This window comes from Enterococcus sp. AZ084, assembly GCF_051714905.1.
GTDB lineage: Bacteria > Bacillota > Bacilli > Lactobacillales > Enterococcaceae > Enterococcus_B > Enterococcus_B pernyi.
This window is the reverse complement of record NZ_JBIOSS010000002.1, coordinates 1-57671: the sequence shown is the minus strand read 5'-3', so window position 1 is coordinate 57671 and position 57671 is coordinate 1. Positions and strand designations below refer to the sequence as shown.

55 protein-coding genes and 5 pseudogenes (1 of these 60 running past the window's edge) are annotated in these 57671 nt (G+C 35.2%); 6 read left to right on the top strand and 54 right to left on the bottom strand.

The window, feature by feature from the left end:
- From IGI79_RS14200 to IGI79_RS14060, 29 genes and pseudogenes are all read right to left on the bottom strand, one after another.
- A protein-coding gene (locus IGI79_RS14200) for a WxL domain-containing protein (RefSeq protein WP_438840885.1) crosses the window boundary here: on the bottom strand, positions 1 to 1197 show its 5' end (the start). It extends 1416 nt beyond the left edge of the window; 1197 of the gene's 2613 nt are visible here — the first part of the coding sequence; its start codon is at positions 1195 to 1197; its stop codon lies beyond the left edge, outside the window.
- The gene (locus tag IGI79_RS14195) at positions 1190 to 2269 is read right to left on the bottom strand and encodes a DUF916 and DUF3324 domain-containing protein (RefSeq protein WP_438749114.1); all 1080 of its coding nucleotides are present in this window, start codon (positions 2267 to 2269) and stop codon (positions 1190 to 1192) included. The genes IGI79_RS14200 and IGI79_RS14195 overlap by 8 nt, the downstream gene beginning before the upstream one ends.
- Positions 2270 to 2362: 93 nt before the next feature.
- On the bottom strand, positions 2363 to 3205 hold the full coding sequence (locus IGI79_RS14190) for a WxL domain-containing protein (RefSeq protein ID WP_438749051.1): 843 nt from the start codon (positions 3203 to 3205) through the stop codon (positions 2363 to 2365).
- 11 nt (positions 3206 to 3216) lie between these two features.
- Positions 3217 to 3579, bottom strand: coding sequence for an LPXTG cell wall anchor domain-containing protein (locus IGI79_RS14185; protein WP_438749053.1), 363 nt, complete (start codon positions 3577 to 3579; stop codon positions 3217 to 3219).
- A 563-nt stretch (positions 3580 to 4142) separates the two neighbouring features.
- Positions 4143 to 5462, bottom strand: coding sequence for an IS4 family transposase (locus tag IGI79_RS14180; RefSeq protein WP_347082699.1), 1320 nt, complete (start codon positions 5460 to 5462; stop codon positions 4143 to 4145).
- Between the two features lie 294 nt (positions 5463 to 5756).
- On the bottom strand, positions 5757 to 6032 hold the full coding sequence (locus tag IGI79_RS14175) for a type II toxin-antitoxin system RelE/ParE family toxin (protein WP_347082646.1): 276 nt from the start codon (positions 6030 to 6032) through the stop codon (positions 5757 to 5759).
- Positions 6022 to 6276 carry a type II toxin-antitoxin system RelB/DinJ family antitoxin gene (locus IGI79_RS14170; protein ID WP_271525121.1) on the bottom strand — a complete coding sequence of 85 codons (255 nt, stop codon included), beginning with the start codon at positions 6274 to 6276 and terminating at the stop codon, positions 6022 to 6024. The genes IGI79_RS14175 and IGI79_RS14170 overlap by 11 nt, the downstream gene beginning before the upstream one ends.
- 372 nt (positions 6277 to 6648) lie before the next feature.
- A complete protein-coding gene (locus IGI79_RS14165) occupies positions 6649 to 6945 on the bottom strand; it encodes a hypothetical protein (RefSeq protein ID WP_438749057.1) in 297 nt (98 codons plus the stop codon).
- Between the two features lie 139 nt (positions 6946 to 7084).
- Positions 7085 to 7438, bottom strand: coding sequence for a hypothetical protein (locus IGI79_RS14160; RefSeq protein WP_438749059.1), 354 nt, complete (start codon positions 7436 to 7438; stop codon positions 7085 to 7087).
- A gap of 95 nt (positions 7439 to 7533) precedes the next feature.
- Positions 7534 to 7791 (bottom strand): hypothetical protein, encoded by a 258-nt coding sequence (locus tag IGI79_RS14155; RefSeq protein WP_347082650.1) that lies wholly within the window; start codon positions 7789 to 7791, stop codon positions 7534 to 7536.
- Positions 7784 to 7948, bottom strand: a complete 165-nt coding sequence (locus IGI79_RS14150) for a hypothetical protein (protein ID WP_271525124.1) — start codon at positions 7946 to 7948, stop codon at positions 7784 to 7786. The genes IGI79_RS14155 and IGI79_RS14150 overlap by 8 nt, the downstream gene beginning before the upstream one ends.
- Positions 7949 to 8115: 167 nt before the next feature.
- A complete protein-coding gene (locus IGI79_RS14145; protein ID WP_347082652.1) occupies positions 8116 to 9444 on the bottom strand; it encodes a PcfJ domain-containing protein in 1329 nt (442 codons plus the stop codon).
- The gene (locus IGI79_RS14140; RefSeq protein WP_347082654.1) at positions 9441 to 9854 is read right to left on the bottom strand and encodes a Cas9 inhibitor AcrIIA9 family protein; all 414 of its coding nucleotides are present in this window, start codon (positions 9852 to 9854) and stop codon (positions 9441 to 9443) included. The genes IGI79_RS14145 and IGI79_RS14140 overlap by 4 nt, the downstream gene beginning before the upstream one ends.
- 39 nt (positions 9855 to 9893) lie before the next feature.
- On the bottom strand, positions 9894 to 10343 hold the full coding sequence (locus tag IGI79_RS14135; protein WP_010736452.1) for a JAB domain-containing protein: 450 nt from the start codon (positions 10341 to 10343) through the stop codon (positions 9894 to 9896).
- 428 nt (positions 10344 to 10771) lie between these two features.
- Positions 10772 to 11083, bottom strand: a pseudogene (locus IGI79_RS14130) (DNA/RNA non-specific endonuclease); the annotation flags it as partial.
- 82 nt (positions 11084 to 11165) lie between these two features.
- Positions 11166 to 12938 carry a group II intron reverse transcriptase/maturase gene (gene ltrA, locus IGI79_RS14125; RefSeq protein WP_438753811.1) on the bottom strand — a complete coding sequence of 591 codons (1773 nt, stop codon included), beginning with the start codon at positions 12936 to 12938 and terminating at the stop codon, positions 11166 to 11168.
- Between the two features lie 703 nt (positions 12939 to 13641).
- Positions 13642 to 14091 carry a hypothetical protein gene (locus IGI79_RS14120; protein WP_438749080.1) on the bottom strand — a complete coding sequence of 150 codons (450 nt, stop codon included), beginning with the start codon at positions 14089 to 14091 and terminating at the stop codon, positions 13642 to 13644.
- A 100-nt stretch (positions 14092 to 14191) separates the two neighbouring features.
- A complete protein-coding gene (locus IGI79_RS14115) occupies positions 14192 to 14974 on the bottom strand; it encodes a Fic family protein (RefSeq protein ID WP_347082425.1) in 783 nt (260 codons plus the stop codon).
- A gap of 19 nt (positions 14975 to 14993) precedes the next feature.
- The gene (locus tag IGI79_RS14110) at positions 14994 to 15380 is read right to left on the bottom strand and encodes a type II toxin-antitoxin system HicB family antitoxin (RefSeq protein WP_034690421.1); all 387 of its coding nucleotides are present in this window, start codon (positions 15378 to 15380) and stop codon (positions 14994 to 14996) included.
- Positions 15381 to 15414: 34 nt separating this feature from the next.
- The gene (locus IGI79_RS14105) at positions 15415 to 15603 is read right to left on the bottom strand and encodes a type II toxin-antitoxin system HicA family toxin (protein ID WP_023520664.1); all 189 of its coding nucleotides are present in this window, start codon (positions 15601 to 15603) and stop codon (positions 15415 to 15417) included.
- A 65-nt stretch (positions 15604 to 15668) separates the two neighbouring features.
- The gene (locus tag IGI79_RS14100) at positions 15669 to 17171 is read right to left on the bottom strand and encodes a relaxase/mobilization nuclease domain-containing protein (protein ID WP_347082423.1); all 1503 of its coding nucleotides are present in this window, start codon (positions 17169 to 17171) and stop codon (positions 15669 to 15671) included.
- A 1-nt stretch (position 17172) separates the two neighbouring features.
- A complete protein-coding gene (locus tag IGI79_RS14095; protein WP_077152001.1) occupies positions 17173 to 17559 on the bottom strand; it encodes a plasmid mobilization protein in 387 nt (128 codons plus the stop codon).
- Between the two features lie 237 nt (positions 17560 to 17796).
- On the bottom strand, positions 17797 to 18078 hold the full coding sequence (locus tag IGI79_RS14090) for a hypothetical protein (RefSeq protein WP_438753809.1): 282 nt from the start codon (positions 18076 to 18078) through the stop codon (positions 17797 to 17799).
- Positions 18062 to 18898 carry a hypothetical protein gene (locus tag IGI79_RS14085; protein ID WP_347082419.1) on the bottom strand — a complete coding sequence of 279 codons (837 nt, stop codon included), beginning with the start codon at positions 18896 to 18898 and terminating at the stop codon, positions 18062 to 18064. Before IGI79_RS14085 ends, IGI79_RS14090 begins: the two co-directional genes overlap by 17 nt.
- A gap of 478 nt (positions 18899 to 19376) precedes the next feature.
- Complete coding sequence (locus IGI79_RS14080) at positions 19377 to 19895, bottom strand: hypothetical protein (protein ID WP_137073120.1); 519 nt, start codon at positions 19893 to 19895, stop codon at positions 19377 to 19379.
- A 400-nt stretch (positions 19896 to 20295) separates the two neighbouring features.
- A pseudogene (locus IGI79_RS14075) lies at positions 20296 to 21211 on the bottom strand (replication initiator protein A).
- A gap of 146 nt (positions 21212 to 21357) precedes the next feature.
- Positions 21358 to 21645, bottom strand: a complete 288-nt coding sequence (locus IGI79_RS14070; RefSeq protein WP_074801917.1) for a type III secretion system protein PrgN — start codon at positions 21643 to 21645, stop codon at positions 21358 to 21360.
- Between the two features lie 156 nt (positions 21646 to 21801).
- Complete coding sequence (locus IGI79_RS14065) at positions 21802 to 23295, bottom strand: primase C-terminal domain-containing protein (RefSeq protein WP_224434968.1); 1494 nt, start codon at positions 23293 to 23295, stop codon at positions 21802 to 21804.
- Between the two features lie 537 nt (positions 23296 to 23832).
- A complete protein-coding gene (locus tag IGI79_RS14060) occupies positions 23833 to 24159 on the bottom strand; it encodes a helix-turn-helix transcriptional regulator (protein ID WP_071867349.1) in 327 nt (108 codons plus the stop codon).
- 393 nt (positions 24160 to 24552) lie between these two features.
- Between IGI79_RS14060 and IGI79_RS14055 the strand changes: the two genes are divergently transcribed.
- The 3 genes from IGI79_RS14055 to IGI79_RS14045 all read left to right on the top strand — a co-directional run bounded on the left by IGI79_RS14055 (position 24553) and on the right by IGI79_RS14045 (position 26860).
- A complete protein-coding gene (locus tag IGI79_RS14055; RefSeq protein WP_074801911.1) occupies positions 24553 to 25518 on the top strand; it encodes a ParA family protein in 966 nt (321 codons plus the stop codon).
- Positions 25518 to 26024 carry a hypothetical protein gene (locus tag IGI79_RS14050; protein ID WP_074801908.1) on the top strand — a complete coding sequence of 169 codons (507 nt, stop codon included), beginning with the start codon at positions 25518 to 25520 and terminating at the stop codon, positions 26022 to 26024. The genes IGI79_RS14055 and IGI79_RS14050 overlap by 1 nt, the downstream gene beginning before the upstream one ends.
- A gap of 293 nt (positions 26025 to 26317) precedes the next feature.
- Complete coding sequence (locus IGI79_RS14045) at positions 26318 to 26860, top strand: SOS response-associated peptidase (RefSeq protein ID WP_371740712.1); 543 nt, start codon at positions 26318 to 26320, stop codon at positions 26858 to 26860.
- A 442-nt stretch (positions 26861 to 27302) separates the two neighbouring features.
- Here the strand turns inward: IGI79_RS14045 and xerS are convergent, their stop codons facing one another.
- The gene (xerS, locus tag IGI79_RS14040) at positions 27303 to 28388 is read right to left on the bottom strand and encodes a tyrosine recombinase XerS (RefSeq protein ID WP_074801905.1); all 1086 of its coding nucleotides are present in this window, start codon (positions 28386 to 28388) and stop codon (positions 27303 to 27305) included.
- A 230-nt stretch (positions 28389 to 28618) separates the two neighbouring features.
- Here xerS and IGI79_RS14035 point away from each other — a divergent pair, with 230 nt between their 5' ends.
- Together IGI79_RS14035 and IGI79_RS14030 are read left to right on the top strand one after the other, a co-directional pair.
- The gene (locus tag IGI79_RS14035) at positions 28619 to 28852 is read left to right on the top strand and encodes an addiction module antitoxin (RefSeq protein ID WP_074801902.1); all 234 of its coding nucleotides are present in this window, start codon (positions 28619 to 28621) and stop codon (positions 28850 to 28852) included.
- Positions 28849 to 29256, top strand: coding sequence for a type II toxin-antitoxin system death-on-curing family toxin (locus IGI79_RS14030; RefSeq protein WP_081355956.1), 408 nt, complete (start codon positions 28849 to 28851; stop codon positions 29254 to 29256). Before IGI79_RS14035 ends, IGI79_RS14030 begins: the two co-directional genes overlap by 4 nt.
- A 545-nt stretch (positions 29257 to 29801) precedes the next feature.
- Here IGI79_RS14030 and IGI79_RS14025 read toward each other — a convergent pair.
- The 16 genes from IGI79_RS14025 to mazE form a co-directional block, all read right to left on the bottom strand.
- Positions 29802 to 34817, bottom strand: coding sequence for a WxL domain-containing protein (locus IGI79_RS14025; protein ID WP_224434988.1), 5016 nt, complete (start codon positions 34815 to 34817; stop codon positions 29802 to 29804).
- A gap of 13 nt (positions 34818 to 34830) precedes the next feature.
- Positions 34831 to 35868: a DUF916 and DUF3324 domain-containing protein gene (locus IGI79_RS14020; protein WP_137073118.1), complete on the bottom strand. Its 1038-nt coding sequence runs from the start codon at positions 35866 to 35868 to the stop codon at positions 34831 to 34833.
- A 69-nt stretch (positions 35869 to 35937) separates the two neighbouring features.
- On the bottom strand, positions 35938 to 36765 hold the full coding sequence (locus tag IGI79_RS14015; RefSeq protein ID WP_137073117.1) for a WxL domain-containing protein: 828 nt from the start codon (positions 36763 to 36765) through the stop codon (positions 35938 to 35940).
- Positions 36762 to 37085 carry an LPXTG cell wall anchor domain-containing protein gene (locus IGI79_RS14010; RefSeq protein WP_137073116.1) on the bottom strand — a complete coding sequence of 108 codons (324 nt, stop codon included), beginning with the start codon at positions 37083 to 37085 and terminating at the stop codon, positions 36762 to 36764. Before IGI79_RS14010 ends, IGI79_RS14015 begins: the two co-directional genes overlap by 4 nt.
- A 371-nt stretch (positions 37086 to 37456) precedes the next feature.
- Positions 37457 to 37606: a hypothetical protein gene (locus IGI79_RS14005; RefSeq protein ID WP_175401372.1), complete on the bottom strand. Its 150-nt coding sequence runs from the start codon at positions 37604 to 37606 to the stop codon at positions 37457 to 37459.
- Positions 37607 to 37692: 86 nt separating this feature from the next.
- Complete coding sequence (locus IGI79_RS14000) at positions 37693 to 39159, bottom strand: helix-turn-helix domain-containing protein (RefSeq protein ID WP_074802072.1); 1467 nt, start codon at positions 39157 to 39159, stop codon at positions 37693 to 37695.
- A 62-nt stretch (positions 39160 to 39221) separates the two neighbouring features.
- Positions 39222 to 40442, bottom strand: a complete 1221-nt coding sequence (locus IGI79_RS13995; protein WP_137073115.1) for a helix-turn-helix domain containing protein — start codon at positions 40440 to 40442, stop codon at positions 39222 to 39224.
- A gap of 2586 nt (positions 40443 to 43028) precedes the next feature.
- Positions 43029 to 44381: a HAMP domain-containing sensor histidine kinase gene (locus IGI79_RS13990; RefSeq protein ID WP_137073114.1), complete on the bottom strand. Its 1353-nt coding sequence runs from the start codon at positions 44379 to 44381 to the stop codon at positions 43029 to 43031.
- Positions 44378 to 45034: a response regulator transcription factor gene (locus tag IGI79_RS13985; RefSeq protein WP_137072018.1), complete on the bottom strand. Its 657-nt coding sequence runs from the start codon at positions 45032 to 45034 to the stop codon at positions 44378 to 44380. The genes IGI79_RS13990 and IGI79_RS13985 overlap by 4 nt, the downstream gene beginning before the upstream one ends.
- 12 nt (positions 45035 to 45046) lie before the next feature.
- Positions 45047 to 46279 carry an ABC transporter permease gene (locus IGI79_RS13980; protein ID WP_137072016.1) on the bottom strand — a complete coding sequence of 411 codons (1233 nt, stop codon included), beginning with the start codon at positions 46277 to 46279 and terminating at the stop codon, positions 45047 to 45049.
- A 6-nt stretch (positions 46280 to 46285) separates the two neighbouring features.
- The gene (locus IGI79_RS13975; RefSeq protein WP_347082405.1) at positions 46286 to 46969 is read right to left on the bottom strand and encodes an ABC transporter ATP-binding protein; all 684 of its coding nucleotides are present in this window, start codon (positions 46967 to 46969) and stop codon (positions 46286 to 46288) included.
- A complete protein-coding gene (locus tag IGI79_RS13970) occupies positions 46956 to 48209 on the bottom strand; it encodes an efflux RND transporter periplasmic adaptor subunit (RefSeq protein ID WP_438749097.1) in 1254 nt (417 codons plus the stop codon). The genes IGI79_RS13975 and IGI79_RS13970 overlap by 14 nt, the downstream gene beginning before the upstream one ends.
- 61 nt (positions 48210 to 48270) lie before the next feature.
- A complete protein-coding gene (locus tag IGI79_RS13965; protein ID WP_347082401.1) occupies positions 48271 to 48501 on the bottom strand; it encodes a hypothetical protein in 231 nt (76 codons plus the stop codon).
- Positions 48502 to 48610: 109 nt separating this feature from the next.
- Positions 48611 to 48841, bottom strand: a complete 231-nt coding sequence (locus tag IGI79_RS13960) for a hypothetical protein (RefSeq protein ID WP_438749101.1) — start codon at positions 48839 to 48841, stop codon at positions 48611 to 48613.
- A 250-nt stretch (positions 48842 to 49091) separates the two neighbouring features.
- On the bottom strand, positions 49092 to 49433 hold the full coding sequence (locus tag IGI79_RS13955; protein WP_347082397.1) for a type II toxin-antitoxin system PemK/MazF family toxin: 342 nt from the start codon (positions 49431 to 49433) through the stop codon (positions 49092 to 49094).
- Positions 49433 to 49663: a type II toxin-antitoxin system PemI/MazE family antitoxin gene (gene mazE, locus IGI79_RS13950; RefSeq protein ID WP_195514590.1), complete on the bottom strand. Its 231-nt coding sequence runs from the start codon at positions 49661 to 49663 to the stop codon at positions 49433 to 49435. Before mazE ends, IGI79_RS13955 begins: the two co-directional genes overlap by 1 nt.
- Positions 49664 to 49902: 239 nt before the next feature.
- Between mazE and IGI79_RS13945 the strand changes: the two genes are divergently transcribed.
- Positions 49903 to 50478 (top strand): recombinase family protein, encoded by a 576-nt coding sequence (locus tag IGI79_RS13945; RefSeq protein ID WP_430395223.1) that lies wholly within the window; start codon positions 49903 to 49905, stop codon positions 50476 to 50478.
- Between the two features lie 28 nt (positions 50479 to 50506).
- Here the strand turns inward: IGI79_RS13945 and IGI79_RS13940 are convergent.
- The 8 genes and pseudogenes from IGI79_RS13940 to IGI79_RS13905 all read right to left on the bottom strand — a co-directional run.
- Positions 50507 to 50824: pseudogene (locus tag IGI79_RS13940) on the bottom strand (DUF7006 family protein); the annotation flags it as partial.
- A 171-nt stretch (positions 50825 to 50995) separates the two neighbouring features.
- Positions 50996 to 53200: a WxL domain-containing protein gene (locus IGI79_RS13935; protein WP_438846079.1), complete on the bottom strand. Its 2205-nt coding sequence runs from the start codon at positions 53198 to 53200 to the stop codon at positions 50996 to 50998.
- A 1-nt stretch (position 53201) separates the two neighbouring features.
- A complete protein-coding gene (locus IGI79_RS13930; RefSeq protein WP_438846078.1) occupies positions 53202 to 54263 on the bottom strand; it encodes a DUF916 and DUF3324 domain-containing protein in 1062 nt (353 codons plus the stop codon).
- Positions 54264 to 54356: 93 nt separating this feature from the next.
- On the bottom strand, positions 54357 to 55199 hold the full coding sequence (locus IGI79_RS13925) for a WxL domain-containing protein (RefSeq protein WP_438749108.1): 843 nt from the start codon (positions 55197 to 55199) through the stop codon (positions 54357 to 54359).
- A gap of 11 nt (positions 55200 to 55210) precedes the next feature.
- Positions 55211 to 55573, bottom strand: coding sequence for an LPXTG cell wall anchor domain-containing protein (locus IGI79_RS13920; RefSeq protein ID WP_438749110.1), 363 nt, complete (start codon positions 55571 to 55573; stop codon positions 55211 to 55213).
- A 297-nt stretch (positions 55574 to 55870) separates the two neighbouring features.
- The gene (locus IGI79_RS13915) at positions 55871 to 56440 is read right to left on the bottom strand and encodes a recombinase family protein (RefSeq protein WP_438846077.1); all 570 of its coding nucleotides are present in this window, start codon (positions 56438 to 56440) and stop codon (positions 55871 to 55873) included.
- A 486-nt stretch (positions 56441 to 56926) separates the two neighbouring features.
- Positions 56927 to 57262: pseudogene (locus IGI79_RS13910) on the bottom strand (hypothetical protein).
- Positions 57255 to 57671 (bottom strand): annotated as a pseudogene (locus IGI79_RS13905) (DinB/UmuC family translesion DNA polymerase); the annotation flags it as partial. The pseudogenes IGI79_RS13905 and IGI79_RS13910, both read right to left, overlap by 8 nt.

Genomic DNA, 57671 nt, shown 5'->3' with positions numbered 1-57671 from the left:
ACCATTCCGAACCAACTCTATTCCTGTCGCACGCACTGTTGCACTAGCTCCGCCAGCTGTGTCAGCTCTAATCTTTATAGCTCCATTTAAATTTATATTCTGACCAGATATTATAGAGCCTGCCGTACCAGTTGACATAGTAATATTTGAATGATTAATTTCTATTAGCCCACTTCCATTATGAATAATGAGGGGAGCTGTACGAGAATCTCTTCCAATTTGAGCTGGCCAATCAGTTAGTGTAGAATTTATAGTTAGACCTGCTACACCACTCATTACTAAACTATATCCGGAGTTCTGAAAATTAAGAGTCCCTCCATTAAGTGTTATGGATGATAATCTTGTATTAAGAGAATCTCCTAAAATGGAACTAGAAAAAGATATATTACCATGAAATATTATCGTGACAGTAGAAGAGTTCCATGCGCTTCTAAATTGGCTCCAATTATTTACACTGCTAATAGATCGATTTTGAATATCTCTTGTTTCTTCCAAAATACGTTCTTCTTCTATTACAATCAATTCTTCTGGTATAGATAAGTTTTCTTCTACAGCAATCACCGGTTGAATAGTTGTTGAATTATTAATACTGTCTTTTGTATTATTTTGTTCGGTCATCTCTTCTGATTGATTAATTATTTCAGCTTCTTCTAACTCGTTGAGTTTCTCCGTTCTCATTACTGAAGGAGAATCCTGTACTTCCACATAGACATGATCTGCATCGTTATCAAGCGTAAGAAAGTAGTTTCCAGGAATTTCAAAAAGAACGGATACTTCAAAAGATTTCTGTTCATCGTTAGTAGATAGACTCCAATATTCACCATGAGAATGGTGAATTGATTCTCCATTAGAAAACTGATTTTCTATAATTTTTCCGTTTTCAGGAATTCGGATCAATACTTCATTCGAAGGCAATTTACTAGTAAATTTGAAAGTAGTGGGTTGACCAATTACAGTCCGGAATGATTTTACCTCAAATGAAAATTCTTGAATCTCTTCTCCATTGTTTTCTAAATTTGCTCTTGCGCTAACTGTATTTAATAAACTATTTTGCTCTGCATTAAATGTCTCAACAGGTTCTACATCATTACTAGATTGCGTATCTGCATCAACCATTTCTACTTGATTAAAACTTATTTGTAAGAGTAGCATGGTAATTACCAAGATACTGAATAAGTCACTTAGTTTTCTATTCAATGTCTTGCCACCTCTCATTTCGGTTGTTCTTTCTCATTTTTTTCTTTTTATAAAAAATAAAAAGAAAATAGCTTACTAAAAATAGCAATAAAAGTATAGCGACGATCATCCACCAATTGAGACTCGTATCAATCGTGACATCTTGTTGATTCAATGCTCTCGCTTCATCCGCATCAATGGTAAATTTCCGTTCCCATTGCCATTCCTCTTCCCCAGAGCGTGCCGTCATTTTCAACAAATATTCACCACTGCGAAAACGATCGCCTTCTAAAGAAATCGGAAAATTGAAATTGGAGTTTGGCGCCATTTGCATCTGTTCTTGACTGGCTTGGTATAAAATTTCTTCTTCCCCCACTTTTTGTACCGTGGCTTCAACTTCTAAGCGATTCACGAATGTTGGGGTGAAGTTTTGTATATTCGCACTGATGACATTACGATAGTTGAGTTGATCGGCAAAAACATCTACCAACTCTAAATCAGGTTGCACGGCGTCTTGGTTATTACTCACCACCACACCGATGATATAGGCAAACTCATTTTGGATGGCGACCCCTTCTTCGTCGCTTGTTTCTTCCGTTGTGTCTTCTTTGACTTCTTCGATTCGTAAGCCACCCGCTAAGAAGCCTTCGAAGGCTTCTTTAGGCATCTTCAGATCAAGTGTCACTGTTTTCGTTTCGTTACCACCAAGCTCGATGATTTCGGGATGTTCGATCAATTCAGCAAGCGAATGCTTGAGTGTTGGATCTGCTTTTTCCGCGTCTTGCCCGTATTCTACAACCCCCATCACGTTCGTATAAGCAGTATGTGGCGTGATTTTGATTTTCTTTGCTTCTGCGTTTGCGTTTTGTAGTTTCAACGTTAGTTTTTCTGTCGTATCTGGCGCAAGGGTTAACTGAAAGTAACGTTTGTTACCTGCTGTTTGATTATCTGAGAATTCCGGTGTCACATAAAAATTTAAGGTTCCTTCTTCTGCCCCTACGCGCATTGGTGCCAACAAACTGACGAACACCATAAGCAATACTAGCCCTGCTTGTTGGATTTTATTTTTTCGATATGTACTTGCTTGTTTCATTCATTTACTCCTTTCTTTAAAGAAAGTAGCGCTACAAAATTGTAACGCTACACCGTTCACTTCTATCAGCTGAAACCCTCGGTTTCGTCAAAACTATACGGCGCCATTTTCACCTGATTTATCAATATCTTCATTATTATCAGGTATATTGGATAATTCCCAAGTTAGTGTGGATTTGTATTGTGCCGCATCTTTCGCTGTCTTACCAGGAACAAATAATTGGATCGCATTATTTGTCACCACGTCAACCTTATCGTCCGCTTCTTGTGCGTTTAAGTCTGCTTGATTGCCCCAAACAACGGAAGAAACACCAGCACCTTTATCTTTTTCTGCGGTCATCACGGATACAGCAGAAGCATTTGGGATCAATTTCAATCCACTTGTATGAGCTACTGGTGCATTTCCAGCCGTGCTTCCTTCATACTGAATTCTTGGGCTTACCAATGAAATCTCTGCCCCAAGCAAGGTATCATTGACTGTTTCTTTCGTTGCTTTAAAGTCGGTCATACGTACTTGCAGGTCCCAACCAGCATTCGTTCCTCGGACATCTTGTACTTGCGCAAAACTGACATAAGGGACTTTATTTTCTTCACCCGTCGTACCCGCTTTTTGTTGCTTTTCTGCAATCATATTGTAGGTTTGATCCTGATTCGAGATCACTTGTGGACCGAAATTCATCGTGACAGCTTTCATGATCGATAAAGGTCCGGTCGTTCCTGGCACTTCAGGCTCAATGTCTACATCTGGCCCATCTTCTGGTGGAATAACGACTAGGTCTTCCTCTTCATTTGGTGTAAATTCAATCGTTCCATCCGTAGTGACATTACGTACTTCTTTTGATGTTTCCTCGGGTGGTTCAGCTGCGAAGGCTGTGATTCCTCCAACAAAAATGGTTGAGCTTAATGCTGCAATGGTTACTAATCTAACGAATTCCATGTATTTAAATCCTACTTTCTTTTATTTGTTTTTTTCTTTTTGTGCCGCCAAAACCAAAAGCCAAGTACTATGATGACAAGCAAGAGACCAAACATTGACCAAATGCGCATCTTTTCCTCGTTTGTTTTCGGTAATCTTCTGGCTGTTGGGTGACTGACCCCTGAGGGGTGTTGAGCAATTTCTTTTGGTAAATCTGGTTTGATCGCACCTTCCGGTGCTGGCTCTGGTGTTCCTGGTGTTTCATATATGCCAGTAAAACCAATCGTACCTTCTGTTTCCACCGAACGTATTTCTGTTCCATGAACAACTAACGGTGCATACACATGAATCAGTAACATACCCATACTTAGTATGTATCTTTTTTGGTGTTTCATATCCCTCCCCCTATATTCTTAGATGTCTCAAAAATCTTGGTTTTTGATGCAAATCATTAAACAAAATAAGGATCAACTTGAAGCCTTATTTGCATCTCTTATATTACAAGATTCTCACCAAAATAAATAATCGAAATTTTCACTTCGGTATGCAAATTTAGAAAAACGAATATTAAAAAAGAATCATTAAAAAGAGCGTACAGCAATTTTTTCTCTGGATACTTTTGATTGATCCATGAAATTTAGAAAATATTTTTTGGTCATAAATCGTTACGAAATCTAGATTCAGTCAAATAACGCATTCACTATTTTTCAGAGCAACCCTTCTAAAAGGTGGAAAACTAAAGTTTGATTAAGTTAATTGTTCATGGAGAGTTGACTTAATTAAGCTCGTTTAGATAGTTGGTAGGAACCCAATAGAGTATACTCCAATGTCATTAAGTTAAGGCAAAAAAGTAAATAATAGTCTCAAGTATATCGCTTTTTTCTTATTAACTTGACCAATTTTATATTTTTAAGCAACACAAAAAAACGTCCTATATGGTATAGTCCGATTTATAATATTAGGCAATACGATATAAAAAACCAACAAATTTCTTTTTTGTTATATTTCTCTGGTCACTCCGATTCTGTCGTATGGGGAGGAGATATCTTCTTATCAAAATTTCTACATTGACGGTTTGATCAAGAAAAAATCTTTTACAAATGCCTATAGCTTGTGTGAAATTAAGCTGATAGAACTGCTTTAAAGGAGCTGATAACGCCACTACCTGAGCAATTTCCATTGAAAAGTTGTATATAATGAGACGAGCGTAAATTTCTTGAATAATAAACTCTAGTTTCTTTGAGTGGAATTGGTTTAAACCTAAGGCATATTTTAATTCTCTAAAGGAAGTTTCAATTCCCCAGCGTAAGTGATAAAGTACTTTTAAATCTTCGCTTTTAAAAGTGAAGGAATCAAGATTCGTGACTAAAGATTCATAACTATCCTCACTCAACTTAATCCGAACGACTCTGAGACTAACGGGATAGCTTTCTTTTGAATCGGATGGGAGATAATCAAAGCTGGCTTTTTTACGCACAAATTGATAGCTTTTGTCAGCTTTGATTTTATTGGTCTGTCTTCTTGTTAACCAAAGGTTAACCTCTTTATCAAATGTTCCTTTTTGAGGTAATCCAAGTCCTTTAAGAAAGCCATTACTTTTGGTATCTTTTACTCGAATTACGAATTTTTGACCACTTTTTCTAATATGTTCGTACACGTTAAATGACTCATGACCACGATCTGCAATAATAATTGTCGGCTTTTCAAAAGTAAACTCATCAACCATTTGACACAAACTGCTCCGTTCGTCTAGCTGTCTAATTTTTTGGAAGTTTACCGATGCATAGTATTTATTTAATGGGTCATATAAAGCATTGAGATGAAAAGATCCTACAGATTTATCAAACTTTCCGATGGTGTAATGGGATTCAGGATCGTTTTCATCATAAGGAATATTAATATCGGAGCCATCATGAGCCAATAGTTGGTACCCTTTATATTGCTTGTTTTGGTTACTTGAAGGAATGGTTCGGTAGAAGAGTTGTTTGAAAGCTTCAATCTTTATTTTACTTCGAGCCTGTACAAATGCGGAAGCAGTTGGCGTTTGAAGTGTAAAATCAAAGTAAGAGAGTAATTCACTAGAAAGACTTTGTCCACCGAAAGAGAGAATAATTTTGAGAGTGGTCTCAAAAGATAATTTTCTATTTCGTGAAAAATCAAGCGGAGATTGAGCAAAAATTTCAGGTTGATTTGTAATACAGCGAATTTGATCTTCTAAATTTTGTTTGATTTTATGAGCTGCTTGAAGTGTGGATGAAATGTTGATGGTATTAGACATAAGGGCACCTCCAGAATAAGTAGCGCTATGACGTTTTATTATTGTTAAAATAATTGTATCAAGAGAGTGTCCTTTTACATAGAAAAAATAAAGCAGGGAAACTTAAATGTTTTCCTGCTTTTTTCCTTAACTTAATGACATTGGAGTATACTCTGTTGTCCCTTAAAGAGAATAACTTTCTGGTCTAATTAATTGAGACAGATTATGAGAAAAGAGAAACCCTTGGATAAAAGGATTCCTCTTTTTTATTTATCGCTTAATTTTTTAATCATACGGTTGATCGTTTATGACACTTCAAAGAACATCGTCATGCTTTCCAGTAGCTAGTAACCATAATTCTAAAACATCGTTTTTTATTTCGTATACAAGTAGCCAATCTTTTTCAATATGCAATTCTCTAAGTCCTTGTTTATTTCCTTTTAATGCATGGTCTCTATACTTTTGATAAAGTACGTCTGTTCGTTGTTGGACAAGTAATTCTAAGACAATTTCTAGCTTTTGCATGTCATAATGCTTTTTCTTTAGGGTCTTGTAATTTCTTTTAAAAGTAGGAGTTCGCTTAATCTTCATCGTTTAAGTCTTTCATTAATTCAGCTACACTATCAAATGACTTATAATCTTCATTGTTCATTTCTTCTAATGCTTGCGCAAGATTATCTTTTCGTACAGTCATTTCAAAAGGAATTCCTTTTTCACGAACAACTTTAGTTAAAAATATTTTAATCCCTGTTGTCAAGTCAATTCCAAGAGAGTCAAAGATCTCTTTAGATTCTTCTTTTAATTCATCATCAATTCTAAAGTTAATTTGAGCCATTTTTCTCACACCTTTCATATTATAAGTATAGCATTTTTGTGTAGCGTTATAAAGCGAACGCTTTACAAAATGAGAATTGACTCCTTTTTTTCTTTAATCATTCTATCCGCCCTACCTCCTTATTAATTATTTAGTTTTATGTTCCACATTCTTTTCGGCTTACTAGTAGCCATATACGATTGCTGGTTAAATACTCGTAACAAGAAGGAAAACAAACACTGGGAGATTAGACAAAAAGAAAAGCCCTAGAGTATCCTACTACTCTAAGGCTTCAGTGTTCAAATGTTCTTTTTATGCAAAACAATCATATCATGATTTGTTTTTTTTAAAATGGTGACCTTACCTATCGTTTTCCTTTGTAAGCCCATTTTTTTAGAAATATTCATCATCTTTGTATCGATCAATTATTACCACTTCATCTATAACATCCTCTTTCATCTGTTTAGCAATCAAGCTAGGTCGAATTTTTTCTAACCAATTTTGATCAGGTACATAGTCAAGGAAATTGCCGATTGTCGTTAGAACTATCTCATCACTAGATAATTCAACTAATCGTATAAAATTGAACTGTGGGATTGCTGCTACATAATTGATAATATTTTTATCGGTGTGTTCAAAAGACCCCATATACTTTAAGCTATTATTATCGTAAATATCGATTAATTTCATAGTGTCATCTCCTGTTAACTTTTTTATTTGTAATTTTAGTTAGTGTATATATTCGCTTTTCGGAATATATTGGTTTAACTCAAATTGTCTTAACATATTTCTTCTATTATTGGTAATATCTTCCGTTAGAATAATTTTTTTAATGTTCTAACCATTCGGTTATTTCTTTCAGTTTCTGTTCATCAAGTTGATAGCCCAACTCATCCATCATTTTTATATCTTTTTCCAACGCTACTTTCATTCTTTTACTTTTTTCATTTTTTACCTCTTCAATTGTTGGTGAAAAATCAGGACTTATATGTGAGGTAATGAAGCCTTTATAACGTTCGTACAAATCCTCTAGTGTATCAACCCACTCAGTAGTAACAGTACCAGTGGTTAGCGTTACAAAACTATATTGTGTTGCAGATTTAAATTGAGTTCTTTCGACAACTATATGCCACGCAGGATTGACGTTTATTCCCCACAGGACTAAATCTCCTACTTTTAACATGGTTTAACCCTCTTTCTATTTAATTTCCTCTGTTAGTAAATTAAATTGATGGATATTGAAAGAATTATGATAATCATATTTATTTGATTCTCTCCCTACTCTAACCAGTAGATTGTATTGTCTGTACTCGGATATACTCTTAGTTTTCGTCCAGTTAGTTTTATCAAATCAAATAATAAGCTGGTAGGTAGTCCTTCCTCTTCCAGGGCATTTGATCGATAGCTATGATTAGTCATCAACGTGCTAGCAACTTTCTCATCTAAAACTCTTTTATCTATTAATAAATCGACTAATTCACTTAAAGATAAATAGATTTGCTGTTTTGCATGATTCCCATCGAGAGTTTTAGTCATAAATAACCAACTCCTTTGGATCGCGTCTATTTTTTTCAGGGTAGATAGTCAACTTATCTACGTAAGATTCCGCTTCTTTAAGAGTCGGAAATTCTTTTATCTTCTCACCATTTTTAAACACGACATACTGTACTCCAATTAACTTGATTTTGTACATATAATCTCCTCCTATTGCTTCGTTTTTCACTTAATTCCGTCTTATGATACCTATTGCATTACTCCTTTAGATACTGTTATACTAAAGGAGCAATGCTTCGCTGTAGGCTATATTGCGTGCTTATCTTAACTACCGATTAAGATAGGCTTTTTTTGTTTCCTAAGACGTTACGAAACATGTCGTATCTCCCCTCCGATTAACTCGTTAACTCTCTTTAACCATTCATTACTGGCTTCTTGTAGAAATTTATCTGCATTTTTATTTTTGTAACCATGTAATTGTATGATTTTTTCATCTCTGTACTCTAAGGTGTAATAAGGTTTATCTAACTCAGTAGCCCTCCTAATAAATACTATTGTCGTTTCACCATTGGCATGGCTATTAATATAGCTACTCCCACCGACACACATCTCTAAAGATTTTCCTTCTTCAATTAATTCCTTTGCATCTTTTGGCAATAGAAATTGATAACCTTGAACTCTCATTTCTAATTCTTTTAGCTCTTTCGCTCGTTTAGCAAATTCCTTGCGGACAACTTCCCTTTTCATTGCATTCAACCTAGCTACTGCCTCGTCATGTGCTTTATAGATATCTTTGGGAAGTATGTGACTTTCACTTAATGAAATATTCAAATCTTTTAAGGTGTTAATGTAATCTACATAGTATCTAGCATTCACCTTATGCTTAATTAAATAGTTTTGAAATCTAATTAAAGATAATCCATTAGGAACCTCATCTAATAGTCGACTTGACAAATATTTTTCAGCACCGTCGATTAACTTACTCCCTCTATTCTCTATCTCATTTTTTAATTCCCACGTACTATATTTTCTATCGCTCTTTTTAAAAAATTCTTTATTCCTTTTTAACCAGTTAACAGTTACTTTACGCATATCTAATCTTTGCGCAATAATTTCCGAAGCTAATTCACATGCCCCTATTTTCTGTGCAAATTCGATTAATCGTCGATACTTATAAATATGAGGTAACTCTTCTGGATATTCTTCTTCTAAGTCTAAATATCTTAATTCAGAAATTTCACCTATACGATTTAACCAATTATTTTGATATAAAAGCAGATACTGTGTACTATAGCTGAACATTGTTCCAGTATTCGTTAGACCAAATTCATAATGATCAATATTTCTAAGTCCAATTTTTATATGATTATCATTTGCTAACTGCTCTAGGTTTAACAAGTAGCTTAAAAAAATTTGTTTTCCATTTTCAAATTTTGAAACGATTGTGTAAGTCTGTATTTCAATTCGCTTTTTCGTACAAAGAACAGTCATGAAATTTTCTTTTCTGTCGTAAAAAGTTAGTCTCGATTTTTTAGTTAACCTTTTCTCACGTACGTCATTATGGTTTCTCTCCGAAGCAATAATTTCTTTTTCCTTATTTTTCCATACGTACGTTGGCATTTGTTCATAGCACCAATCAAAGAATGCTTTTGGCGGTTTCAGACAATTTTTAGCATAATCATTCGCATTTTTCATAGAAAATCTAGCAAACTTAATTGCTCTCCTTCCGGTGATTTTGTTTCTTTTTTAGGAACATGGTTTTCTTTTTCGCATTGCTTACTTACTGTTACTGATGGATTCGTTACGCTCATCTTTGGTTGCTTTATTTCAACTTCTTCACTCTTAAAGTAATCTGTCACCCATTGAAAAACATCATCATGGATAATTAGTGCGCACCCTCCAATTGCTTGCTTCATTGCCTGCGAGTAACAATACTGCATTGCCTTTCTAATACTTTTCCCTTTCTTTAGAATCCCCTCTAAAAGCTCATTATCTACTTGTACCTGTTGGCACAACCAATTGTGTATAATATCTTCCGACCTTGGACGTTCCTCACTCATTTCTTCCATCATCTTGGCATGTGCCTTTTCTATTAATTCATTCATTTCAATTCTCCTTTCTTATTGTGTGGTGCTTTCCATAAACTAGAAAGCACCTATCCGATTATTTTCTCGATATGAGTAGTAAGTATTTTGTCCGACAATAATATGGTCTAAAAGCTCGATATTTAACATTTTTCCGCACGATTCAATATTTTCGGTCACAATATCATCTTCCTTGCTTGGATTCGGCTTGTTCGAGGGGTGGTTATGTGCGATTAAAATTCGACAAGCATTTGATAGTAACGCACGTTGAAAGATATCTCTTGGGTGACAAGTAGTATAGTTTAACGTTCCCTTATGGACGATTGAGTAACTGTTAATATTATTCTTGGTATCTAAACATAACAGCACTAAATTTTCTTGTGTGTCATAGCCAATTTCATCTTGCAACCACTTTGCAATTGAATAAGACGAGGTAATCTTTAACGGTGGAAACTCTTCATAAACACGACATTCTTGCTTGATTTTGACGATTTCATAGACTTTTTCCATAAATTCAGCTCATTTCTTTTAAGGTTTTGGGTTTTCAACATACATTTTTTTTAACGTTTTTCTGAGGCGAAAAGGTTTTAAAAAATTTCAATTTTCAGATCGTTAGATTTCGCTCCTTTCTTTGATTAAACTTCGTTCCATTTCTTCCAACTGTTATCCTCGGCGTGCTTATGCCCTACACCTGTAGCAGGCAGAAAAAAAGGGAGTGCTGTAGGGAAAAGTTTTGAGTGATCTTCTCAAAAGTTTTCCCGCCCCTTTTTTTCTGACTGCGGAAGGTGTATAAGCAGTGACGCTGAGGGTAACAGTGGTTTGGGAAGAAATGGAGCTTAATCAAGACATCGGACGAACGAGCTGAAAATCGCTTTGAAATTTAAGCCCTTGACCTTGAACTTGCCTTTTGGTTTTGATCTTGATCTCTTGTTTTTTACTTATTCTTTTGTCGCTTTTCCTGTTGAGTAATCAATGATTATTCCAGTCTGTATATTTGGTATCAGAACGTTGAAATTAATCTGCTTGTCTTCAATACTCTTCGCTTCTAATTGGATAGCGCGTGGGACTAACTCTGTTTCCGTAAAAATAGGTGTTACTCTATAACGTACATGATTATTTGTACTCTTTAAGTATTGCGCAATTTCATTTTCATACTTGACCATGTGAATCTGATTTAATTCTTGTGTGCCAGTAAATAGGTTTTTCCAGTTTGCATTTTCACCAGTTAGTTGAAATCCGAGTAATAGCGATAGGTAATCCTTTGATATTATCTCCGGATTTTCCCCCGCTCCACACCGTACGTGAGACTTTCACCTCATACGGCGTTCCATCTTATATCATTTCTTCTAATTCAACTAAATTACATAACTCACGATAGTGTTTAATTTTTGTCAGTTGTTTTCCGTTTAACTGAAGGATATTTAAATAGTTATTTATCGTGCCTTTAGAAACCGCATGAATCAAAATATGAACCCATTTATGAACAATAACTAAATTATCAAAGCTATCCGTACCACCTAAATGTTTGGGTATTTTATGGTGGCAATGGACATCTTCCGCTTTAAGAAATGCTCCTGTGACTGCACATAAGCCTTGTTGCATAGAATATTTTGAAATTCTATTGTCCGCGTATTCTATATTTTTATTATCAGAAAGGTACATAACCATTTTTGAAATTTCTGTACATATATTGGGCAAAAGTTGGCTGTAAATTTTCTTTCGCCCCTTCTTTGTATAGAAACATATATCTTGGCTAAAGCACATATCATTTTTCGTTTGGACATCTGATATCGGATATAGGTACGCTCCTGCAATATTGTAGGTTTTATAGCTGTTCTTGTGTAATCTCTTATAAGTTGCGTTTGCTTTAGTGGGTGGTCCATATTTCCCTGCTGATTTCAACCGATTACGGAAAGTCTGCATAAGACGATAGGCGATTTCGTGAAAGTCTTTATTTACATGTGTAGCTGATTGAAAATAATTCTTTGTTCCTAGTAAATACGCATTGTATTTGTAGGCTGATTTTTGTATAGGGCTTTTCTGAATTTCACGAATAAGGCATCTAAGTTTTTCACTTATCTGTTTCTTTTTGGCTTTTGTTATATACGTATGAGCGACATAGGATTTTCGCTTTTTGACAGCTTTTAACGTGAAGCCCAAAAATTCTGATTCTCTTTTCCTTAGATTAGTTATTTTAGATTTTTCTGGTGAAATATCTAAAGATAAATGATTGTTCAAATAGCCTTTTATACCGTGGTAAATTCGAATTGCTGACTGGTGATTTTTAGTAAATATCTTGAAATCATCAGCGTAACGAACGATAAACATTTCTTTTAGCGTTGTTTTCCGCCTTAAGCCCCTTAATCTTGAAGATGGGTGATATGGCTCTCTCGTTTTCATGAATTCCCATTGGTTGGCAATCCACCAATCAAGCTCATTTAATACCACATTAGATAACAAGGGAGACAATATCCCTCCTTGCGGAGTCCCCTTTTTCGGAACACCCTCTCCTTCAATTGGGGCTTTTAACATCTTGGCTAGAATTGCTAAAACTCGTTTATCTTTTATCCCTATCGTATATAGTTGCTTTATCAGCTTATTGTGATTTACATTGTCAAAGAATCCTTTTACGTCAATATCTACCACGTAGTGAAAATTCTTTCGCGTTAGAAATTTACATCTTGCCATTGCGTGTTTAGCTGACCGATTAGGTCTAAATCCATACGAATGGTTATAGAATTTTGCTTCACATATTGGTTCTAAGATCTGTAAAAACATTTGTTGGATAACTCGGTCTCTCATTGTTGGAATTCCTAGTGGTCTCTTGTTACCGTTACTTTTTGGAATATAAACCCTTCTTACTTTCTGAGGTTTGTAATCCGACAGTACACTTCGAATATATCTGACAAACATTTCTGTATTTGCTAGTTTATAATCATCGATCGCGATCCCGTCTACTCCAACTGTTTTTGAACCTGTATTATTTTTAATCACCCTGTATGCCAAGAGGATATTTTCTCTGGAGATAATTCGTTCATACAAAGGGACAAATGTTGTGGATTTGTTTTTGCTTCTCTCATATAAATCGTCTAATACTTCTTGCATACCGTAATATTCTACATATCGTAAATACGTACTCACCGATGGATAACTCACTCCTATTTTGGAAGTCCCATCATCTTACTCGACCCTGTAAGTTTCATTCAGTTGTTTTAAAATTCAATAATAATAAGACTTGGGGCTATCCCTCCATGCGAATTACCACATATCAACAGTACTGTGCCCCTACTCTCACAAGGATAAAATAATTTCGATTGTTCTCTTATATATACCTGCTCATGAATTAGATGGTTCTCATGCAGTTCCTTGCTTTCCACGTTCCAATTAAGTTAGCTTTGCATATATCCTTAGGTACTTACTTTGAGCCTGTTAATTTATATCTTCTTTGTTAGGTATTCCGAATTTCTTCCTCATCACCATACTTTTCGGTAATTAACCCTGCGCACGCAGTATATAGTTTTCACTATATTACCGATTTAGACCCGTTCATTCGCAAGTTCGTCAGTCAACGTTTGACATTCTTACCATAGATAATTTATAGCATCCCGACCTATCCTCAGCCATATCTTAGGTACAGACTTAGGCTTTGTTCAGCCGACTTCACCTGGCTTCACACAATAAATAGCTATTCCTATTTGTTGCATGCAGGAGTATCAGATAGTTTGTTTCAGCTCAACTTGAAGGCTTTCATTCCAAACTTCACTTAATTAGTTATAACTACATATTTTGTAGTTCTCCTATTTCGTATTTACATACTTATAAGGAAACGTGTCACACAATGACTTCTATTATAGAGCCACACACCACTTTCTAGTTTTTTCTGATTCCAGCCTGTTGGATAAACGTTCGATATATCTCCCCGTTCTTCTGTTGGCATCATAGATTGGTGCAATAGTGCATCTGCGACACCGACCCGATTAAGGGAGTCGAGATTAGAAAATGTTTGCCAAGTGCCTGCATCTATCGACATCTCTTCAGCTTTAAAACTCGGATAATTGCCGTTTACTTGGATAACAACATTCTGACCATCATAATCAGGCAGATTCTCAACCTCTTCAACTGAGATTTCTTCCTGATAGGCCCAATCACCGAAAAAAGCAGGCAACTGAACATTGATTTCAGATAAGTCCATCAAAGAAGCAGTAAACCCAAACAAACTAAATAATGCTGCGAGTATGAATTTTGACTTACGTTTCATATCAGTCTCCTTAATACAAAAAGCATTACCTCTCAAAATGAGTAGGTAATGCTTTTATGTCATCATTATTTTTATTATAAGTTGTACCATGATTTTTCCTTCATAGCTCTGGCTCATTGTCTTTTTCCGTTGATCGAAGTTCAGATTTTACTCGAAAAGTAGAAAGATCTTGGGCCACATTTCGCTCTTCAATCGGTTGACGCAAATACAACTCACGTTCTTTTTTCGAAGGTAATGTACGATACAATCCCTCAAATGCTTGTTCTTCTTCTAAATGATCCTTTGCTCGATAGAATGACATCAGATTAAAAGTAAACTCTAAACGTTTGATATCATGAAAAGGAACCATCAAATAGTTTTCGCTGTCCAATGTGCCGTATGCAGCATTGGCTGAAATTAACGCTGTACGCTTATTTCCATCTTGAAAAGCCTGTAATTTAGCCAGTCTAGCGAAAACCCACCAGGCATCTTTTTCTGTTCGTTCAGATTGTTCAAACTGATCCACGATTTCTTGTAAATCGTCCCTAGAAATAATCTCTTTAGGGAAATAGTGTTCTTGACTAGCTTGATCAAGAACAATAGCTATCCGATCATCTTCATTGTAATATGAATTTCGCAAATGACCAGGTAATTTGGGCTGTTCTTCAGACGGTGAATCAAATTGCTTGTTCACTTCGATAATACCATCTACAGAAAAACCTTTTTCTTTTATCGCATTGATCCCTTTTACACTATCCATAAAAATAGCTATATCATCTCTATTTTGACGGAGTGGTTTCGTAGATTTCAAATCTAACGCTTTTTTCGTTTGATAAACAGAGCTGCCGTAATTATTCAAACTACCCAATGATTGAATGAATTTTGCGAGTGCCGTAGTATCCATAGGTTGACCACCTCCAGTATCAGACATTTAATTTTTGAGCCAATGCTTCAGTCATCGTTTTAGAAAAATTAATTCCTTCATTCGTCGCACGCACGTTCAACCAATGTGGAATTTTGATTGTTTTTTTATCAAGTTGGACATCTTTTAAATAATCATTTAAGTCGACAGAAATCAATGTCGCAAATTCTGTTTCAGGGTTTACAGAAAGGGCATTGATAGCCGTAGGTGTTGGCAAAGGCATGTTTTTTTCGACTAGGTCTCCAAGCATAATACCTAACGCATCTGCCGCAAGTTCTAATCCTTGGGCGATATCTTCCGATTGCGTGACCGCTCCTTCAACATCAGGAAAATAAATTCCGTATCCAACAGGATCTTTTTCAAATATAGCTGGATAAACTTTTTTCATTTCTATCCCTCTCTTTCTTATAGACACAGTGGGCTTATTTGCCCACTGCTTTTCGAACAGAATCCTCTACTCTTCTAGATAACTCTTTTGAATGACTGGTAAGAATAACTGGTCTAGGAAAATTTTTCTTTATAAATTTCCTGTGTGACCCCTTTCCACCCTTCACTTCAACAAAGCCAGCATCTTTGAGTAATTTCTCTGCTTCTCTAATTGTCATGGGCATTTCAAGCTACCTCCTGACAATAATATTATAGCACGTACAGGGCGTACAGTAAAGCTTTTTCGTGTCTATTTATCAAGATCAACCGAATCGGATACTGCCTTTTCTGTCAAAATACTCAATGCTGCATCGTAAGTTTTTAATTGTTTCTCAAGCAACTTTACTTGTTTTTCAAGTTCTTTTTTCTCACCATGTAAGGATTTTACTTTTTCTATTTGTTCAAGATTGGACGGATCATACTTTAGTTTTTCGTTCGCTCTAAATAACTTGTCGTCCAAAGTTGCTCTTGCTGCTTGCACAATTTCATAATTATCATAAAAGTCTTTCCCTAAAACATGTGGTAGTTGATCGCTGCTGACTTGACGGGTTGACAAAATATTTAAAGCTGTAACCATTTCTCGGACATTTTGAATAGCAGAATTTTTTCGTTTTGGAAACAGCCCACTTTCTCCAGAAAGATAACTTGCCAAAGACGCTCCCTTAACAAATTTATTTTTCTGCCCTTTTTCATCACTCCAAAAATAAAAAATATCTTTATAATTAAAATGTGCCTCGTAGCGTCCGTCTTCCAATTTCTCTAACATGTAATCAGGAACTTTGACCACCCCTGTTTCATACCGGCCATAGGCAATCTCAACATAAATCCCTGTCATGGTGTCTCTTTGTATTTGCCAGGGTTCAATGACAAAGATTAGATCGGGTAAAGATTCTTTTTCTGTTTTTTGTTCGACATATTTTTTTGCAATATCCATTGCATTGAAAACCGCTTCCGGTTTATTTTTACTTACCCGCTCGATAATATTTTCTTCATTGTAGATTCGTTGTTTTTTATTTATCGTATAATCACGAGCTGGACGTTTTTGTGGCAGATCCAATAATTTGTAGTTGATCACTTTCCCATATTCTTCTGAATTATGATTAGGGTCAACATCAATATTTAGAAGCCTTGCCTTAACTAAAAAATCATCCCAGCTTGTACTATGGGTAAGCAAAAAATTTAAACGTTCTTTTAATTCCACTCGATACGCATTCTTTCTTCGATATTCTTGATACTTTTTATGTGAGTTTCTTTTAGGCGTATCGAGGATCATTGCGCCGTGATAGTCCGCTAACTTATCGGAGTAATTTCTTAAATGAGCCGCTGTTCCTCGTTGCCAGCGGAACTTAGTTAAATCGACACTTGAGGTTGTATTAAAAATAATATGGTTATGCAAATGGTCTTTATCAACATGGGTGGCAATGACAAATTCATAATCTTCACCTAAGAAGTCGAGCGCTGTCTGTCTTCCAATTTCATGAACTTCTTCAGGTGTGAGATTGTCTTCAGGATCGAACGATTGAACAATATGTCTTGCAATTACTTCCTCAGTCTTTTTTTTATTCATTTTTCCACGGACTCTTTGAGCCAATGTTCTTGTTAAGTTCATTTCAAAAAAAGCATTGTTCACGGCGTTAACTTTATGACCACTCGTTAAAGTTTGATTTTTTGTTTTTTCTGGATCTAGAATGTATCTTATCGCCTCTTTTAGATATCTTTCTTGCTTAATCGTGAGCGTTTTAGTCGTTGGCACTTCACTCCCTCCTCGTTAGCTTCTGAATTTCTTGTAGCAAAATGTCTTGTGAACGTACATAGTTGTTTTGCATTTTCGCGAACTCTGAAACGAGATATTGGATATCTTCTTTTTCTACAAGATCTGTCTGATTTAATTTATGGGCAATCTGGTTGATATTATTGCCGATCATATTCAACTCAGAAACATATTGCCCCGTTTCACCTAAAGCTTCCTTCAAATCTGTAAAATCTATATTGATTACCCATCCGTTAAGGGCCATTAGACGAATATAATTAGTCATTGTTCCTATTCTCGCTAAGTTCATATTTTTCTTAATTCGTTGCTTTTCTTCTTCAGTAACATATACTTTTATTATTTCATTACGGAACAAGTTTTTTTTATCCATTTGAATCTCTCCTACGATAATCACTTAATGCTTCGCAAGGCTATGCCTTGCCCACTCCCGAACCAAAATCTTCCGCCCAGGAGGGGCGGAGTTTCGACAGTGGCAAGCATAGCGAGGTGGTACCACCTCACGAAAAACCAAAAAAGAAGGGAATCCCGAAAATCTACGATTTACGAGTTTCCTCTTTTTTGGTTTTAAACTTGGGGCATGCCCCAAACCCCATTTTCTTTCATTACATCATTGACCTTTTACGAATTCTTCGAGATCCGAAATGAGCTTTCTGAATGATTGTTCAGATTCATTTTTTAGTATTTCCTCTAACAAAGCAAGACTAGAAATGTGAATAGCGATTGATTCTTTCTCAAATTTTTCTAAGTTTCGTCTTTCTGATTGCAACTGACCAATCACTGCTTTTACTGGTGGAAGAATAAGTTCTTGAAATTCGTCTCGTTCAAATCGCTGACAAACTTTCCAAAGATAATACAGACACAAAGGTCGATTTTTAATCAGTTTTATCATCTTCGCTACTTTCTGAATTGCCTTTTAATTTTTCTAAAGTATCCGCTAAATTATAATCTTCCTCAGATCGTTCTTCTTTTTTATTCGCCTTGTCTGTTGCGACATTGTCCATTGCTCGACTTTGGAGTTCTCGCGCACGTTTGATTTCTTCTTCCAATGTTGGTCGAACTTGCTCAATTTCTTTTTCGTACATATGCGCAGCAATCTTTTGTAAAAAGGTATCGCTTCGAACAATCAAGTCAGTAAACAATTGTTGTAATTTCACTTTTCCGTTATTCATTGATCGTAACTGAGTTAACAAACTTAAATTAAGAGGCACGGGATTAAATCCAAAAACAATCATTACAATAGACGCAATACTTTCATTTTCAAATCGAATGATATCGTCCACCGATCGTTTCTCTTTTTCTAAAAGACAAATAATCAAATCAGCAAGTGTTTGTTCTTCTCCCTGATTCGATTTTACTCGAATGGTATGCTCTTCAAGGATTGATTTTTCTCTTTCTTCAAAAACAATTGTACGATTCGCAATCTTTTCCAAGATAGCGAAAACTTCTTTCGGACTCGTTTCTATTTTTTTAGTTTCTTCTTTTCCTTGCGTTTCCGTTTTTTCAAAATATGGAACGATTGGGGCATGAGTGATTTGTGTAAGCTGCGTTTGTTTTTCTTTTAGGATCTCCCCAGTTTCACTATTCACTTTTTGTTGGTTTCCTCCAAATAGAAAGACAGGTTCCGCATTATTCTTCAACGTCCTATTTTCTCGAATCCAATCATGGACTTCTTTTGATTCAACTGCTTCTGCACGTTGATAAAGAAGCATCAACTGATTTGAGACTGGTGCTTATGATATAATGCGAATTAGATAGTAAAGTTTATGCGGTGGCTAATCCCAAAATAAATGGGGTGACACCTATGTTGTTTTTCGGCTTTATCCCTAGAAAGGAATAAGCGTGTCTGTTTATGAAGCACTAATGTTTGCGTTAGCTTTCGCAACATTGGTCCTTGCAATCAGCAACAACAAAAACGACAAAAAATAACCGTATCATAAACTTTGGCCAGTTTAACGGTTATTCTTTGTAACTGATTCAACTATGCCACCGACTTAAACGGTGCTATCCTAAGGGGAGTTGTTTGCGCAACTCCTCTTTTCATTTGCATTATAACACGAGATCAAAAAAAAAACTATATGGACACTACCTCACCTCTATAAATAAACGTTTGTTCCAGATAGTGTTTCTCCAGCGATTTTCTTCATTTTTCGTCAAAAATCTAAGGTGAAATTTCTCTTCTTTATCCGTTTAAGCCTGTAATCTCAATCGCCTTTCTTCTAAACTGATTGGAGACTGTTGCTTTTTTTGCTCCACCTCATGAATCACTTGTGTATGCTCACGGTTAAATGTTTCCAAAATCTCCTTAAAGTTCGCTTCTAAACCTGTATTTACCGTATGTTGCCGAAGTTTTAGTTCATCCATTTTCCCTTGTAATACACGAGACAGTTGCTCCGTTTGTTGTTCATACTCTTTTTTGATTGTCTGATCAACCGTTTCTTTATAGCTATTTTGAATTGCTTCAGTTTCTCCTTCAAGCTGTGTGGTAAAGGACTTTTCTATATTCTGTAACGCTTGCTGGTGTCGCAATTTTTCTTCTTGTACTTGTTGCTGCTTTTGATTGATCAACTGATTTTCTAAATTAGCTAATTCTTCTTGTTTCCTTGCTTGTAAACGCTTCGTAACTGATTCCTCGATCAAATGACGCTTATCTAATTGTTGGATCTCTTGGTTGATTTTCTTCGTCTCTTTCTCAATAAATTTGGTCAATGCTTGTCCAAACTCCACTTTCGTAGATTGAAGAACCTCTTGTACAATCTCATCTGTAGCAACTTCAATTAACTCCAGCCGACAAAAAAGTAGCCCTACAAAAAGCCCAAAATTACAAAAAAGAAATAGAATTCATCGTAAACATGACAGATTATCATGGTAAAAAAATTAAAACTACTGCTGATATTGCTTTGTACAGTCTGAATAATTTAATCACTTCTGGAACACCTGGTGAAGTAGCCTATTTTATAGATTAGACAAAAAAGGTTTTAATTGATCATCAGTCAAAACAGACACTACAGCTTCGCGGGAATACCCCTAGATTTAAGACATACAAATTTTTCTAGTCAATTCCTTCGACCCAATTATGCATGGGTACTTCTGGTAATCCTTCAGTTGATTATGCAAATTTTTTAGCTGCAATCGGATATTCAATAAACCAGTTCTTAACATAGACAAAAATAAGGTTGTGAATATTATCAACTTTTTCTGTTTTTTGCTTTTGATATGCTTTTAGGATTGTTTTATATAATTCATTAGCTACGTCGATTCCGTAATTCCCTATATCTTCAAAAATAACTACCGTACTAGTTTCACTTTCTGCTTTGACTTTTGCATTGTGAATTGCTTTAACTGTTTTTTGAGCTTCAACAAAATTTGAAGAGAATATTTTTATTAAAAGCAATACTTTTTCAGGAACGAATGTAGCAATACTATTGTCTTTCATGATTGATCCAAAGTTATCTAGCAATAATTGATCTTGTAGCTGGTCTTTTTCTATGTCTATATTGTGTCTAAAGAATTATTAGAATAAATTGTCTGCGATTTTCGCAATTACGGTAGAATCCTTGCTATTATAGATTTTTGTTGTATTTGCAATTTCCCAAAATACGGTAGCTTGATTTTGTTCCTCTTCAACAATTTGAAATACGTCTTCAGTTGTTACTTGCGGTTTACCTAAATACAAGAGATTAGGAGTACTTTTTATATGTCAATTCTCTTCATGGATACTACCTTTTTTCTGCTTTAGAAGACCGACTTCTTCTAATTCTCTTTTTATTTTAGAAACTTTTCCTTCACGACATCTTAATAACCCCATAAGCTCAGATACTGTAAAAATAAAATAGATATTATCCTCTTCATCCACCCAATTATTTTTTACAGAATAATCAAAACGATCTTTAAGAATCATATATGCAATTTTTGAATCATTTGTGAGTTTGAAGTATTTTTCATTTGCAAAAAAATATCTTTGGCATTTGATAGTATTTTTCCCTATATATTTCTTTTAACTTATAATAATTAAACTCTGACATTTGATACCTCCACATACTTGGATTACTTTTGTATTTTTAAGAAATATAAAAGTAACTATACAAGTTATTCACCTAATTTGTAAATGATACATAGCAAGAAAAGAAAAAAGAGATTTTCCTCCTTTTTCTTCAAAATCAATCAAAAATTAATCGATATTTTCCTTTTTCTTTTTTGGATTTAATCCTTTTAAAAACTTATCCTCCAAGGCTAATAGTTCATCATAAACACTCCCCATAGACTGCCCTGATGATAAACTTAAACAGTACAAAAAATCGCAAGGTAACGTTGCTACAGAACGATTTCGGGTCACCCAACTTGCCACAGTAGACTGTCTATAATCATGAATCTCACAAAATTGTTCTACAGTCATTCCTAAGCCACCGATAATAAAAACATTGATAGGATAAGGATAAACATAAGTATTGACACTCATGGTTAGTAAGTCCTCCTTTAAGATATATTATTGCAAATGCGATAATAGTACCCCTCTTAGTAGAACAAAGCAAGTAGCGGACAACTATAAAACTCCCATAAGAAAAGAAACAGTATCAAAGATATATTGTAAAAGGCAATTTGCACCTTTTATTTTTTACCCTGTATCTAATTCAAAAAGATTCACTTCTTTAAGGGGGGCCAAAGTAGCTGATAATTGTTTAAATGTCTCTTCTACCAAGCTCCCGTTTAATTCAAATACCTCTGTGATCCTTGTTGAATAAGCTAATCTGTTTTCTTTTCTTAATTGAATGACCTTCAAGAACAACATTTTGACTGAAGCAATGATCATTCCGCCATTTCTTCCTCGTGTTATCTTGTAGAAAACCTTATTCTCCTCTCTTAACTCGGTTAAGATCTTATCAAGTGTTCGCTTGGGCATCGTGAGTTCTGAAGCCAACTCTTTTTTAGACATATTCAAATAAGGCTCACTAGCATGACTTTTTTCGCTTAGATAAGCCAATAGATCTTCTTTCCATTCTTTTTTATGACTATATTTTCTTTGTTCTCTTGGCTTTTTAAATTTCCACCAACCACGACGTTGAATAAACAAATCTTTCTCTTGCAGTCCTGCAGAGATCCATTGCTGGCACAGCTCTAAAACAAAATCACGTTTTGCTGCCTGGTACATTCCAGAATAAGCGCTCATAACGATTTTTCTTACTTCCGCTTCAATCAAAGGTTCATTTAGTCGCTCATTAAACTCGAACATGTTGTATTCACATGTTTCCAGCGCATATCCCGAAGAGAAATAAGCAAGAGCCAATGTGAAAATCACATTGTTTCGACCTAAACGGCCCTCTCCACCGATAATATCTGCTTTACGTAATAATAGATCGAACCAGGGTTCATCCACTTGTCGATACTCTTTTTTCTCAGGGAAAACAACAATTTTAGCTTCTCGTTCCGCTTCAGTTTTTTGACTAGAAGCTGTTTTCATTGACCAATTCAACCATTCTGAAAATGCGTATTGATAAGCTTCCTCGTAAAAAACTATATTTTTTTTATTTGGAAAACGTGCAATTCCAAAGTGATTACAGCCCACATCAATTCCAGGTAATTGCTTTGCTAATTGCTTACGAATCGTTGTAGAAATACGTTTTGCAACTTCGACTACCTTGAAGTTGCTCTTTTTCGTTACGTAAGCTGGGCTACTTAATACGAAATACACTTGATAGCCATGATCAGACTCTAAAATCATTGTTGGCATATAACCAATCTGATCTAAACAAGCAAGAACGATCTCCCCTTCATGATTAACTTTTGTATCGATATCTACAACAAAAGTATTGATTTGGCTTAAATTGTTTTCAGAATGTCCCTTAACTACTGAGCGATTCTCGTCAGCATACGTTCCATATCGATAAACATTAGGAGTCCAATGTGTAAGTTTATTTTCGTTTTCAAGAATTGCTTCTTCAGATGTGATCACCATCCCACGTCCAGCATTCATTAATTGTTTCGTACGGAACGCAAAGATAGCACCATTCCTACTCGTATTTTCATACTGAATAGGCTTAATGGTGCTGTTTCGATATTTATATGTTCGAATACCACTTTTCAAAAGCGTTGTATATAAATTAATCAACATCAACTTTACGTCCTTCCCACAAATTAAAAGAGAACACATCGAATACCTGCCGAAACAGCTATACTATGTGTTCTCTCATCAATGTTGATTAATATACTCTTAAAAAGCACATCAAATAAACGTTTTTATGTTGAGTTGCTCGTCTTTTTTTGGTAGAATATAGGTAATCGGAATTGAGTTCCGAATCCATTTAAATATAAGTAGTTGGTAGCTACTTACATATTCTTGAGACGAGCGTGAACACATGTCTGATCCATGTGATTCAGAAAAATTAGTGGGGTCCAATCCATTAACTTTTCCGTCTCTTTTTTTATGTAATTTTCTAATTCATCTTACCTCATAAATCTTAAATCTGTAAATAACGAGTTTAATGGAAAAACATCTGCTGTAAGAAAGAATGCCTACATATCAACCTTTTCGTAACCTGAACGAGTGGGTTCTAAATAAGGAATATGATTTTCTGTTAATAGAACATGACTATTGGTGTATATTTTGATTTTTAAAACGTTGAATATGTAGGTTATTAATTAAAGCTTCTTAAAAATCAAGAACATTAGCACCTTTCAACCTAAATAGCTCCAATTCTTCCTCTGATTCAATCGATTGAATTAAATGATCAACCTGCTCTAACTCAAAAGAATGATTTTTTAGAAGCGGAGCATATAAACTAAACATTGTTGTTTCTAATTTATCTAACGCCTCTTCTCCAAAACTTCTAGATCCGTTATAAAATTCTCTTACATAACTTGGCGCTAAGCCAATTGCTTTGGATAAATCAATTCTGCTTATATGGTAATTTTGTATTAAAAATTTTAATACAAATCGATCGTATTCATTTCTAAATTCTTTTGTTTCTTTCTTCATAACTTCAATCTCCTCATTGTTGAAAACAACAACACTAACTTAGTGTTTATTCTAGCATTATCTTTTTTATTTTACAATCAATTTTACTAAATAAATTAACTATGATGGTAGCTGAAACTGTACAAATACAGGGTTATTTTAGATAGTAATATAATACATTACTATTACCTTACTATTATATTACTTATAGTAATAGTAATATAATATATTATTAAAATCAAAACACTTAGAAAGTTCACTGTTGTTGTTGAATTTAACAATGGATAATGGTATCATTTGTATAAGTAATAAAATATATTACTAAAAAGTAATATATTGTACGACCAATTTATTATTTTTATATTACTATAAATATTACTATTATATTACTTTCGGATTTTAGGAGGGATTTATATGGCTGTAGCACTAACAGTAGCTGCAAACAAAGGTGGAGTTGGTAAAACTCTGATTACATTAAATCTAGCAGGAGCTATTAGAAGATCATTTCCTGAAGCAAATATTCTTGTAGTTGATACTGACGCTCAAGGAAATAGTACAAAATCATTTCGTGTAAAAGTTGGAAAAAATCAAAATACCATTTACGATGTTTTTATGGGAAATGCCACAGTTGAAGAATCGATTGTTCATACATACGATGACCACATCGATGTTTTACCTGCAAATTCAGATAATAATTATCTTGAATTTGATAAGATGGAAGAATTTCGTGATACTATTTTGGAATGGTTTATTTCCTTATTAAAAAAATTTAAAGATAACTTATCTGAAATTATGACTATTTCTGGCCTTAAAAAGAGGATGAACAAAACGATTGATCCAAGTGCTAATTATTTTAATGCTTTAGATGGAAAATTTGATGGTGTAATGGACAAATATGATTATATTATTTTTGATACTCCGCCCGAACTTAAACAAGTGACATCATCCGTACTATCCATTGCCGACGTGGTAATCGTGCCTTACGAGCCAGATCTTAACGGTGTTGACGGAGTAACTCATTTAATATCACGCGTAAATACATTAAAAGAAAAATACAATCCTTCACTACGTATTGGTGGTGTACTAGCAAATAAAGTATACAATACAAATTTACACGCAAAAATGATTAATGCAATGATGAAATATACTAATCGAAACAATTACCATTACTTTGATTCTGAACTACCAAGATCAATTACATTTGCTGACAAGTTAGTTAGAAATGGTATGCCTATAACTATGAGTACTCCTGAAAATAAGTTTGCTCAAAATTTTTACAAATTATTGAACGAAATGAATGATTTAGGGCTACTTTCTAAAGAAGGAAAAGTACTTGAATTCCCTCAACAATTTTACATCGAAAGCGACGGTGACGAATAATGCCTAGAGTACCAAAAAACAAACCTTCAGGTGACTTTGAATCTTTTTTTGACGATGAATTAGAAGATTTAGATACTCCAGAAGACACTATCGATAGCATTTCGGAAAATGAAATAGAAACAAAAAATGAAATTGTTGAAAGTATATCAGAGAATTCTACTAACACAACTCTGTTACCTACTCAAAATGAAAGTCTTGGTATTACTCATGTTGCAGCAGATAAATTTGGTTTAAGTAAAACCAAAAAAAATCAAGCAAATGAGCTTGTCGCTAGAACTTTGAAATTTGATACAGAAACCTTAAGACGTGTAGAAGATCTTATTTATAAAGATCAAAGACATTCGAGAAAAATTCCTGGTACAAAAGGATTTCTTTCAGATTTTATGGATAATGCAATCTGGCAACATCTTTACCAACTAGGTTTAGCTACTGAAGAAGAAGTAAATGAACATCTCAAGGACTACAGCAAATATCCTTTAAATTTTGATAAAAACCAAGAGAAGTAGCGGTTAAAAAGCCACTTCTCTATTAGTAATATATAATGTTACTTTTAGGAAAAATATTGTAGATAAACATGGTCGTATACGTGTTTATGTTTACTCAGCTTTGTTAATCAATTTTTTTCTCTTTGTTACCAAAATAATAGTAAGTCAAATACAAACTTGTCGAAGACTAATCTGTTTCTAGGAAAGGAGAAATCAGATAAACTTAAATAGTAGTGAAAAAAGTTTATTTGTAAAGAAATAGATCTATAATGGATGTTTTAAGCAAGCACTCATATTAATGGAGGTGAATGTTATTGTGCGGACGATATTTTTTTGATTTAGCATCTAATGAACTTAAAAAGTATCACGATCAAGCGGAAACAAAAGCAGCTGACAAAGATATACGACTTGCTACCAATGAAGTATTCCCTTCAAATCATGTAGTGACCCTAGGACTCAAAAAAGAGGCTGAAGTTATTCCTGGTATCATACGTTGGGGTTTTGAGGGAATTAAAAAAGGACAGCTTATGATAAATGCACGGTCAGAAACAGTAAAAGAGAAAAAAATATTCTCGAAAGCTTTTAGAGAATCCCGCTGTATTTTTCCAATGTCTAGTTTTTATGAATGGAATCACAACAAGCAAAAATTTTTATTCAAAGGAAAGGAGAACAGTACTTTATTTGTTGGTAGCTTTTATCGCATCCATAGAACTGAATCAGGATTTGAAACAGAATCAATTATATTGACGACCAAACCAAATACGTCAGTAGCTTCAGTACATGATCGTATGCAAGTAATTATAGAAAGATCCTCAATCAACGAATGGCTTAATTGGAATTTGCAAAAAAGCATGTAAACAATGACATGCCAGAATTGGAATGCACAATGGTATGAAAAATGTAACGGTTCATAATCACGAAAACGCCCTTGGAGAATCTCTACTCTCTAAGGGCTTAATTTATTATATAATTTTATAGATAACATAATAACTATTATAACTTATAGACAACTTTAGATTGAATCAATAGACGATAGCAAGTTATCTATATTATTTGCTACCATAATTATTAGTTCCGGTAGTAACTTTTTCACGGATAATAATAGGACTAATTCAATTAAGGTAGTAGCATATAATATATTCTTCCTGGGTGATTTTTACATGAAACAACTTAGTAGCAATATAATAGTAACATAATAGTAATATAATAGTAACATAATAAATTACTATTATATTTCTATTATAAATACTTTTATTTGAATTTCCACTTCAATACTATTTTTATAATTTATTCGATTACTTATAAAGCATTCAACGCATCAATTGTAGCAGCATTATCAATATGCGTATACAAAGTCGTGGTAGTAGTATTGGTATGGCCTAATTGCTGAGCTGTAAGAACAAGTGAATTAGTTTGTTTATATAACCTTGTGGCTAACGTATGGCGCAGCTTATGAGGACTAACTTGTACTTTGAATCCCTTTGAATATTTAGCTACCATACGCTCAATTGCTATGCCTGTCATTCTTTTGGATTCACCTTTATAAATAGTCAAGAACATGGCTTTCTCACTATCAGTAGCCTTATAACGGCTACTACGAATCGCTAGATAGTTTGCTAAATACTCCATAGCAAAAGCAGCAATATTTACCGCATCTCTTTTATTTCCTTTTCTAATCACTATAACTTTATTCTTATCCAAAGACAGATCATCCACATTTATATTTACTACTTCAGACAATCGTAATCCAGAACCTAAGATCAACGCATTAATAGCAAGATCTCGCTCAACGTCACGTACGTAATAAGGAAGAGCCTTAACGCTCAAAGAATCCTTGTATTCAAACTCAATGTAATCTAAGTAATTTTGAGTATCTTCATCTAAAAATAGTTGTTTTTCAATTGCATTTGCTCGAGCTGCAAGTGTCGTTCTGTCTGCTATTGTCACAACTTGTTCCATAGGATTAGTAATTAGATAGGGCACACCATTAGGATTATTTGAACTAGAAGAGAGATACTTGAATAAAACCTTCAAAGCAGTAATATGTCTGTTGATGGTTGCAACAGATAATCCTAAATTATTGCTATCTTGCAAATAGTATTTCGTAGATACTTTTTTTATATTCTCTTTGGAGCGTCGTTTTAGATGTGATTTATATAAATTTAATTCATAAGGAGTCAATTCTCTCAATGAATGAATAGAAGTATCTGCTATAACAGCTTCGCTAATTAACCATTGAAAAAATAGTTTATAATTTTTCAAATATTCCAGTGTAGTTTGTGGGGACTGATCTTGGTCATCACGAGCTTGAACAAAGTCTTTTATATAATTTGGCATATGACTTAATAATTTATCAATTTTATTATACGTATCTTTATAATTCATTAAAATCCACCTTTCCTTACAAATAGGGGAGGGAAGCCCTTTGTAATTGGACTATACCAATTTAAACGAGATATGTCAATAAATAAAGAACCTTTTTTAAAAAAAGTTTTGTATCACTAACTATAAAGAAAGATAAATCTTTCTTTATAGTTAGACATGAGAGAGACTACAATTGATTTAAAATCAATAAGCGTATATACTGTATATACAGATGGAAAGGGGAGAAGACTATGACAATCAAAGAAAGAAAATTCAGAGAAGTGGGGAACTCAGTAGTATTAACTATTTCAAAGGAGTTTCTTAAAGAAAATGGGTTAAATCCTGGAGATACGGTTTTTTTAGATGAAGAAAAACTTCGAGCAGCAATTATAAAAAAACAAACCTTATCTGATGAAATTGATGTAGCAATATCTCAAGCATTAACTGAATATGATACTACTTTTATAGAGCTTGTCGATAAATGAGTATTTATTACCTGGAAGCTAAAGATATTATAAAAATGAATGTGATCCAAATAAAAAAATACTCTCCTAATGAACCCATTGGCGTAAAGGACGTAAATGCTTTAGAAATGTGTGTAGGGCAACTTCAAGCCTCAGCTTTTGGTGAAGAGGTTTATCCTTCGATTTATGAAAAAGCAGCTATCCTACTTGTACAATTGATAAAGAAACATCCTTTTCACAATGCAAATAAACGTACTGCTTTCTTAGCTACTTTTGTCTTTTTGAAAATCAATGGACAGCTTTTAGCTATTGATCAAAAAGATGCTGTAAATTTAGTGGTATATATTGCTACATATGATAAGGATTTTGATCAACTAAAATATGAAGTAATTAACACTATAAAGACACATACGAAATCCATTTAAGGAGTTGCTGTATGTGTCTTTATAGTGTTATTAGCTGCTATAGCGAAAAAATTGTAGTAAATTACAAATAGCTATAATTCAAACCCAACTATATAGAAAACTATAATTTTCTATATAGTTGGGTTTTTAGCATCCTTGTCTCCTGTCTTTAGAATTTAACATTATTCGCTCTATTTTTTAAGGTAGCTATAAAATATTTCAATTGATTAGAATCCTTTTAATAGCATTGATATCTCCCATCCCGGTGTATATAAGATATACAGAACAAGCACACTAAAGAATATTGAGCAGCTTCTTGGCATTTTTATATCACATTTTGAACAGATTCAGCTTGATGGAAATCATGTGTCTACCTTGATAATTTTATATCCATATCAGTCAGATTTATAAGGTGATTTACTCACAAAACTAGTCCGTGATCCCGTGTTCTTAGTTCCCAAGTATGTATCATGCTTTTTTCGATTTAGTTCATTACTATAGATAGTAGTTATTGAGTATTCGCTTTCCTAAAAAAGAAAAAGAGCCGAAGCTCTTCTTCTAACTTATCAATTATTGGGTACCATACTTAATTCCCAGGTTAAAGTCGTTTGGTAAGTGGTCGCTTTCGGAGCAGCTATTGGTGGCACTTCAAGAACGACACTTTCCCCAGCATTTTTTCTATCCCCAAACCGATAGATCCAAGTTTCTGCACCTTGACCATCTTTGGCTGTCAATAATTTTGTCTTGACTCCAGGAAGCAATGCGACTCTGTCAGTCTCATTTAATTCAGGTTTTCCTGTCTCTTGGACAGACGCTAACTGTTGATTGGTCAACTGTAAACTAGCTCCCTTTAGTTTATGATCATTTGGATCTGCGAACTGTCCGTTTTGGGTCACTGACAATACCCAACCGTTACGTGTGTCTCCTAGCCTTCGATCACTTATTTGAACATAATTTGGTCGTTCTTCCTTCTCATCGATGCTCCCGTCCTCATTCAATAATCGTTGTGGTTGAGCATAGTAGTTTTGCGTTCTTGTAGAAATACCTTGTTGGCCAAAGGTAAATCTAGAGACAAAATCTATACTTAATTTCCCCTGATTTTCAGAAAGCACTGGTGGATTTTCAGGTTCTACTTTTGTTTCAGGACTCAATGGATCAACAGGTGAGACTTTACTTGCTAGCTCAACAATATAAGTTCTAGCACTTGGAAAAACTGCATCATGATATTTATAATCCTCCATTTGAGGGTTTCTATTTCCATTATCATTATTAGTTTCTGGTCTTTTAAAAACACTAGTTATAGTACTATAACTATCAATTACGGCTCCCTGATTATCTTCCATCAAAACTTGCACTTCATCACTTTCATTTAGTTTAGTTTTTAGTTCGAAAGAAAAACTACCATCATTTCCTACTTTCTGTGTCGCTATATGCTGATTATTAATATACAACAACGCATTATTTCCAGGAATGTTTATATGATTTGGTAATGCCTTAATGGAAGTGGTCTCAGTAGTTAACTCTATAAAGTGGCCAAAATCAACTAACTCTGGTGGAGTTACATTTATAACCGTTATTGGACGGATCTTTTCCAATTCTTCTTGTGATAGGGATATCCCTCCCTCATTCATTCCTCTACTTATTGATACAAATTCAATAATTGTACCTTCTTTGAGGAGATTTTCAAATTCAAAAGATACTCTTCCAGCTTTTCCGAGAGCGTTATTTTCTTTTTCTTCCCATGTTTGGATCGGTGATTCGTTCCCCACCGTAGAAGCCGTATAATTATTAGAATTATTGTCGGGATCCGTTACTTTTATTTCGACAGTAATTTCATCCGTACCAGCTTCCCTTATATCATCTAATCCTTCTTTATAAGAAAACTCAGCTATAAATGATTGATCTGCATTGGTTGGTTGCCTAACTCCGTCTAAAATAGGAGCTGAATTATTAGCAGATATTCTGGATACTCTTCCAGATAGTCCAGGTAAAGAGTCTGTTAGGTTCAGATTATTACTCGAAGATGCGGAAACAAAATCTCTTCCTTCATAAGCGACATCAATTTTCTCAAAGAAACCTATTTGGGGATCATTATCAAACTTACTTCCAGTGGCCCATGCGGAAAAAAAAGTATCTGTTATATTTAAGCTAGATCCGTTTTTAGTTCCAAAAATATCACCTCCATCTTTCCTGACGTTTTTAAAATCAAAATAGTACGGGGAGTGTACATTGAATTCCATAGTGTCTTGGGCTACGAAAACCCCCCATTCACGAGTATTAATTGAAGAGCCTTCAGCATAAAAAATAGTATCCGCTTTTTGATTAAATTTTAGATGTCCACCATCAGAATACAAAGCTGCTGCATAATCATTCGTTAAACGTAATTGTGACCTAGCTCTATCCGCACTATTATTATCGATACTAAAATTATTCTCTCCATTCCCAAGATAAATAGTAGAATAATTTGATGAAACAGAGCCACTATTAGGACGATGGGTATAATGCCTATTATTTAAGTTGAGAGTTCCACCACTTGTAATAATAATATTATTGTTAGAACCACTCATAGATAGTGCTCGAGTATTAGTCCCAGGATTATCAAACTCTACGTGCTTGCTAGAAATAGATGAATTATTTCTTATATAAACATCATTTGACCCCGTAGTAATATCAATCAAAGGATTATTTCTTCTCGCTGAACTCTCAATATCTATTTTCGAAAAATTATCTACTGTAAGCTGTGCATTAGTCGTGCTCATTCCAATAGAAGTACCATATAAATTCTTACTGATAATTTCAGAATTATTCTCCACTTTTAAATCTGCAGACTCTCCATTCATAAAAATACTTCTAGGTCCACCCGATAAAACATCAATGGATATTTTAGAATTTTTTGAGACCTCTAATATTGGTGAGGATCCAGCTATTCGGATGGAGTTATTATTATCAATTGCTGCAGTATTTGTGGTACTCTGTGCTCTAATCGATAAGTTTGAGTTATCAGTTACCTTTAATGATGGATTAGTATTCCCATTTCCGATTAAGATATTTTCATGTATGCCGTTTCCTCCAGCTATAGACATTTGGCTGTTATTAGTCAATTCTAAAAAAGAATTTTGCCCATTCAACGTTACTCCATTGGCTGACCTCATATTTTTGATGTTGATTTCACTATCAGATGAAAGGAATTTGGGTTTGTTACCCGTGATTTCTACTCCATAACCAGTTGTACCAATAAAATCAATAAGACTAGATTGTGTATTAACTAAAGCATTGTGTCCAGATAGAGATATACCTGCACCCTCTGCAGTATTAAGCTTTAGATTTGATTTATTAGCATTTAGCGTGCTACTTTCTCCATTTAGATTGAGTGCTCGACCGGATATTGTATTTATATCTAAGTGACTGTCATTTAAATTAACTTCCGCATTTGTACCGTTTAAATATAGTCCGCGGCGTGCATTAGAAGTTACAGAAACATTGAGCTCTGACCCACTGGTAATATTTATTTTTGGTTCTACTCCTCTTAAATGAATAGCATTATTTAAAGTGTCTGTCGGAGATCGAGTAGCACTGGATGTTGTAACGGACAACTTTGAGCCACCTGTAACGGAAAGCTCTGGACGCGCATTATTGTCTCCTATTGCAACGTTTTCTAACGTCCCAGTTCCACCACCATTGATGGACATCTCACTTTTATTTCTCAAAGAAAGTAACGCATCTGTTCCTCGTAAAATCATTGCTTGAGAAGGATCAGTATCCGTCATTTCAATGCTACTCTCATTCATTAATACCTGTGGAACTATTCCTTGTAAGTAGATACCTCGACCTGTAGTAGCTGTCAGAAAAAATTGTGTCTGATTTAATGACAACTGTGGATTATCGCCAATTAAGTTTATTCTTTGACCTGTAGTACTTGTAAAACTCCCGGTCCCCTCCTCATAATCAACTTTAGGTGAATCACCAGTCAAGGCAAGTGTCGCTCCTGTTGTTGAGCGAATGTCACTATTACTTTTAGTGGCCGAAAACAATGGCTCACTACCTATTAGACTAATTGCTGCGTGTGTAGCAGAGGTCACAGATAATTTTGAATCAACAACTATTATTTTAGGATTATTTCCAGATAGATATATGCCTCTTTTAGCAGCCGTGCTTGTAACCGTTAGCTCACTAGCTGAATTAACCGAAATTTTAGGACTTGCGCCGCTGAGTATAATAGCATTATTTGTTGTAATGGTCGGAGTTGCTGGAGTTCCAAACGTGCTTATAGATAACTTCCCATTTGTTTGTAAAGCTATTTCGGATTTTTCTCCTCTTAAATCGATCGTATTTGCCGTCCCACCAGTTGTCATAATCGTAATTGCTGAGCCAGCTTCTATTACAAGTTTTGGCGCCGATACTAGGGCTGAAGAAAAGAAGATAGTCATATTACCTCGGCTAATTGTCACTTGTGCTTGATTTACAGCTTTGACTTCTTTTGCTTCAATAAAAGCCGCAGAAGAAATTATCCGCGTAAAATTGGAGTTCCCACCTGTAAAAATAATCGTTCCATCTGGCATAGAAGCAAGTCGCATCGTATTTGCGTTGACTTCTGCTACATCTTCTATTTCTAATACCCAATTGCGACTAACTTGCGTTGTTGCATTGACTAAAGGAGTAGTGCCAGTCTTTGTGATTGTTGCGTCCTCTATCCGAAAGGTCATTGGTTCACTCACTTCTGCTAATTGAAAATAAAAACTATTGTTACCAAAAGTCAGCGTATGACCGTTTCCTTGTATCTTGATTGGTCGATCGATCGTCATGATATTTGCTGTAGTTTCAGTTAAACTCGCTTGAACAGAGATAATTCCGACTTCAGGATTTGCAACTGCTTCTCTAAATGCAGCCATTGTTGCGACTTCTGCCGTATTTCCTTCAAAGACTGTCTTTTCGAATTTTTTGTTCTTAGAAGGAATTGATTCTTCATTCGATTCTTCGGTTGCTATAAGCGCTTCTTTTTCTTCTGATTGTTTCGTTGTATTCGTCTCTTCATTTGCTTCATCAGACGAATCCTGATTCGTTTCTGATTGATCTTCAGTCTCCGGTTCTTCCTTTTTCGATATTTCAAGTGTCGCAGTTGCTTCTTCGACCGACACCTCATAGTTGCCTTCAGATTCAAATACCACAGGAAGTACAAACGTTTGTTGCGCACGCTCCGCTTGAATCACCCATTCACCTGATTCTTCTTCTTGATCGATGGTAATCCCAGCTTGTAACTGATCTTTTCCCAGCTTTGCTTCCTTCGAAAGAGTAATCCTTGCCTCTGACACCTCTTGATCTGAGAAAAAGGTCACCTTCAATGGCGCTTCAACCGTTCCTTGCAGGCGAGAGTGAGGAAAATAAAAGCGAGGCTCGCTTTCTTCTTCCACTTCCAGGTAGTTTTTCATGGTTGGAAGTTCCAACTGTTCTTCTTTCTGTATCTGCCCCGCTTCTTTTTTCTCCGTAGTTTCCGCATAGACGCTGCCTACTGGCAGGAGGAATGCATGTAGAATAAGAATCGTCGTCCCTAAAACGAGCATTCCTTTTTTCATTAGCTTTCTCATGGAATCCTCCTCTCTATACTTCTTTTTCGCTTTCACGTGTTCTTTTCTTTTGTCTCATCAGGTAAAGCACAAGTCCAAGTATTAAAATAAGCAAAATAATCGCTCCAATCATCCACCAATTGACACCTGAATCAATCGTTACGTCTTCTCGATTTAGCTTTCGGGCTTCATCAGCTTCAATCGTAAATTCACGCGTCCATGACCATTCATTGTCTCCAGAAGTAGCCGTCAATTCTAAGATATAGTTCCCACTTCGAAACCGGTCTCCTTCTAAGGAAATTGGAAAATTGAAATTGGAATTAGGTGCCATCTGCATCATTTCTTTCTCCGCCTTATAGAGAACCTCGTTCTCCCCTGCTCGTTTTACGGTAGCTTCCACCGCCAATTGATTGACAAAAGTGGGTGTAAAGTTTTGTAAAGTGGCGCTGATCACATTGCGGTAGTTCAATTGATCTGCAAACACATCTAATAGTTCTAACTCCGGTTGCACTGAGTCTCTGTTATTACTGACGACCACACCAACCACATAGGCAAATTCATTTTTAATGGCCACGCCTTCTCCTTCATTGGTTTCTTCTGTTTCCTCTTTTAGTTCGGCAATGCGTAACCCACCTGCTAAAAAGCCGTCAAAGGCTTCTTCTGGCATCTGTAAGGGAATCTCAACCGTCTTCTTTTCATTTCCAGCTAATTCAATGACACCGGAAGTAGTTATCAGCTCATCCAAGGAGTGGGTTAAGGTTGGATCCGCTTCTTCGGCATCTTTGCCGTATTCGACGTGTCCTAACACGTTGGTATACGCCGTATGCGGTGTCAACTGAATCCTTATGGGTTCTGCACTCGTATTCCCAATCTCCAAACGCAAGGTTTCTTTTTGATTCGGGGCTAGATTCAAATCGTAATAGCCTTTGTCCTCATCTACTTGGCTGTCTGGAAAAAGTGGTGTGGCATAAATATTTAGCGCCGTTTCTTCTGCTTGAACTGACGTCGGAAAGAAAAAGAAGAGAATAGCGAGTATCCACAGGTGTCTATCGTTCTTTTTTGTAGGTTTCATTCTATGAATCCTTTCTTACAAGGTGCTGTGATACTATTAGTTTGTCATTTGATAAACAAATTGTTTTTTTTAGATTTCTATACTCTTAGGATCTGGATTTTCTGGAGTTGTAGTTAATTCCCATGTCAGTGTGGAGCGATACGTCACGGCATCTTTTGCAGTTGAACCTGGGACAAATAGTTTGATTGCTTCATTTTCGACTACGTCCGCTCCCGCTGTGACTTGTTGTGCAATGGTCGCGTAGTTCCCCCAAACAACGGAAGTTGATCCGGCACCTTTTTTAGCTGCCGCTGTCATCACTGGCACAGCCTTTTCCCCGGGTAAAATCTCAAGGCCCGTAGCATGTACCTCGGGTTTTTGTTCAAGGTCTTCAACGCTATAAATTAGTTCTGGATTAAATAAGGTGATTTTCGCGCCTTTAAGTATGGAATTTTGTGTATCCTTTGGTCCCTCAAATTCAGACAAGCTAACCGTTAGTTTCCATCCTTTATTCGTACCACGTGTGTCTTGGACTTGTGCCAAACTCACATAAGGGACCATGTTTTCTGCGCCCGTCGTGCCTGCCTTTTGTTGTCTTTCTGCAACCATATTGTAATTTTTATCGGTAGTTGAGATAATTTGTGAGCCGAAGTTCATCGTTGGCACCGTCGCAATCGTTAACGGTCCTTTATTTTGTCCATCTGGTCCTGTAATAGGTGGGATTGTTACGTCTGGACCTTCTGGTAGTTTATCCACTTCAGTATCATCATTTCCTGGGGTGAATGTGATTTGACCTTCGGTTGTCGTTTTACGGACTTCGCTTGTTTCTTTCTGTTCTCCATCAGCAAACACTTGAACGCCTCCAGCTAAAATGGTAGTAGATAATGCAGTAACACTTATTAACCGAATAAATTTCATATGTGATTTCCTCTTTCAACTTTTATTTTTGATTTTCTTAGTCTTATTTTTACACTGATAATAACAACTAGAATAATGATTAACCAACCTATTAAAATCAGTGAGTGGTTTTGCACAATAGTGTTTGTTTGCGGCAGCTTACCGCCTGTTTGGGTGGTTAAAACCGGTGGTGGATCTGGTGTACCGATTGGCTCGTAATATCCTGAAAACTGAATTGATCCTTCGGACTCAGTCGACTGAATCAAGGCGGCTTCTACCCTATACGGTATGCATAGAAGTAACAATATATTGTTGTTAACAAGTTTTTTTGCATTTTTCATTTCCCTCCTCCTTTTACAAACCGATATATAACCCATCATATTTTGGTTGTATGTTTACAGATCGGTTTTTAGATATATCCTCTCTGCAACTGATACTTTACCTAAAATTTTCATTAAATAAAATCCATTATTTTCGTAATATAAGGAAATGAAAAAATATCTATAAACATTTCTCTCACATGTGAGTATTTTACGAATTGTAAATACGTTCGAATAAAATCGAGAAATAATTTTGTATTTATAATTGTCTTAACGCATCATAATAGGGATAAGTTTTTTCACAAAGAGTACTACCATGTCTTCTTTTAATCACAAGTCACTACTAAATCAGCATATGTTATACTTTTTTAATAAACTATCGTTTAATTTATTTATAAAGCAAGTTTAGAAAATATTTCGCTCTTATAATTACGCTTTAAGTTTGAACTTCCATTTTTATAATTATCTTGTTTTAAGGTTACTTCTTCTTTTAAGGTTACTTCTTCTTTTAAGATTATTTCTATTTCTACGATTGGGTTCATAATTTCCTGAGAATGCGGCATTCTCCTTATTTTCCGTATTATTGAAATAATGTAGAAATATCTTTCTATTTTTCCAAAGAAAAAATTTAGTATAAGTGCCGATTTAGTTGCTTAGTTATACGTGTCCAATCATTCTCACTTGGAATCGTATTTACCAACAAATAATCTTTTTTTAATGAATACTCCCAGAGATAGGGACGATAATTCGTCACAACTAAATCAATTTCCTCAGCATCAATTCGATCTGACGTCAATTCTTGCAAGGGAAGTAATTGAATCCGATGATTGTGGCCTATACGTTGCTTGGCCTGCTGGTAAAGCGTTTGGACCACAATAGAATTACCTGCTAATAAAAATAAAACAGACTTTTTAGGATAATAAGTTCTAAGTAACAGATTAGTGAACAAAGTAAATTCGACAACGACATCCTCAAAGAACTGTTCACCTAATCCAAGCACCTTCTGATGCTGGCGTAAAAATTGACGGTTTGTTTGATAGGCTTGTGAGTGGTTCACAATAGCTTGATCTCTTTCTTCTGCTAATTGCTTATTCCAAATAGGATGAAGAGTGTAGGTGAGGCTTTTTGAAGCCAAAAATGAAGATAATAAATCGGTGAGAATCTTACGATCCCAGCCTTCAAACTGAGAATTCGAAAAATACTTCCATGCGACTGATTTTATTAAAGGCCGTTGATTAAATAGGCTGTAAAAATGTCGTTCTCGTTCAATCTGATTAATCGTGCGCTGCGCCACAAGTATTAAATAAAGCCAGATAAACTCATCCTTAGGTATATTTATATTAAATGCGTTAGCTAACAAATCTCGAAGAGAATACAGCATGATAAAATCCTTTGCTTTTGTAATCCTTTGCTTTTTAAAAAAAGTAAGGGTCACGAGTTTTCCTTGCTGGACTCGGTTCATCATAAGATATACCAAAAAATAAAATTCTGCAGCAGATACCCCAGTACCAACTTCATAATCGCCCAAATAATCGGATAAATTTTCCAGAATTAATGAGTGTATAATTTTGGGTGGCTGTATCGTATGCGTTGTGTATTCCCCCAAGTAGTAAAAATCATAAAAAAATTTCCTGATATTCTCTTCATCTCCAACTAACGTGACAGGATTCAAACTAAGTTTTAAATCATAGGATTTGAGAGGCTTTTCAGCCCGAAGTAAAAAACGTCGAAATGAACTTTCCCCGTAGTTATATTCAAGGGCTAGTTCTTGAAAAGGTTTTAATTCGCCTCTAAAAATCTGACCAATTACAGCAAAAAGTATCTCCGATTTTACCAAATCTGCCTTTTTGTCCATATAGCAGTCATGGTTAACCTCTTCAAATCTATATCCGGTTTGTTTAGCACATAAGATAATATGTTCCCCAAAATACTCTTTAATGCCGTTAATATCTTTTCCTAGCGTCCGTTGTGATACAGAAAGTCTTTTCGATAATGCAACAAGCGTAAAATTCGGTTCTTTTTCAATATTATTTAATATTTGAATCCATCTAGTACTCATAGAATTCACCATAAAATCTAATTGGAGTTGACGCATCGATTCCGTTCCTCCTTTTGTTAATTATATATCTTGTCTTTGATTACAATATGCCATGATACTTATGCGAAGTATCGGGAGATTGCCTTCTGTATCTCTTCTTTTCTGGGGAACTGAGATAGCTTTAAGACTCTTTCCTTCTGATTTATTTCCGTGAGATTACTCACTTCAAGAAAATGTTGATAAGAAGTCTTATCAAATGCAGATATGTTCACGACTAACCAGCCAGCTTGGAGTAATTCTGATTCTACTTCCTTTTTTATCCATCTCTTTAGTGCATTGGATCCTGACAATCGATAGGTAACGTAGAGAGATTTATAATAGAACTCTTTTTGACGAATAACCCTACTTTTATGACAGGGCAATAATTGAAAAAAAAGGTGCATTAATGATAAGTAGGTACTAAGAAACTGAGAAGCAAGTTCCTCATCTGTTTGTATTAACATATAAGAAGAGACATTTGGCAGAGAAAATTCTCTTAAAAACCTCTTTTGTAGCATTGGATTAAGAAACTGTTCCTCCTTTAAGGATAAAAGAAATAGTGCTGCTTTTTCTTGATTTGGTAACGAAATTGTGACTTGATAATTGAATGCTCGTACAAGCATTTTTTGGAGAGAAGTTTCCTCATTTTTTTTTAGCTCGCATCTCTGTGTTATTCTTAATTGCGCAATAACTATCCATTGGTTCATTCGTTTTTCATCTATCTGCCACGCTCCTTTTTGTACTCTTGTTTGTATCTTACATAACTGTTTGATTTTTTCTATAGCCACCTCTGGATAGACCGGCAACGAAAAATAAAAATCATAGAGTAGCTGACGGATCGTCACTTCTTCCCCCACAAAAAAGTTGTTCTTAGCATCTAGCTTAACTTTGTACTGCTTGGTTAAAAAAGATTGGAATTGATGCTTCATCCGGCCAAAACTGGCACTTGACACATTTAGTTTTTTTGCCCATTGGGCATTAGATAGTTCTTGTCCACTGGCAATGCAGTCAAAAAAGAAAAAAAATTGTTCTTCGGCTAATAAAGCACGTTTTTTCTGTTCATAAGTATTGGGATCTTGTAAGGAAAAATGATACCCTGTTTCATCTCCAATCCAAAGAATCGAGCAATCAAAATAGGCTTTTAATTCTTGGACATCATTTAAAATTGTTCGCCGTGTATAATTAGTTTTTTTTGCAAGCGTATTCAGCGTTGCATATTCATCTTGTTCTAATAGATTCAATAAATTAAACCATCTCCGGATCTTTTTTTTACAAATCAAATGCTCAAACAAAGGCTTCATTGATAGATATTCTCCTTTCGTAAAATAGGAAAAGGTCTCTTTTCACAGTTTTTATTATTCGTTTACTGGTACTATACTGAGATACCGTGTAAAAGTCGTTTAATAGTTTGTAGATTTAGTTCCAGAAGCTTGCGATATTTAAAAAAATGTACTCTAACCTACATTATTCTCATTATCAAAGTGATACTGACTCCTTACATATTCTTACTAGTAATAAGGTCCATCATTTCTTCAGAAATCAATAATATACTTTCAGTTTCTTCATTATCTACACGTCGATTTTTTATTTGTACGTTCCTCAATTATCGTTAATTTGTCCTGCTACTTTTGTTAAGCGTTGAGGCTGTGAATGATAAGTTTTATCTCTCACTGTAATTGACAGAATCCACCTCCAACTGTTAAAAATAATCGAAGCTTCAATATGCACTTCACTTCGTTCAAAAACTGCTATTCTCAGAACTTATAAATAGAGCAGTTAGTGTGAAAATATTTGATTCGAAATTAATCTCGTGTTTATTTCCTGAATAATTAAATCTCTGATGAGAATTTTTAATGAAGAATATAATATAAAGTTGTTCTGTATACATTTTTCGTCTACTGAATTATTATTTAAATCATCAATATACTCAACTGAGTTTGTGACTCGATCTACATTCTTAAATATATCTATATCTGTTTTAATTTACTCTGATATTTCTTTATTATGACCTTCATAAAATCCGCTATCGTCTAAAGTTAAAACCTTCTCTTTCTTGTTCGACTCGTTATTAACCGATTATTCTCAACTATTTGACTGGCTATCTGATTGTTAGGCAACTTATCCCAATCCCTTTTTGCTTCTTATGGAAAATGAATACGAATTACTTTGGTTCCTTGTTCACCAAGAATAGATATTCTAATAGTTTCATTTGGAATCCCATTCATTTTTGATTATTAAGCGGATAAGCCATTTTTTCGATATACTCGGATCTATTTTATTCAAGGTTTTAAAGTGAATTCGAAATTTCTATTTCACTATCTTTTTTTAGTTTGATTAGAGAAACCTTCTTATAGAAAGACTGAAATACTGGATCCTGAAGAAATTAATACTATAGTTTTAGCAAATAATAATTCAGAAGATAATTTCTCTTTCTAGGTATCTTCATTAATCTTTTTTAATCAATTTCCATTGAAATACCAAACTAGAAACTTCAAAGTATTGATAATCACCCATTAAAATAGTTACTGTGACACTATGATATATTATTCTAAAATTTGTTTAATCTTCATTTATTATCACGCGTAACACCGTCAAGTAAACGCTTCCTTTTTATTTAAGAATAAATAAAACGACAATAGTTTGTTTACAACAAAACCTTGCAATATCAAATAATAGAAATTATCTACATTGTTATAGAAGAAAGAATCGAATATTATGACTCTACTGGTTAAATTTAATAATAAGGATTCAGGTATAATAATACACATCGATAAGCAATCGTTATCAAAATCTCAAGACTCATTTCACTCCTTATCTTTTTTAAAATGTTTTTATTTACATTATCCGAAATATACTTCAAATAAAAATCATTATTTGCACCTTCTGTTGAACCTGTGAAAATTATCTCATTATTTAAAATTTGTAAACTGATATCATACTATCTATTTAATATAATATAATTTAAAGAATATCTACTATTCTGTGTTTATGTTAATTCTATATAAAGGTTAAAAAATACTTATTTTCCATACTTTTTGCTTCGATATTTATATACTAACTGAAAAGATACCGAGTTACTGTCACTTAGTCATATAATATATACTACGTGTCAATAGCTGAGAATTTTTTGCAAAATTGAAAATAAATCAAATTAATTTGTGAACTATTATCCTTAATTAGTGCAATCATTTCTATTAATTTTTTTTAAACCTTAAATATTATTAAAATAGCGATATCCTATTAAACAAAAAAATACTACTTAATAGCACATCACTACAGAATAAATAACGATTTATGTGTCTTCCAATTTAAGTACAATACAATTTATCAAATATAATGGTATTTGAGTGCTACAAATTGTAATTGAAAAAAGCTGCTAAGAAGCTATACAATTATCTCACTAAACAGAAAGAGAATTGATATTGTTTTACCTAGAGTTTTTAAATGCTTCATTCAAATAATTGGAAAATGTTCAAATTGGTTCCCTTATAAAATTAGTAAAGAAATAAAACGATATACAATTAAAATAATTGATTAGTTATCCACTTCCATGTACTCAAAGACAATATAATATAAAAATATCTATATTTACGATACAACTGTCATTTTTATGAGCTGTCCTTATTTTTAAATTAGAACAAATTTTTTTCGGTCCACATAAATCATTACCGCTTGTTTTCTTACTTTATATAACAACCTGATTGCACAACTGCTACTCACCAGGGACTAAATTTTCTACAAGAGTTTCTAGTACATTGTGAGTTTTTGGATGGGGTTGTTCTTTACTATTTAGTGGTATGGTATAGTGTGGTTTTGTACATTCCAGTTGAGTGTGTAAAAATAAAAAATCAAAGTCCCTGGCAAATAGCAGTTGTGCAATTTGGTTGTTATCTGCTTTCAACAAAAATGACAGAAAAGCACATCCTTGAATTAGCAGTTGACTTGAATGAATACTCCCAGCCATATTTTTCAAAAAGTTGTTGTACGATAAACAATCCTAAACCAGAACCTCCAGTATCTCGACTTCTGCTAAAATCCGGTCGATAAAAAGGTTGGAAAATCTTACTTAATTCCTCCTCCGTAAGTATCTGATTCACTTCGTTTTCAATCACTAATTGTTTACCATCAAAAAACAGACTGATTTCTCCCTCATGCTTCGTATATTTGAAGGCATTACTTAGTAGGTTATCTAAAATTTTATCAATATCATTTTTATTACCGATGATTTTCTCCCCTTTTAGATTGACGACTAGTTTTTTCTGTTCTGCTTCCGCAAGTATCCGGAAAGAAGTCAATTTATGTTCGATCATTTCTTTGATTGAGACTTCTTCATAGACCACATCATCTGAAGGCAAATTGTTTCTTGAGGCAAAGAGGATATTATTGATCATTTCTGTTTGTTCTTGCAAAATATTTTTACAAACTTCTAAATAACGCTCTCTGTCTTTAAATTTCCCGACATTATAGATCATGCCATCAATCAGCCCCATCAATGAAGCAACAGGTGTTTTCAATTCATGAGAAGCGATTTGCATAAACTCTGACTTTGCTTGTTCCAATTCTTTCGTTTTAGCTACTTCAAGCTCTAACACTTCAATTGTTTGGATCAAAGAAACATATAGATGGTTGATATCTTGCGCTAAAAGTGAGATTTCATCCGTACCTTTGACATCACAACGAATATCCGCATCTAATTCGATCATTTTTTCTGTTACTTTGGATATCTCTTTGATTTTTTTTGTCGAATAAATACTATAGTAGTAAGCGCCGATGCCCCCAATGATTAGTGAGACGATGATGATAAATGGATATAAATGAAGTAACACTTGACTTGCTTCTGCGACTGGTTGCATTGAGTATATACCAACTAAATAATAAGTGTTACCTTGTTTGTCAGTAATTTCTTGATAAAGGTTCGTTTCATCAGGTACAAAACTTAGTCCTGAATAGTCAAGATTCTCGTCAAAGAAGGGACCAAGGATCATACCATTGTTATTAATCAGCATGATATCAAGACTTTGTTCTCTTCCAAACCAGTATTGATCAACCACCTTTTGCATAGTAGCTAAGTCTTTGTTCTCTATACTCTTTGCCACTTGATTGAATTCCTTGTTTATTTCGTTCAGCTTCATTCGTTCATAGTAGATAGGCATCGTGAAATATAAAACAATCAACGAAAGAATCGAAACTAGAAAAATGATGATCCCAGAAAACAAAAAATTTTTCAGCATGATACTCATGGGCTGTCCTCAAGCTGGTAGCCTCTATTTTTGATTGTTTTTATTGATAAAAGTGGCATTTTCTTTCGGATATTTTTTATATGATTATCTAATATTCGATTTTCCAACTGATATTCATACGACCAAACTTGATGTACTAATTGTTCTCGCGTGATGATTTTCCCTTTGTTTCTTATTAGAATCACTAAAATATCATACTCTTTTCTTGTTAAATGGATTTCTTCCTCTTGGTATTTTACAAGACCACCATCAAGATCAATGGCGTACTCCCCGACAGTGATGTGGGGATTTCCTTGATTCATCCGAAACACATTTTCGATCCGTTTGATCAAAATAAGTGGGGAAAAAGGTTTGACGACATAGTCACTGATCAAATGAGAAAAACTGAGCAACTGCGTATATTCATCATCCAAGGCAGTCAGCATGATGATCGGCACATCCGACGTTTCCCGAATTTTCTTTAAAACATCCGTCCCCCTTATCCCAGGCAACATAATGTCCAATAGGATCAAGTCAAATGTTTCTTCAGCAAAAACTTCCAATGCTTGTTCGCCACTCCTTACTGAATAAACTTCATATTTACGCTCTTTTAAAAACTCCGTCACGATTTGATTGATCATATATTCATCTTCAACCACTAAAATTCTTTCCATATCACTCTCTCCTTATTCAAAGCGTAATGCCTCAATAGGGTTTAATTTGGATGCTTTCATCGCTGGTAATAAGCCAAATATCACACCCATTAGGGAACAAAAAACTAAGCTAACGATAATAGACAGTACAGACACAATATAAGGATAATCAAGCGACTGTGTGATAACATAGCCACTTAGTAAGCCTATAAGTATCCCCAGTATCCCACCAATCAATGTCAAGACTACCGCTTCTACTAAAAATTGTTTTAAAATAATTTTTCTTCTTGCGCCGAGTGCTTTCTTTATCCCGATTTCTTTCGTTCTTTCCGTGACAGAGACTAACATGATATTCATCACACCGATCCCCCCTACTAATAACGAGATACTTGCTATACCGGACAAGAGAATAAAACTTGACTGGTTCATTCGTTCCAATTCTCTGGCAAAGTCTTTCAGATTCATTACCCCATATTCATAATCGGATGGTGGGATCTGTTGATTAAGAATCTCTGCTGCTTTTTCTGCAGCGCCTTGTAATTGATCGGTATTATTTGTTTGGATCGTGACAAGTGGCACAATATCTAACTCATCAGATAGTTTATGTGCTTGCTGTAAAGGAACATAAGCTCTTTTCTCAAAGCTAAATAGATTACTACTATTGGGATCTAACTGAAATACCCCTTGAACTTTGAATGGCACGCCATTCACTTCGACAAACTGTCCGATCCCTTCTTCATTGGGAAATAATTCGTCATACAAGGAATCTTCCAGAAAAATGGCTTGTTGTTGCTCCTTGAAGGCTTGAGAAGCAAAACCTTCCCCTTTGATGAAGTTTAATTGCTCCAAATCCTCAACAGAAGAAGTGACAGCAGAAACTTTGGCGTCAGCCCCTTTTGCTTTCCTATAGATTTTCCCATCTTTTTGATATGACAAGCCACTTGCTAAGACCTCTGGTATCTCATTAATTTTATTTAATACATCTTCACGTAAAAACGGAAGGTATAACGGTTTTTTTTCTTCCTTTTCTGATAGGCCTCCCCCAAATAGGTTTCCACTTTGGAATGAACTTTTTTTATCGTATTGGATGTTCATCGTATTATTGTTACCACCAATCATTTCTCGTTTCATTTTTTCGGTGTTTCCACCGATGATGCTGAAAATCGAAATAATTGCAGCAATTCCAATAATGACACCTAGCATAGTCAATACCGAACGCATCTTATGAGCAAAAATCGATTGTAAGGCAAATCTGATTTCTTCCATTCTTGATCACCTCACTTCATTCTGTTCGTCGCTGATTATTTGACCATCTCGTAAAGTGATCGTTCGCTGACATAACGCTGCGATTTCTGGCTCATGGGTAATTAGAATAATTGTTTTTCCTGCTTGGTGGAATTCTTTAAAAAGGTCCATGATTTGGCTACTGGTTTTTGTATCAAGTGCCCCTGTCGGCTCATCACCTAAAACAAAACTAGGGTTAGTCACTAAAGCTCTCGCAATTGCGACACGTTGCTTTTGTCCTCCTGATAATTCCATCGGTTTGAATTCACTTCGATCCTCTAATCCTACTAATTGCAACATATCTAAGGCACGCTTACGCCGCTCTTTTTTATTGACTTTTTTATACGTTAAGGGCATTTCCACATTTTGCGAAACGGTTAATTTTGGCATGAGATTGAAATTCTGGAAAACAAAGCCGATTTTTGCATTACGAAAATCAGCTAATGAATTGTCCGCTAATGTTTTGACATCCGTTCCTTCAACGATATAATCCCCTGATGTAGCCGTATCCAGACAACCAATGATATTCATCAACGTCGACTTTCCTGACCCCGATGGCCCCATAATTGCGACCAATTCTCCTTCATTGATTTGCAAAGAGATATCTTTAAGGACTTTTAGTTCTTTCCCGCCTTGCCAATATGACTTCTGAATGTTGTTAAGCGTCAACACTTGCACCAACCTCCATTCCCTCGACCATTCCTGTTTGAGGCAAAGCAAGTTGATCTTCAACAGTCAATCCTTCAACTATTTCTGCAAGTTCATCATCCATCAGATTAACCTTTACTTCATGCTCTTTGATCCGATTATTTTCGACTTTCCATACATAATATTTTTCATCTTTTTCGATGAGGTATCTTTGGTTGATGATCACTTTTCCTGGCACAAAACCTTGTGGTAAAATATTGACATACACATTGGAACCAATCAGTGGCATTTCTTCTTTTGGATCGATCTTAACTTTGTAAGGAAACTTAGATAAATTAGGGTTCTCTTCTTTTTGATCCTCTTGTTTTGCATCACTTGTTAAATTTGCCACCTGCACAATGGTTCCTTGCCAAGTGTTCTCTTGATCTTTACGATCCATGATTTCAACTCGCTGATCGACAGCGACTTTTTCACGATCAAATTCAGTGACTTGACCATCCACATACAAGTTCGAATCATCAAGGATCTCCATAAAATTATCTTCTTTTTGACGTTCTTTTGATTGATTGACTAAGTCACGATTCAACGATTTGATTCTTCCTGAGTGATCAGCTGTCACTGTGTCTTCATTCAGTCGTTCTTTTTCGTTTTCCTGAAGTAACTGTGCCCTTCTTAATTCTGTTTCGGCATTCTTCACTTCATTGTCGCCAGCAATAGCTTCTGCATGTAGACCAGTGATTTCTCCTTCTAATGCTTTGATCGTACTTTGTAACTCTTCGGATTTTTCCTTCGCATAATCTTGTCTTGCTTTTCCAAGCTCTGCTACTTTTTGGTTATGTGCTGTCCATTTTTGATTTGCAGTCACTCGTGCTTGTTCTACTGCTCTCACTTTGATTTCTACGTCCATTTCAGCTTCCACAACTTTTCTCTGTTGATCCGTTTGGTATGTAAACAAAGGTTGCCCTTTTTCTACGACATCTCCTTCATTTACCAGAATATCTTTCACTGTTCCTCGTTCTGGATCAATTTTGATTTTGTTGCTATTGTTTGGCATGACTTTTCCTGCTAAAATCAAATTCGCCGCTTTCACCTCATCAATAAGGGATTTGACAGACCGGGCTTCAATATTTGTTTCTGAATTTTCTTCTTTTGTTTTCCCACTAGAAGCAACTATACTGATTGCACCAACCACTAGTAAAACGGTGATGACTGCTACTGGCAAATACCATTTTCGGTTGAATTTTTTTCTTTTTTTAGGCTTCATGTACCTACTCCTTCATTCAGATCAGTCATTAGAAAAGCGCTTATATAATTCTATCCAAAGCTCATTCTTCTTCTTTTTCCGAGACTTCTTCCTCAAACTCTTGAACAACCGTTCCATTATCTAAAATTTTTTCTGTTCCTTCTTTCCCATCCACGGTTATTTTTCGTTCACTTTTTACTTTTGGCATCTCTGATTCACTTGTATCTTTGGTCTCTGAACTGCATGCTGCTAAAAGACCGATAGAACATATTAATACCAGATAACCTTTATACTTTGTTCCTTCTTTCATCATAAAAAATCATCCTCTTCCATTTGTTTTAGTTATGTTTCTCTTGTTATACTTTTGCTCCTTCATTAAGATCAATCATAAAAAAAGTGCTCTTAGAATAGTCAAATTATACTTAATCTTCGCTTTTTTCCGACTCTTCTTCATCTGGCGTCCGAACAACCATTCCATCATCCAATACACGTTCAGTCCATTCCTTTCCATCCACGGTTACTTTTCGCTCACTTTTTACATTGGGCATCTCTGATTCACTTGTATCTTTGGTCTCTGAACTGCATGCTGCTAAAAGACCGATCGAAAATACTAATACTAGATACCCTTTATACTTTGTTCCTTTTTTCATCATAAAAAACCATCCTCTTTTATTTGTTTTAGTTATGTTTCTCTTGTTATATTTACTATCATACATTACAGACCTATTCTCTTTCTAAAGCTAATCTGTTTTTTATGTAATTTTTCCGAACAAAAAGATAGCGCTTAAATTTCACACACAAAAAAACAATCCAAGTGATCATTGGATTGTTCAGACTGCAAACAACACTCCGAATATAAGAGTTTGTCTACAGCCTTAAGTATCGTAATTAGATTTACAATATTTAACATATATACTGGATAATCTGATCAATTTTAGCCATATCTTGTAAAGGTAAATTTTCTACCTTTTTGAGTTTTCTTTTCTTGAAATCTAGTGATTTTAATTGCGAAATAAGTACTTGCCCATTTGTATCTAAATCTTCAGGAAGAGAATAGCGCGTCGGTAGATTCTTTATAGTAGAAGTAATTGGACAAATTACCGCAAACATTGTCTTCCGATTAAACTCATATCGAGAAACAACTAATCCTGGACGTCTCTTTTGAATTTCGTTTCCTGTTAAAGGATCAAAATCAATCCAAACTATATCCCCTTTTTTAGGAATGTAATTTTTATCTTCTGACACTATAAAATTTCTCTCCCTTCAGGAGTTAAATCTTCCCATTCATCTTTTTCATAATACTCAGATTCTTCTCCTCCACTAAATGGATCATCGATTTTAGGAACTAACGTAATTGTTCCATCATCAGAATATACAACGATATATTCTTGGTTATCTGAAGGTTTTTTACCATTATCAGACGGAAGAGTAATCACTACAGAACTTCCTTGTAATCTAGATTTTGTAATAAGCATGGATATCACCTCTTTTATTTAATGATAATAAACAACACTAAGTAACGCAATAGTTTTAAAATATTTATTTATGTATTCGGTGTACATAAAACCGTCCGTTTCTGGACACTTCATTTTTTCACCTTAATTTTAAATTTTTCTATACTTTTAGTGTTCATAAACCCATACCAAAATCTATGTTCATTTAATCTATATAGATAAAGTTATGTTACAATAGATTTTAGTTAGGAGTGATTTTTTTGAAAATAGGATACGCTCGAGTGTCTACTGGATTACAAAATTTAGATTTACAAGAAGATAGTTTAAACAAATTTGGTTGTGAAAAGATTTTCACCGATCATATGAGTGGAGCAAAAAGTAATCGACCAGGATTGGAAATGGCCATCGATTTTGTTCGTTCTGGAGATACTCTCGTGGTTTGGCGTTTGGATCGGCTGGGAAGAAATATGGAAGATCTGATTTCGATCGTTAATCGTTTGAATGAACGTGGTGTGAGTTTTCATAGTCTTCAAGAAAATATTACAATGGACAAATCTAGCTCTACGGGACAACTTATGTTTCATTTGTTTGCGGCTTTTGCCGAATTTGAGCGCAATTTGATTTTAGAAAGATCGGCTGCTGGAAGAGAAGCTGCACGTGCAAGAGGAAGGTTTGGTGGTCGCCCTGAGAAGTTAACCTCTCAGGATTTGGAACTACTGAAGACTCTAGTAGATAACGGTACGCCTATTAAGAAGATTGCCGAACGATGGAATGTTTCTCGAACAACCATTTATCGTTATCTTGGTAAGATAGTGGAAAAGGAAACACCTAAGTAGTTCTTAGGTGTTTCCTTTTCATAGAAATTTATACTACATTAAATACCATCGAATATTTATTGTTTGCACTCAGATCATTGCCACAAAGTTCCTTAAAATACGTACGGTAGTCCGTCTCTACAAGCCGCAAAATCTCTTTTATTGGCAATTTACTATCGTCGTAACAAATTATTTCTGCCATTAGTGTTAGTTTCGCATCAATCCCTATAATTTTAGGGAGATTTCCCCAAAAATTGTCTGGTGAAATCGTGCTTATCAATTGATTGAGTTCCTCGAACTGTTGTGTTAAGTACGCATTCAGTTCTTCGTTTTCTTTTTTGTCATGTGACATTCTTTCTTGAAACTGACGTAGATATTCATCCTTTGTTAGAGTGGTTTCATCTTACATTCTCCTTTCCTTTTGTCTTCATTTTTATGGATCTAACTACAGTATTTAGATCGGCATTCTGGATAACAATTTTTTGATTTATCAAAGTTTGTAAAGTTATAGTAAAAGGAGAGAAAATGGAATGCTTTTCTAATTGTCAGGCACACTACTTAATTCCCACGTCAACTTGGTCGAATAAGTAGTTGCTTCTGGATTCGCTCCTTTTGGTACATTGAGTGCCACACTTTCTTTTACTGTTTCTGCATCACCAAACCGATAGATCCAAGTCCCCATACCTTCACTACCTTGTGCTTTGAGCAATCTTTGGCGATTTCCAGGTATTAGGGGATGAACGGATTGAAGTTCTGGAGCGGTTCCGCCTTGAGCAGTAACGACTTGTTGGTTTAACAGAGTTATACTAGCGCCAGTCAATACTTGGTTTTCTTTCCCTTTAAATTGTTCTTGTTGCGTGACTGCTAATTCCCAACCATTGCGCTCAGATTCTGGGCGTCGATCACTGATCTGAACATAGTTTGGGCGTTCTTCTGTCTCTTTAACCGTCCCATCTTCATTTAGTAAGCGCTGTGGTTGTGCATAATAGGTTTGGTCATTAACCGAAATAGATTGTGAACCAAAGTTAAAAGATGAAACAAAGTCAATACTTAATAGTCCTTGATCTTCAGGTAGATTTGGTTTACTTTCTGGGTCAACTTCAATTTCTGGATTTAATGGATCTACAGGATTTACTGCATTTTTCATGTATCGAAAAATGACGGGTTGTTCTTCTTCAGTAAATCGACCGGAAGTATTATCTGGAATTTCTTGTAACTTATACCCTTCAATTGCTTTTTCTTCAATTTGAAATGGTTCACGTATCCCACCAGTAATGATTTCTGAAGCGATAATTTCTTGATCATTGATATCTCTGTAATGAACGGCTACTGATCCTTTTTTTTGCCACTGATAAGTACCTGGATTACTACCATCGTATTCCCGCCAAAAATTAGCTGAAGAAGAGGTAATATAGGCTTCAGGAATTGTATTTGCTTGATTCAAATAATAAACCCAGCTACCAGTATAGTTATCCGAAGAAGTAATGGTAGGCATAGTAGGCGGACTCGCCAAATGATCAAATCGAGACCTTGTGCCTAGATGAAGCTCTGAAAGATTGGTCGTATTAAAAAACATACTAGTAGCTTCAGAAACATTTGTCGTATTCCAATTGGAAACATTTAGAGTTTCTAGATTCCTTGCACGATTGAACATCCATCCCATATCGGTAACACTCGATGTATTCCAGCTTGAAACATCTATCCCTGTTAGACTTTCAGCATTCTGAAACATCGTTCTCATACTAGTAACATTTGACGTATTCCAATTGGAAACATTTAAGGTTTCTAGATTCCTTACATCATTGAACATAAATCCCATATCGGTAACGTTCGATGTATCCCAGTTTGAAAGATCTAACGTTTTTAAGCTAGGGCTTCCACCAAACATATTATTCATATTAGTGACATTTGAGGTGTCAAATCTTTCCGCATTATCAATTCTTTCCAAATTTGGCAATGACCAAAATAGCCAACCTGAATTTGCCGGCAGGATCACTCTATTCCCGACTATAATTCTTACAACATCTGTATGGATTCTCCATGGGCTTGAGTTTAAAGATCCAGCAGTTCCTCCCTGCAAGGTAATCGTACGAGTGGACGATTCCCAGGTCCAACTCACGGTTCCCCACATCCCATTTTTAGCAGCGTCGACCCGATGATCTTCAGTTTCCTGATTGGTATTCATTTCATCCTCTACTATTGATTCTACAATATTCGATGGTTCTTTTTCTTCTGAAGAAATAATTTCTTGATCAGTCGTTTGTTGACTCTCCTCTGGTTGAATGTTAAGCATCGTTTTTGATTTTCCAACCGTTATTTCATATGTTCCTTCTTTTTCTACAACTAGTGGAATGGAAAAGGTCACTTGTGGAGAATTCGCCTTCACCTGCCACTGATTTCCTTCTATATTGGCGAATTGAATATCGGTAGATTGCTGGTCTTCTAAGATACTGACTCCCTTCGGGAGATCCATCACAAACTCGGAAACTTCTTGACTGACATGTACGACTAAGAAGAACTGTTGACCTGCCGTATATGACTCTTTATTTTCTTCGAATGAAAAAGTAGGCGCCTGTGTTTCTGTCGTATTTTCCAGTGGATCCAATAATTCAGGTTCTTTCGGTAGTGCTTTGGACTGCTCGATAGCGAAGATAGGTGTACTCGTTGAAATCACTGGAAAAAAGATCGAATGAAAACAAAGAAGACTAGTACTTGCCACGACTAAGACCTTTTTTATTTTCATTTTACTGGTTCTCCTCATTTTTTTCAGCTCTTTGTTTCTTAATAAGTAGCCAAATGATAATCAACAACAATAGAATAATCAGGCTAATCGCTGCAACGAGCCACCAATTGAGACTCGTATCAATCGTGACATCTTGTTGATTCAATGCTCGAGCTTTGTCCGCCTCGATCGTAAATTTCCGTTCCCATTGCCATTCCTCTTCTCCTGAACGTGCCGTCATTTTCAATAGATACTCCCCACTACGAAAGCGATCGCCTTCTAAAGAAATCGGAAAGTTGAAATTCGAGTTTGGCGCCATTTGCATTTGTTCTTGACTGGCTTGGTATAAAATTTCTTCTTTATCCACTTGTTGCACTGTGGCTTCGACTTCTAAGCGATTCACGAATGTCGGAGTAAAGTTTTGTAGATTCGCACTGATGACATTGCGATAGTTGAGTTGATCGGCAAAAACATCTACCAACTCTAAATCAGGTTGCACGGCGTCTTGGTTATTACTCACCACCACACCGATGATATAGGCAAACTCATTTTGGATGGCGACCCCTTCTTCGTCGCTTGTTTCTTCCGTTGTGTCTTCTTTGACTTCTTCGATTCGTAAGCCACCCGCTAAGAAGCCTTCGAAGGCTTCTTTAGGCATCTTCAGATTGAGCGTAACAGTCTTTGTTTTGTTACCACTAAGCTCGATAATTTCGGGTTGTTCAATCAATTTATCCAGTGAATACTTGAGTGTTGGATCTGCTTTTTCCGCGTCTTGCCCGTATTCTACAACCCCCATCACGTTCGTATAAGCAGTATGTGGCGTGATTTTGATTTTCTTTGCTTCTGCGTTTGCGTTTTGTAGTTTCAACGTTAGTTTTTCTGTCGTATCTGGCGCAAGGGTTAACTGAAAGTAACGTTTGTTACCTGCTGTTTGATTATCTGAGAATTCCGGTGTCACATAAAAATTTAAGGTTCCTTCTTCTGCCCCTACGCGCATTGGTGCCAACAAACTGACGAACACCATAAGCAATACTAGCCCTGCTTGTTGGATTTTATTTTTTCGATATGTACTTGCTTGTTTCATTCATTTACTCCTTTCTTTAAAGAAAGTAGCGCTACAAAATTGTAACGCTACACCGTTCACTTCTATCAGCTGAAACCCTCGGTTTCGTCAAAACTATACGGCGCCATTTTCACCTGATTTATCAATATCTTCATTATTATCAGGTATATTGGATAATTCCCAAGTTAGTGTGGATTTGTATTGTGCCGCATCTTTCGCTGTCTTACCAGGAACAAATAATTGGATCGCATTATTTGTCACCACGTCAACCTTATCGTCCGCTTCTTGTGCGTTTAAGTCTGCTTGATTGCCCCAAACAACGGAAGAAACACCAGCACCTTTATCTTTTTCTGCGGTCATCACGGATACAGCAGAAGCATTTGGGATCAATTTCAATCCACTTGTATGAGCTACTGGCGTATTCCCAGGGGTACTTCCTTCATACTGAATTCTTGGGCTTAACAATGAAATCTCTGCCCCAAGCAAGGTATCATTGACTGTTTCTTTCGTTGCTTTAAAGTCGGTCATACGTACTTGCAGGTCCCAACCAGCATTCGTTCCTCGGACATCTTGTACTTGCGCAAAACTGACATAAGGGACTTTATTTTCTTCACCCGTCGTACCCGCTTTTTGTTGCTTTTCTGCAATCATATTGTAGGTTTGATCCTGATTCGAGATCACTTGTGGACCGAAATTCATCGTGACAGCTTTCATGATCGATAAAGGTCCGGTCGTTCCTGGCACTTCAGGCTCAACGTCTACATCTGGCCCATCTTCTGGTGGAATAACGACTAGGTCTTCCTCTTCATTTGGTGTAAATTCAATCGTTCCATCCGTAGTGACATTACGTACTTCTTTTGATGTTTCCTCGGGTAGTTCAGCTGCGAAGGCTGTGATTCCTCCAACAAAAATGGTTGAGCTTAATGCTGCAATGGTTACTAATCTAACGAATTCCATGTATTTAAATCCTACTTTCTTTTATTTGTTTTTTTCTTTTTGTGCCGCCAAAACCAAAAGCCAAGTACTATGATGACAAGCAAGAGACCAAACATTGACCAAATGCGCATCTTTTCCTCGTTTGTTTTCGGTAATCTTCTGGCTGTTGGGTGACTGACCCCTGAGGGGTGTTGAGCAATTTCTTTTGGTAAATCTGGTTTGATCGCACCTTCCGGTGCTGGATCTGGTGTTCCTGGTGTTTCATATATGCCAGTAAAACCAATCGTACCTTCTGTTTCCACAGAGCGTACTTCTGTCCCATAAACTACTAGTGGTACATATACTTGAATCAGTAACATACCCATACTTAGTATGTATCTTTTTTGGTGTTTCATATCCCTCCCCCTATATTCTTAGATGTCTCAAAAATCTTCGTTTTTAAAGGGACAACAAAAAAGACATCCGATTCAATCGAATGTCTTGAAAAAAGTTGTTAGATTAGGTTTTCTATTTCAGAGAACAAATAACGGATATTAATTATTAAAAACGAAGATTTTTGAGAAATAAAATTAATCCAATAGCTATTATATATTAATTTTACTTATATTATACTATATCAGAAATATTTTTAAAAATAAAGTGATATATTTATTTGGTCACTAAATAGATACTTGCCATGAGCATTAACTCTATTAAGAAAGATTCCTCTCTTGTTTTAAATAGCGATAAAAAGTTGATTGTTTAATCCCAGTTTTTTTACAAACTTCTGAGACAGATAATCCTTTTATAAGATGTAATGAGAGTGATTCTTGAAGAACTTCTTGATTTACCTTTGGCCGACCGCCAACCTTACCTCTTGCTCGTGCAGAGTTTAATCCTTCAAGGGTCCTTTCAACAATAATATCTCGTTCAAATTGACTAAAAGCTTGGAAAACGGTGATCATTAATTTTCCCTGGGGAGTTTGAGTATCAAAATTTTCTTTTATACTGATTATTTTAACTCCTTTTTTCTCAAAAAAATAAACAAGGTTAATTAAATCTTTTGTGCTACGTCCAAACCGTGAGAAGCTCTCAATGACTATTTGATCACCGGACTTTACACGTTTTTTTAGTTTATTTAGTTCAGGACGACTTGCACGGACACCACTAATTTTTTCAGTATAGATTTTTTCACAGTGATAAGTTTCTAATAAATCTAATTGCCGCGAAAGATCTTGTTGTTTAGTTGAAACCCGAGCATAGCCGTAAATTTTTCTAGTCATATAATTCCTCCAATAAGTTATCTAATAAAAGACTCATAATTATCAATAATATATTTATAGAATAGATATGAGTAGAGACAATTATACAATGACTTACTGTAAAAATTACTACTGTAATAAAAAAACATCTAACGAGTCGCTTATGGATACCGTAACTTTCTAAATTTCCGTAGTATTTTTGCTTGATTCAGAACTTAGTTTAACAAAAACAATTCAGAACAAAAAATAATCAATCGAAGTCTACTTCGATTGATTAACGGTGAATTCATTTCAATTGAATCTATCAATGTTTCTTGTGCTTTTTTTATTTCGCTATCTTGTATTTTTATTTTCTATGTTCCATGTATTCGGTAATTTGATGATATTCCTATAGCAGAACTATACTAATAGATTCCTCCACTTGTCCATATCCACAAAGTTCTTCTGACAACTGCTCAAAGTTAATATACCGTAACTCATACTGCTGAATAATATTCATAGCTGACTCTATTTATCTAACTCCTGGATTTCAATGTGGCGAATTTCATCGTAATGGACCTTATGCTCTCCAATAAAAATACCTAGTTCATCATAACCATGAATTTCTCCCTTAATATCATCCAGATAGTAGCCTTCAGTATCACGTTCTTCCTTTTGGATACAAACAACTTTTCTTTTCAGGACAGCAGCGTTCAATACTTCCGTAATCTCTTCCGTTGTCATCTGCTATTTGGCCAAGTTTTGATTGGCTCGTTGCTCGACGTCGGCATCGATCTTTTCTGTGTGATCCGAGAGATAGAAACCTGCCCACTTTAGACGACCTCGATCGTTGTAATCAATCATTATTAAGCCCTCCATTTCCGCCAGCATGCCCTCCAACTAGTGTACTTCAGTAATACTACGTGCGCTTTCTAACTTAGAAGAAGCGTGTACAATCGACGTAAATCCATATTTCTGGTGGATCTTGTCTATAATCTTATCTAGTTTTTTCTCATTAATCTGTTGTTGTGGATCACTAAACAAATCTAGCTAAAGCGAATCAGTATAAACGAGCTTACTGTAAGTAATTCCAACGTGCCTTACTTCTTGTCCTTGATAATATTTGTTGAATAGATAAAGACAGTAGTACTTAAACTCTTTCGTATTATCAGTGAGCGGGATTTTCATTTGGTGCGAAAACCCTGACTTTGTTTCCAGAATCGACGTACCTATATACAAGCGAACACAACCAGTCTTGCACTTATGTTGTCGA

Coding starts and splice junctions, on each gene's coding strand:
- mazE (WP_195514590.1), bottom strand. CDS start 49,663: ATGCTTATTACAAAATCTAGATTACAAGGAAGTTCTGTAGTGATTACT.
- IGI79_RS14060 (WP_071867349.1), bottom strand. CDS start 24,159: ATGAAGAAAGAAACAAAAGAATTTAGAAATGAATACGATCGATTTGTA.
- IGI79_RS13920 (WP_438749110.1), bottom strand. CDS start 55,573: ATGAAACACCAAAAAAGATACATACTAAGTATGGGTATGTTACTGATT.
- IGI79_RS14165 (WP_438749057.1), bottom strand. CDS start 6,945: ATGAAATTAATCGATATTTACGATAATAATAGCTTAAAGTATATGGGG.
- IGI79_RS14025 (WP_224434988.1), bottom strand. CDS start 34,817: ATGAGAAAGCTAATGAAAAAAGGAATGCTCGTTTTAGGGACGACGATT.
- IGI79_RS14160 (WP_438749059.1), bottom strand. CDS start 7,438: ATGTTAAAAGTAGGAGATTTAGTCCTGTGGGGAATAAACGTCAATCCT.
- IGI79_RS14175 (WP_347082646.1), bottom strand. CDS start 6,032: ATGAAGATTAAGCGAACTCCTACTTTTAAAAGAAATTACAAGACCCTA.
- IGI79_RS13925 (WP_438749108.1), bottom strand. CDS start 55,199: ATGGAATTCGTTAGATTAGTAACCATTGCAGCATTAAGCTCAACCATT.
- IGI79_RS14135 (WP_010736452.1), bottom strand. CDS start 10,343: ATGGAAAAAGTCTATGAAATCGTCAAAATCAAGCAAGAATGTCGTGTT.
- IGI79_RS13960 (WP_438749101.1), bottom strand. CDS start 48,841: ATGATGAAAAAAGGAACAAAGTATAAAGGGTATCTAGTATTAGTATTT.
- IGI79_RS14050 (WP_074801908.1), top strand. CDS start 25,518: ATGCCTAGAGTACCAAAAAACAAACCTTCAGGTGACTTTGAATCTTTT.
- IGI79_RS14095 (WP_077152001.1), bottom strand. CDS start 17,559: ATGGATAAAAAAAACTTGTTCCGTAATGAAATAATAAAAGTATATGTT.
- xerS (WP_074801905.1), bottom strand. CDS start 28,388: ATGAATTATAAAGATACGTATAATAAAATTGATAAATTATTAAGTCAT.
- IGI79_RS13935 (WP_438846079.1), bottom strand. CDS start 53,200: ATGAAAATAAAAAAGGTCTTAGTCGTGGCAAGTACTAGTCTTCTTTGT.
- IGI79_RS14110 (WP_034690421.1), bottom strand. CDS start 15,380: ATGAAAAAAGTTTATCCAGCTATATTTGAAAAAGATCCTGTTGGATAC.
- IGI79_RS14115 (WP_347082425.1), bottom strand. CDS start 14,974: ATGGATACTACGGCACTCGCAAAATTCATTCAATCATTGGGTAGTTTG.
- IGI79_RS14185 (WP_438749053.1), bottom strand. CDS start 3,579: ATGAAACACCAAAAAAGATACATACTAAGTATGGGTATGTTACTGATT.
- IGI79_RS14010 (WP_137073116.1), bottom strand. CDS start 37,085: ATGAAAAATGCAAAAAAACTTGTTAACAACAATATATTGTTACTTCTA.
- IGI79_RS14065 (WP_224434968.1), bottom strand. CDS start 23,295: ATGTTGATTAATTTATATACAACGCTTTTGAAAAGTGGTATTCGAACA.
- IGI79_RS14035 (WP_074801902.1), top strand. CDS start 28,619: ATGACAATCAAAGAAAGAAAATTCAGAGAAGTGGGGAACTCAGTAGTA.
- IGI79_RS14030 (WP_081355956.1), top strand. CDS start 28,849: ATGAGTATTTATTACCTGGAAGCTAAAGATATTATAAAAATGAATGTG.
- IGI79_RS14190 (WP_438749051.1), bottom strand. CDS start 3,205: ATGGAATTCGTTAGATTAGTAACCATTGCAGCATTAAGCTCAACCATT.
- IGI79_RS14150 (WP_271525124.1), bottom strand. CDS start 7,948: ATGTACAAAATCAAGTTAATTGGAGTACAGTATGTCGTGTTTAAAAAT.
- IGI79_RS14085 (WP_347082419.1), bottom strand. CDS start 18,898: ATGCTTCTTTATCAACGTGCAGAAGCAGTTGAATCAAAAGAAGTCCAT.
- IGI79_RS14195 (WP_438749114.1), bottom strand. CDS start 2,269: ATGAAACAAGCAAGTACATATCGAAAAAATAAAATCCAACAAGCAGGG.
- IGI79_RS13970 (WP_438749097.1), bottom strand. CDS start 48,209: ATGAAGCCTAAAAAAAGAAAAAAATTCAACCGAAAATGGTATTTGCCA.
- IGI79_RS14015 (WP_137073117.1), bottom strand. CDS start 36,765: ATGAAATTTATTCGGTTAATAAGTGTTACTGCATTATCTACTACCATT.
- IGI79_RS13915 (WP_438846077.1), bottom strand. CDS start 56,440: ATGACTAGAAAAATTTACGGCTATGCTCGGGTTTCAACTAAACAACAA.
- ltrA (WP_438753811.1), bottom strand. CDS start 12,938: ATGCAAGAAGTATTAGACGATTTATATGAGAGAAGCAAAAACAAATCC.
- IGI79_RS13985 (WP_137072018.1), bottom strand. CDS start 45,034: ATGGAAAGAATTTTAGTGGTTGAAGATGAATATATGATCAATCAAATC.
- IGI79_RS13990 (WP_137073114.1), bottom strand. CDS start 44,381: ATGAGTATCATGCTGAAAAATTTTTTGTTTTCTGGGATCATCATTTTT.
- IGI79_RS14140 (WP_347082654.1), bottom strand. CDS start 9,854: ATGAATGAATTAATAGAAAAGGCACATGCCAAGATGATGGAAGAAATG.
- IGI79_RS14180 (WP_347082699.1), bottom strand. CDS start 5,462: ATGTCTAATACCATCAACATTTCATCCACACTTCAAGCAGCTCATAAA.
- IGI79_RS14090 (WP_438753809.1), bottom strand. CDS start 18,078: ATGATAAAACTGATTAAAAATCGACCTTTGTGTCTGTATTATCTTTGG.
- IGI79_RS14155 (WP_347082650.1), bottom strand. CDS start 7,791: ATGACTAAAACTCTCGATGGGAATCATGCAAAACAGCAAATCTATTTA.
- IGI79_RS14000 (WP_074802072.1), bottom strand. CDS start 39,159: ATGCGTCAACTCCAATTAGATTTTATGGTGAATTCTATGAGTACTAGA.
- IGI79_RS14170 (WP_271525121.1), bottom strand. CDS start 6,276: ATGGCTCAAATTAACTTTAGAATTGATGATGAATTAAAAGAAGAATCT.
- IGI79_RS13930 (WP_438846078.1), bottom strand. CDS start 54,263: ATGAAACAAGCAAGTACATATCGAAAAAATAAAATCCAACAAGCAGGG.
- IGI79_RS13995 (WP_137073115.1), bottom strand. CDS start 40,442: ATGAAGCCTTTGTTTGAGCATTTGATTTGTAAAAAAAAGATCCGGAGA.
- IGI79_RS14145 (WP_347082652.1), bottom strand. CDS start 9,444: ATGAAAAATGCGAATGATTATGCTAAAAATTGTCTGAAACCGCCAAAA.
- IGI79_RS14105 (WP_023520664.1), bottom strand. CDS start 15,603: ATGCCCATGACAATTAGAGAAGCAGAGAAATTACTCAAAGATGCTGGC.
- IGI79_RS14120 (WP_438749080.1), bottom strand. CDS start 14,091: ATGAAACGTAAGTCAAAATTCATACTCGCAGCATTATTTAGTTTGTTT.
- IGI79_RS14005 (WP_175401372.1), bottom strand. CDS start 37,606: ATGAACCCAATCGTAGAAATAGAAATAATCTTAAAAGAAGAAGTAACC.
- IGI79_RS14070 (WP_074801917.1), bottom strand. CDS start 21,645: ATGAGTGTCAATACTTATGTTTATCCTTATCCTATCAATGTTTTTATT.
- IGI79_RS13980 (WP_137072016.1), bottom strand. CDS start 46,279: ATGGAAGAAATCAGATTTGCCTTACAATCGATTTTTGCTCATAAGATG.
- IGI79_RS14020 (WP_137073118.1), bottom strand. CDS start 35,868: ATGAAACCTACAAAAAAGAACGATAGACACCTGTGGATACTCGCTATT.
- IGI79_RS13965 (WP_347082401.1), bottom strand. CDS start 48,501: ATGATGAAAGAAGGAACAAAGTATAAAGGTTATCTGGTATTAATATGT.
- IGI79_RS14055 (WP_074801911.1), top strand. CDS start 24,553: ATGGCTGTAGCACTAACAGTAGCTGCAAACAAAGGTGGAGTTGGTAAA.